At 57.7% G+C, this 54,700-nt stretch carries 60 protein-coding genes and 1 other RNA gene (2 of these 61 only partly in view); 25 read left to right on the top strand and 36 right to left on the bottom strand.

From position 1 onward, the window contains the following. The 4 genes in view from ACOQOY_RS20380 to ACOQOY_RS20395 are tightly spaced (at most 16 nt apart) and all read left to right on the top strand, a layout consistent with a single transcriptional unit that may run on beyond the window. On the top strand, positions 1 to 140 hold the end of the coding sequence (locus tag ACOQOY_RS20380) for an ABC transporter ATP-binding protein (RefSeq protein WP_420587140.1). Its footprint begins 625 nt before the window's first position; 140 of the gene's 765 nt are visible here — the last part of the coding sequence; its start codon lies off the left edge, out of view; it ends in the stop codon at positions 138 to 140. Further along, a complete protein-coding gene (locus ACOQOY_RS20385) occupies positions 137 to 910 on the top strand; it encodes an ABC transporter ATP-binding protein (protein WP_420587141.1) in 774 nt (257 codons plus the stop codon). The genes ACOQOY_RS20380 and ACOQOY_RS20385 overlap by 4 nt, the downstream gene beginning before the upstream one ends. A gap of 3 nt (positions 911 to 913) precedes the next feature. After that, on the top strand, positions 914 to 2,800 hold the full coding sequence (locus tag ACOQOY_RS20390) for an AMP-dependent synthetase/ligase (protein WP_420587142.1): 1,887 nt from the start codon (positions 914 to 916) through the stop codon (positions 2,798 to 2,800). Between the two features lie 16 nt (positions 2,801 to 2,816). Further along, positions 2,817 to 3,977 carry an ABC transporter substrate-binding protein gene (locus tag ACOQOY_RS20395; protein WP_420587143.1) on the top strand — a complete coding sequence of 387 codons (1,161 nt, stop codon included), beginning with the start codon at positions 2,817 to 2,819 and terminating at the stop codon, positions 3,975 to 3,977. Between the two features lie 54 nt (positions 3,978 to 4,031). On the opposite strand, the gene rpsI is transcribed toward ACOQOY_RS20395, so the two are convergent. After that, positions 4,032 to 4,517: a 30S ribosomal protein S9 gene (gene rpsI / locus ACOQOY_RS20400; protein ID WP_039535473.1), complete on the bottom strand. Its 486-nt coding sequence runs from the start codon at positions 4,515 to 4,517 to the stop codon at positions 4,032 to 4,034. Between the two features lie 6 nt (positions 4,518 to 4,523). Then, positions 4,524 to 4,982, bottom strand: coding sequence for a 50S ribosomal protein L13 (gene rplM, locus ACOQOY_RS20405; RefSeq protein ID WP_039536983.1), 459 nt, complete (start codon positions 4,980 to 4,982; stop codon positions 4,524 to 4,526). A 242-nt stretch (positions 4,983 to 5,224) separates the two neighbouring features. Between rplM and ACOQOY_RS20410 the strand changes: the two genes are divergently transcribed. Next, positions 5,225 to 5,590, top strand: coding sequence for a nuclear transport factor 2 family protein (locus ACOQOY_RS20410; RefSeq protein WP_420587144.1), 366 nt, complete (start codon positions 5,225 to 5,227; stop codon positions 5,588 to 5,590). 4 nt (positions 5,591 to 5,594) lie between these two features. Here the strand turns inward: ACOQOY_RS20410 and ACOQOY_RS20415 are convergent, their stop codons facing one another. Continuing rightward, a complete protein-coding gene (locus ACOQOY_RS20415; RefSeq protein WP_420587145.1) occupies positions 5,595 to 6,998 on the bottom strand; it encodes a PLP-dependent aminotransferase family protein in 1,404 nt (467 codons plus the stop codon). A gap of 99 nt (positions 6,999 to 7,097) precedes the next feature. Here ACOQOY_RS20415 and ACOQOY_RS20420 point away from each other — a divergent pair, with 99 nt between their 5' ends. Beyond that, the gene (locus ACOQOY_RS20420; RefSeq protein WP_420587146.1) at positions 7,098 to 7,325 is read left to right on the top strand and encodes a DUF1127 domain-containing protein; all 228 of its coding nucleotides are present in this window, start codon (positions 7,098 to 7,100) and stop codon (positions 7,323 to 7,325) included. A 56-nt stretch (positions 7,326 to 7,381) separates the two neighbouring features. Here ACOQOY_RS20420 and ACOQOY_RS20425 read toward each other — a convergent pair whose 3' ends face one another. Further along, entirely contained in the window at positions 7,382 to 7,825 is a 444-nt protein-coding gene (locus ACOQOY_RS20425) for a PaaI family thioesterase (RefSeq protein WP_420587147.1), read from the bottom strand. A gap of 58 nt (positions 7,826 to 7,883) precedes the next feature. On the opposite strand from ACOQOY_RS20425, the gene ACOQOY_RS20430 reads away from it, so the two are divergent. The 4 genes from ACOQOY_RS20430 (at position 7,884) to gluQRS (ending at position 11,795) form a co-directional block, all read left to right on the top strand. Beyond that, positions 7,884 to 8,669 (top strand): enoyl-CoA hydratase, encoded by a 786-nt coding sequence (locus ACOQOY_RS20430; RefSeq protein ID WP_420587148.1) that lies wholly within the window; start codon positions 7,884 to 7,886, stop codon positions 8,667 to 8,669. 252 nt (positions 8,670 to 8,921) lie between these two features. Beyond that, complete coding sequence (gene trmFO, locus ACOQOY_RS20435) at positions 8,922 to 10,262, top strand: methylenetetrahydrofolate--tRNA-(uracil(54)-C(5))-methyltransferase (FADH(2)-oxidizing) TrmFO (RefSeq protein WP_420587149.1); 1,341 nt, start codon at positions 8,922 to 8,924, stop codon at positions 10,260 to 10,262. 37 nt (positions 10,263 to 10,299) lie between these two features. Beyond that, positions 10,300 to 10,914 carry a class I SAM-dependent DNA methyltransferase gene (locus ACOQOY_RS20440; protein ID WP_420587150.1) on the top strand — a complete coding sequence of 205 codons (615 nt, stop codon included), beginning with the start codon at positions 10,300 to 10,302 and terminating at the stop codon, positions 10,912 to 10,914. Further along, complete coding sequence (gluQRS, locus tag ACOQOY_RS20445; RefSeq protein ID WP_420587151.1) at positions 10,911 to 11,795, top strand: tRNA glutamyl-Q(34) synthetase GluQRS; 885 nt, start codon at positions 10,911 to 10,913, stop codon at positions 11,793 to 11,795. Before ACOQOY_RS20440 ends, gluQRS begins: the two co-directional genes overlap by 4 nt. 5 nt (positions 11,796 to 11,800) lie before the next feature. On the opposite strand, the gene hisI is transcribed toward gluQRS, so the two are convergent. After that, the gene (gene hisI, locus ACOQOY_RS20450; RefSeq protein ID WP_420587152.1) at positions 11,801 to 12,190 is read right to left on the bottom strand and encodes a phosphoribosyl-AMP cyclohydrolase; all 390 of its coding nucleotides are present in this window, start codon (positions 12,188 to 12,190) and stop codon (positions 11,801 to 11,803) included. 48 nt (positions 12,191 to 12,238) lie between these two features. Between hisI and ACOQOY_RS20455 the strand changes: the two genes are divergently transcribed. Together ACOQOY_RS20455 and ACOQOY_RS20460 are read left to right on the top strand one after the other, a co-directional pair. Next, the gene (locus ACOQOY_RS20455; protein WP_420587153.1) at positions 12,239 to 12,691 is read left to right on the top strand and encodes an iron-sulfur cluster assembly scaffold protein; all 453 of its coding nucleotides are present in this window, start codon (positions 12,239 to 12,241) and stop codon (positions 12,689 to 12,691) included. Positions 12,692 to 12,749: 58 nt separating this feature from the next. Further along, a complete protein-coding gene (locus ACOQOY_RS20460) occupies positions 12,750 to 13,382 on the top strand; it encodes a MarC family protein (protein WP_420587154.1) in 633 nt (210 codons plus the stop codon). Between the two features lie 186 nt (positions 13,383 to 13,568). On the opposite strand, the gene ACOQOY_RS20465 is transcribed toward ACOQOY_RS20460, so the two are convergent. The 5 genes from ACOQOY_RS20465 to ACOQOY_RS20485 all read right to left on the bottom strand — a co-directional run bounded on the left by ACOQOY_RS20465 (position 13,569) and on the right by ACOQOY_RS20485 (position 19,229). Continuing rightward, positions 13,569 to 13,691, bottom strand: a complete 123-nt coding sequence (locus ACOQOY_RS20465; protein ID WP_420587155.1) for a hypothetical protein — start codon at positions 13,689 to 13,691, stop codon at positions 13,569 to 13,571. 111 nt (positions 13,692 to 13,802) lie between these two features. After that, positions 13,803 to 15,893, bottom strand: coding sequence for an ATP-dependent DNA helicase RecG (recG, locus tag ACOQOY_RS20470; protein WP_420587156.1), 2,091 nt, complete (start codon positions 15,891 to 15,893; stop codon positions 13,803 to 13,805). Then, complete coding sequence (ligA, locus tag ACOQOY_RS20475) at positions 15,890 to 18,016, bottom strand: NAD-dependent DNA ligase LigA (protein WP_420587157.1); 2,127 nt, start codon at positions 18,014 to 18,016, stop codon at positions 15,890 to 15,892. The genes recG and ligA overlap by 4 nt, the downstream gene beginning before the upstream one ends. A 119-nt stretch (positions 18,017 to 18,135) precedes the next feature. Next, positions 18,136 to 18,852, bottom strand: a complete 717-nt coding sequence (ctrA, locus tag ACOQOY_RS20480) for a response regulator transcription factor CtrA (protein WP_420587158.1) — start codon at positions 18,850 to 18,852, stop codon at positions 18,136 to 18,138. Positions 18,853 to 18,935: 83 nt separating this feature from the next. After that, positions 18,936 to 19,229 (bottom strand): DUF1153 domain-containing protein, encoded by a 294-nt coding sequence (locus ACOQOY_RS20485; protein ID WP_420587159.1) that lies wholly within the window; start codon positions 19,227 to 19,229, stop codon positions 18,936 to 18,938. Positions 19,230 to 19,358: 129 nt separating this feature from the next. On the opposite strand from ACOQOY_RS20485, the gene mnmA reads away from it, so the two are divergent. Further along, positions 19,359 to 20,504: a tRNA 2-thiouridine(34) synthase MnmA gene (gene mnmA, locus ACOQOY_RS20490; protein ID WP_420587160.1), complete on the top strand. Its 1,146-nt coding sequence runs from the start codon at positions 19,359 to 19,361 to the stop codon at positions 20,502 to 20,504. On the opposite strand, the gene ACOQOY_RS20495 is transcribed toward mnmA, so the two are convergent. From ACOQOY_RS20495 to ACOQOY_RS20585, 19 genes are all read right to left on the bottom strand, one after another. Beyond that, positions 20,501 to 21,046, bottom strand: coding sequence for a carboxymuconolactone decarboxylase family protein (locus ACOQOY_RS20495; protein WP_420587161.1), 546 nt, complete (start codon positions 21,044 to 21,046; stop codon positions 20,501 to 20,503). The two genes, mnmA and ACOQOY_RS20495, sit on opposite strands and share 4 nt — an antisense overlap. 50 nt (positions 21,047 to 21,096) lie before the next feature. Next, positions 21,097 to 21,633 (bottom strand): hypothetical protein, encoded by a 537-nt coding sequence (locus ACOQOY_RS20500; RefSeq protein WP_420587162.1) that lies wholly within the window; start codon positions 21,631 to 21,633, stop codon positions 21,097 to 21,099. A 43-nt stretch (positions 21,634 to 21,676) separates the two neighbouring features. After that, on the bottom strand, positions 21,677 to 22,834 hold the full coding sequence (lpxB, locus tag ACOQOY_RS20505) for a lipid-A-disaccharide synthase (protein WP_420587163.1): 1,158 nt from the start codon (positions 22,832 to 22,834) through the stop codon (positions 21,677 to 21,679). Continuing rightward, positions 22,834 to 23,628, bottom strand: a complete 795-nt coding sequence (locus tag ACOQOY_RS20510; protein WP_420587164.1) for an LpxI family protein — start codon at positions 23,626 to 23,628, stop codon at positions 22,834 to 22,836. Before ACOQOY_RS20510 ends, lpxB begins: the two co-directional genes overlap by 1 nt. 4 nt (positions 23,629 to 23,632) lie before the next feature. Then, positions 23,633 to 24,418 (bottom strand): acyl-ACP--UDP-N-acetylglucosamine O-acyltransferase, encoded by a 786-nt coding sequence (lpxA, locus tag ACOQOY_RS20515; protein WP_420587165.1) that lies wholly within the window; start codon positions 24,416 to 24,418, stop codon positions 23,633 to 23,635. After that, positions 24,415 to 24,888, bottom strand: a complete 474-nt coding sequence (gene fabZ / locus ACOQOY_RS20520) for a 3-hydroxyacyl-ACP dehydratase FabZ (RefSeq protein WP_170358383.1) — start codon at positions 24,886 to 24,888, stop codon at positions 24,415 to 24,417. The genes lpxA and fabZ overlap by 4 nt, the downstream gene beginning before the upstream one ends. A gap of 72 nt (positions 24,889 to 24,960) precedes the next feature. After that, positions 24,961 to 25,521 (bottom strand): OmpH family outer membrane protein, encoded by a 561-nt coding sequence (locus ACOQOY_RS20525; protein WP_420587166.1) that lies wholly within the window; start codon positions 25,519 to 25,521, stop codon positions 24,961 to 24,963. A 30-nt stretch (positions 25,522 to 25,551) separates the two neighbouring features. After that, complete coding sequence (gene bamA / locus ACOQOY_RS20530; RefSeq protein ID WP_420587167.1) at positions 25,552 to 27,912, bottom strand: outer membrane protein assembly factor BamA; 2,361 nt, start codon at positions 27,910 to 27,912, stop codon at positions 25,552 to 25,554. Between the two features lie 126 nt (positions 27,913 to 28,038). Next, complete coding sequence (locus ACOQOY_RS20535; RefSeq protein ID WP_420587168.1) at positions 28,039 to 28,167, bottom strand: hypothetical protein; 129 nt, start codon at positions 28,165 to 28,167, stop codon at positions 28,039 to 28,041. A 90-nt stretch (positions 28,168 to 28,257) separates the two neighbouring features. After that, positions 28,258 to 29,610: an RIP metalloprotease RseP gene (rseP, locus tag ACOQOY_RS20540; RefSeq protein ID WP_420587169.1), complete on the bottom strand. Its 1,353-nt coding sequence runs from the start codon at positions 29,608 to 29,610 to the stop codon at positions 28,258 to 28,260. Between the two features lie 4 nt (positions 29,611 to 29,614). Beyond that, positions 29,615 to 30,787: a 1-deoxy-D-xylulose-5-phosphate reductoisomerase gene (gene dxr / locus ACOQOY_RS20545; protein WP_420587170.1), complete on the bottom strand. Its 1,173-nt coding sequence runs from the start codon at positions 30,785 to 30,787 to the stop codon at positions 29,615 to 29,617. Beyond that, positions 30,787 to 31,569 (bottom strand): phosphatidate cytidylyltransferase, encoded by a 783-nt coding sequence (locus tag ACOQOY_RS20550; RefSeq protein ID WP_420587171.1) that lies wholly within the window; start codon positions 31,567 to 31,569, stop codon positions 30,787 to 30,789. The genes dxr and ACOQOY_RS20550 overlap by 1 nt, the downstream gene beginning before the upstream one ends. Continuing rightward, positions 31,566 to 32,297, bottom strand: coding sequence for an isoprenyl transferase (locus ACOQOY_RS20555; protein WP_420587172.1), 732 nt, complete (start codon positions 32,295 to 32,297; stop codon positions 31,566 to 31,568). Before ACOQOY_RS20555 ends, ACOQOY_RS20550 begins: the two co-directional genes overlap by 4 nt. 9 nt (positions 32,298 to 32,306) lie before the next feature. Beyond that, a complete protein-coding gene (gene frr / locus ACOQOY_RS20560; protein WP_420587173.1) occupies positions 32,307 to 32,870 on the bottom strand; it encodes a ribosome recycling factor in 564 nt (187 codons plus the stop codon). A 185-nt stretch (positions 32,871 to 33,055) separates the two neighbouring features. After that, the gene (gene acuI, locus ACOQOY_RS20565) at positions 33,056 to 34,051 is read right to left on the bottom strand and encodes an acryloyl-CoA reductase (RefSeq protein WP_420587174.1); all 996 of its coding nucleotides are present in this window, start codon (positions 34,049 to 34,051) and stop codon (positions 33,056 to 33,058) included. Between the two features lie 105 nt (positions 34,052 to 34,156). After that, positions 34,157 to 35,260 (bottom strand): dimethylsulfoniopropionate demethylase, encoded by a 1,104-nt coding sequence (locus ACOQOY_RS20570; RefSeq protein WP_420587175.1) that lies wholly within the window; start codon positions 35,258 to 35,260, stop codon positions 34,157 to 34,159. Further along, positions 35,261 to 35,797, bottom strand: coding sequence for a DinB family protein (locus tag ACOQOY_RS20575; protein WP_420587176.1), 537 nt, complete (start codon positions 35,795 to 35,797; stop codon positions 35,261 to 35,263). Continuing rightward, entirely contained in the window at positions 35,767 to 36,471 is a 705-nt protein-coding gene (locus ACOQOY_RS20580; RefSeq protein WP_420587177.1) for a DUF1326 domain-containing protein, read from the bottom strand. Before ACOQOY_RS20580 ends, ACOQOY_RS20575 begins: the two co-directional genes overlap by 31 nt. A gap of 4 nt (positions 36,472 to 36,475) precedes the next feature. After that, positions 36,476 to 37,267: a DUF2182 domain-containing protein gene (locus tag ACOQOY_RS20585; RefSeq protein ID WP_420587178.1), complete on the bottom strand. Its 792-nt coding sequence runs from the start codon at positions 37,265 to 37,267 to the stop codon at positions 36,476 to 36,478. Between the two features lie 85 nt (positions 37,268 to 37,352). On the opposite strand from ACOQOY_RS20585, the gene ACOQOY_RS20590 reads away from it, so the two are divergent. From ACOQOY_RS20590 to ACOQOY_RS20620, 7 genes are all read left to right on the top strand, one after another. Further along, positions 37,353 to 38,084 (top strand): FadR/GntR family transcriptional regulator, encoded by a 732-nt coding sequence (locus ACOQOY_RS20590; RefSeq protein WP_420587179.1) that lies wholly within the window; start codon positions 37,353 to 37,355, stop codon positions 38,082 to 38,084. Between the two features lie 10 nt (positions 38,085 to 38,094). Then, entirely contained in the window at positions 38,095 to 38,457 is a 363-nt protein-coding gene (locus tag ACOQOY_RS20595; protein WP_420587180.1) for a DUF4345 family protein, read from the top strand. A gap of 36 nt (positions 38,458 to 38,493) precedes the next feature. Next, positions 38,494 to 38,840, top strand: a transfer-messenger RNA (tmRNA) gene (gene ssrA, locus ACOQOY_RS20600). A 100-nt stretch (positions 38,841 to 38,940) separates the two neighbouring features. Beyond that, a complete protein-coding gene (locus tag ACOQOY_RS20605; RefSeq protein WP_420587181.1) occupies positions 38,941 to 39,372 on the top strand; it encodes an ester cyclase in 432 nt (143 codons plus the stop codon). 128 nt (positions 39,373 to 39,500) lie between these two features. Then, positions 39,501 to 40,316, top strand: a complete 816-nt coding sequence (locus ACOQOY_RS20610) for a chromate resistance protein ChrB domain-containing protein (protein WP_420587182.1) — start codon at positions 39,501 to 39,503, stop codon at positions 40,314 to 40,316. Then, positions 40,313 to 41,566, top strand: a complete 1,254-nt coding sequence (gene chrA, locus ACOQOY_RS20615) for a chromate efflux transporter (RefSeq protein WP_420587183.1) — start codon at positions 40,313 to 40,315, stop codon at positions 41,564 to 41,566. The genes ACOQOY_RS20610 and chrA overlap by 4 nt, the downstream gene beginning before the upstream one ends. A gap of 76 nt (positions 41,567 to 41,642) precedes the next feature. After that, complete coding sequence (locus ACOQOY_RS20620) at positions 41,643 to 42,101, top strand: SspB family protein (RefSeq protein WP_420587184.1); 459 nt, start codon at positions 41,643 to 41,645, stop codon at positions 42,099 to 42,101. An 8-nt stretch (positions 42,102 to 42,109) separates the two neighbouring features. On the opposite strand, the gene ACOQOY_RS20625 is transcribed toward ACOQOY_RS20620, so the two are convergent. Then, on the bottom strand, positions 42,110 to 42,625 hold the full coding sequence (locus ACOQOY_RS20625; RefSeq protein WP_420587282.1) for a hypothetical protein: 516 nt from the start codon (positions 42,623 to 42,625) through the stop codon (positions 42,110 to 42,112). A 243-nt stretch (positions 42,626 to 42,868) separates the two neighbouring features. On the opposite strand from ACOQOY_RS20625, the gene fumC reads away from it, so the two are divergent. The 4 genes from fumC to ACOQOY_RS20645 all read left to right on the top strand — a co-directional run bounded on the left by fumC (position 42,869) and on the right by ACOQOY_RS20645 (position 45,315). Further along, positions 42,869 to 44,263 carry a class II fumarate hydratase gene (gene fumC, locus ACOQOY_RS20630; protein ID WP_420587185.1) on the top strand — a complete coding sequence of 465 codons (1,395 nt, stop codon included), beginning with the start codon at positions 42,869 to 42,871 and terminating at the stop codon, positions 44,261 to 44,263. Next, positions 44,263 to 44,439, top strand: a complete 177-nt coding sequence (locus ACOQOY_RS20635; RefSeq protein WP_420587186.1) for a DUF4169 family protein — start codon at positions 44,263 to 44,265, stop codon at positions 44,437 to 44,439. The genes fumC and ACOQOY_RS20635 overlap by 1 nt, the downstream gene beginning before the upstream one ends. Beyond that, entirely contained in the window at positions 44,436 to 44,651 is a 216-nt protein-coding gene (locus tag ACOQOY_RS20640) for a ribbon-helix-helix domain-containing protein (RefSeq protein WP_420587187.1), read from the top strand. Before ACOQOY_RS20635 ends, ACOQOY_RS20640 begins: the two co-directional genes overlap by 4 nt. A 61-nt stretch (positions 44,652 to 44,712) precedes the next feature. Next, on the top strand, positions 44,713 to 45,315 hold the full coding sequence (locus ACOQOY_RS20645) for a DNA-3-methyladenine glycosylase I (RefSeq protein WP_420587188.1): 603 nt from the start codon (positions 44,713 to 44,715) through the stop codon (positions 45,313 to 45,315). A gap of 6 nt (positions 45,316 to 45,321) precedes the next feature. On the opposite strand, the gene ACOQOY_RS20650 is transcribed toward ACOQOY_RS20645, so the two are convergent. The 4 genes from ACOQOY_RS20650 to ACOQOY_RS20665 form a co-directional block, all read right to left on the bottom strand. Next, positions 45,322 to 46,203, bottom strand: coding sequence for a fructose bisphosphate aldolase (locus tag ACOQOY_RS20650; protein WP_420587189.1), 882 nt, complete (start codon positions 46,201 to 46,203; stop codon positions 45,322 to 45,324). A 73-nt stretch (positions 46,204 to 46,276) separates the two neighbouring features. Next, complete coding sequence (locus tag ACOQOY_RS20655) at positions 46,277 to 47,626, bottom strand: cytochrome P450 (protein WP_420587190.1); 1,350 nt, start codon at positions 47,624 to 47,626, stop codon at positions 46,277 to 46,279. Further along, positions 47,623 to 48,837, bottom strand: coding sequence for a hypothetical protein (locus ACOQOY_RS20660; RefSeq protein WP_420587191.1), 1,215 nt, complete (start codon positions 48,835 to 48,837; stop codon positions 47,623 to 47,625). Before ACOQOY_RS20660 ends, ACOQOY_RS20655 begins: the two co-directional genes overlap by 4 nt. Positions 48,838 to 48,900: 63 nt before the next feature. Further along, complete coding sequence (locus ACOQOY_RS20665) at positions 48,901 to 49,653, bottom strand: cytochrome c biogenesis CcdA family protein (RefSeq protein WP_420587192.1); 753 nt, start codon at positions 49,651 to 49,653, stop codon at positions 48,901 to 48,903. A gap of 105 nt (positions 49,654 to 49,758) precedes the next feature. On the opposite strand from ACOQOY_RS20665, the gene ACOQOY_RS20670 reads away from it, so the two are divergent. Next, positions 49,759 to 49,992, top strand: a complete 234-nt coding sequence (locus tag ACOQOY_RS20670) for a sulfurtransferase TusA family protein (RefSeq protein ID WP_420587193.1) — start codon at positions 49,759 to 49,761, stop codon at positions 49,990 to 49,992. Between the two features lie 52 nt (positions 49,993 to 50,044). Here ACOQOY_RS20670 and ACOQOY_RS20675 read toward each other — a convergent pair whose 3' ends face one another. Continuing rightward, entirely contained in the window at positions 50,045 to 52,867 is a 2,823-nt protein-coding gene (locus ACOQOY_RS20675) for an Rne/Rng family ribonuclease (RefSeq protein ID WP_420587194.1), read from the bottom strand. A 512-nt stretch (positions 52,868 to 53,379) separates the two neighbouring features. Next, a protein-coding gene (locus tag ACOQOY_RS20680) for a sigma-54-dependent transcriptional regulator (protein WP_420587283.1) crosses the window boundary here: on the bottom strand, positions 53,380 to 54,700 show its 3' portion. The gene runs 14 nt beyond the window's last position; the window shows 1,321 of its 1,335 coding nt (coding positions 15-1,335); the start codon falls outside the window, past its right edge; the stop codon is at positions 53,380 to 53,382.

Consider the following 54,700-nt stretch of genomic DNA (forward strand, 5'->3'; position numbering starts at 1 on the left):
AACATGATATGGGGCTGGTCTCAGGAGTCTCTGACCGGGTGCTGGCCATGGCTGACGGGGCCAAACTGGCCATGGGAACACCTGCAGAGGTTCAGTCCCACCCTGCGGTGATCGAGGCCTATCTGGGGAAAGCCTCATGAATGCTCCCATCCTCTCAGTTCGCAATGTCGAAAGCTTCTACGGCCCCATCATGGCGATCCGGGGTGTGTCACTGGATGTGCATCCGGGCCAGATTGTAACGATCCTTGGCGCGAACGGTGCGGGGAAGACGACGCTTTTGAAAACGGTCTCGGGAGTGATGGACCCCGAAAAGGGTAAAATCACCTTTGATGGCGTCGAAATTCAGGGATCCGAGCCGCACAAGGTCGTGCAAAAAGGCATCGTTCACATCCCCGAGGGGCGCGAGGTCTTTCCCCTTCTGACGGTTGATGAAAACCTCAACCTCGGGGCCTATACGTCTACGGAAAAAGGACAAATCGACCACGACCGCGAACTGGTATTTTCCTATTTCCCAATCCTGAAAGAGCGTCGCACACAAGAGGCCGGTACACTTTCGGGTGGTCAGCAGCAGATGCTGGCAATCGGGCGCGGGCTGATGGCGAATCCAAAAATCATGCTGCTTGACGAACCGTCTTTGGGTCTGTCGCCGCTGCTGGTCCAAGAGATTTTCGGCATCCTGAGGCGCCTGAACGACGAGCAGAACATGACCATGATGCTGGTCGAACAGAATGCCAACGCGGCGCTTGAACTGGCTCACCATGGCTATGTGATGGAGGTCGGACGCCTTGTCATGGACGGCGCAGCAGATGTTCTGATGCAATCCGAGGATATCCGGAACTTTTATCTGGGCGTGCAGGAAGAAGGCGCGCGGGAAGCCCGCCGCTGGAAACGCAAAAAGACGTGGAGGTAAGCCTTGAATATCAGCACCCTGCCCCCTCAGACCAAGATCAACGGCGTCCAGTACAACGCAACTGTTGGGCAGAGACCGGTCCATGTGGATGAGTGCACCACGGTCACCCAATTGTTCCAGAAACGTTGCGCTGCGCTTGGCGACCGCACGGCACATCGGGAAAAAGATCTTGGCATCTGGAAAGCCTATTCCTGGACCGATTACTGGCAACAGGCCAAATGGATCGGGCTGGCGCTGCGGAAACTCGGTCTGAAACGGGGTGAGGTCGTCTCGATCCTGTCCGAGGATCGCAAGGAATGGGCGTGGTTCGACATGGGCATTCAGGCCGTCGGAGGGATCGCGTCGGGCGTCTACACGACGGATTCCTCCAGCCAACTGAGTTACCTGATCAATGACAGCGACAGCCGGTTCCTGATTGTCGAGAATGAAGAGCAACTGGACAAGTTTTTTGAAGTCGAAGCCGACATGCCCGGTTTGCTGAAGGTTGTCATCCTGGAAGACGAAGGCCTGCATGATCTGGACCACCCTCGTTGTATGATGATCGACGCGCTTTACGCGCTGGGACAGCAGGCCGAAACTGAAGAACCGACGCGGTTCGAGGTCGAGATCGCCCTGGCCTCACCACAAGATACGGCATTGCTGATCTATACGTCCGGCACGACCGGACCGCCCAAGGGGGCCATGCTCAGCCATGAAAATATCCTTGCAGCCATCGAAAGCGGCGCGCGTGCCCTGCCCGCTTACGACAGCGATGAGCAGCTGTGTTTCCTGCCGCTCTGCCACATACTTGAGCGCGCAGTGTCGATCTATTTCCCTTTGGCCGCGAAATGCGTCGTGAACTTCGCGGAAAGCCCCGAGACGGTTTTCGCGAACCTGCAAGAGGTCTCTCCCACCACTTTCACCGCAGTACCGCGCGTGTGGGAGAAGATCTATTCCCAGGTCCAGATCATGGCGCAGGACGCTACGCCCGCAGGTCGCGCCGCCTTTGGAATGGCGCTGAAAGCCGGTCAAGCGCGGGCCGAATATCTGTGTGCAGGGCAGACCGTTCCGGCGGGCGTGGCCGCCCGGTTCTGGCTGTGGGATCGTCTGGTGCTGCGCAATCTTCGGCGGATGCTGGGCATGGACAAACTGCGCCGGGGCGGTTCAGGCGCGGCTCCGATCTCGGCTGATCTTCTGAAATGGTACTGGTCAATCGGGGTGCCGCTGGTCGAGGGGTTCGGCATGACGGAAACCTCTGGTCTTGCCACCATAAACACTATCGAAAACAACAAGATCGGGACCATAGGTCAGGCTATACCCAGCAATGATCTTCGGATCTCGGACGAAGGTGAAATTCAGTTGAAGGGCCTGAACATCTTTCAGGGGTATTGGCGCAACAACGCCAAGACTGCTGAGACCTTTACGGCTGACGGCTGGCTGCGGACCGGTGATCTGGGGCATGTGGACGAACAGGGATTTGTCACCATCACCGGGCGACTGAAAGACATCATCATCACAGCGGGCGGCAAGAATGTCTCACCAGCTGAAATCGAAAGCCGCCTGAAGTTCAGCCCTTTTATTTCAGACGCGGTTATTGTTGGCGACGAACGGAAATACCTGACCGCCCTTATTATGATCGACCATGAAAACGTTGAGAAGTTCGCACAGGATCGAAAAATACCCTTTTCGAATTTCGCATCGCTGTGTGCAGCACCCCAAGTGCGGGATCAGATTGCGACCGAGGTCAACGCGGTAAACAGGGACTTCGCCCGGGTCGAACAGATCAAGGATTTTCGCCTGATAGACGTCATGCTGACTGCGGATGACGATGAACTGACGGCTACGATGAAACTGAAACGCAGTTTTGTGGAACAGAAATACCAACATCTCATTGAAGACATGTACACATAGTTTGGGAGGAGACGTTATGAGGACTGTAATCAAAGGGCTGGCCACAGCCGCCGCCTTTACGGCATCCGCTACGCTTGCGGCGGCGGAAACGCAGGGTGTGACGGATGATGAGATCGTCATTGGCTCGGTCAGCGATCTGAGCGGCATTTTCGCCGCTGTCGGAGTTCCGGCGACAAAGGGCGCGAATGTGGTTTTTGACCGGGTCAATGCCGACGGTGGCGTGCATGGCCGTACCATCCGCTACGTGGTCGAGGACAACGGCTATCAGATGCCGCGTGCGATGCAGGGCTATAACAAGCTGCTGAACCGCGACAAGGTGTTTGCCATGCTGCAATCGTTGGGAACGCCCATGAACATGGCCGGTTTCAAGTTGCTCGATCCCAAGGGCATCCCGAATGTGGCCCCTCTGACCGCGGCACGGCAGATGCTGCAAGAGCCGATGGAGAACAAGTTCACCTCATTCTCAACCTATTTCGACCAGAGCCGTGTTGGCGTGAAATATCTGGCGGACACGTTTGGATCTCAGGCGGTGTGCACCATGTATCTGCCCACGGATTTCGGTAAGGAAATACTTGAGGGCAGCCAGGCCGGCGCAGAAGAGGCCGGAATCAGCTTTGTCGCCGAAACCACTCATAAACCTGACGAAACGGACTTCGTGGGCTCTTTGAGTAAGTTAAAAGAGGAAGGCTGCGACATCGTCACAATCGCACTGGGTGTGCGTCAGGCGATTACTGTTGTGGGGACCGCCAAGAAAATGGGGCTGGAGGACATGAAGTTCATGGGCACCTCAGCCAGCTTCCTGACCGTGGTTGCTCAGGTGCCGGGTGGTGTGACTGATGGGTTTTACGCTGCCGCCTCTTGGCAGGACCTGTGGGCCCGCGCCGATGAACCCGCACCTGCTGCGTTCATCGAGGAATACAAGGCAGCAACCGGAGAGGACCCGGTCGGCTTTGCAATGCTAGGCTATTCCGCAGCCGAGATGATGGTCAAAGCGTTGGAGGCCGCTGGTCCCGATCTGACCCATGACAGCTTCATCGCCGCAATGGAGTCTCTGGACTACACCGACGACCTGATCGGCAACCACTTGGACTACGGTCCTGACGACCATCAGGGAGCGGATGTAGTGTATGTGAGCGTGGTCGAAAACGGTGCCTGGAAAAAGGTCTACGAAGAATAAACGAAAAAGGGCTCGCAAACGCGAGCCCTTCTGCATTTCGATGTTCTGTAGCAATTAACGCTTCGAGAACTGGAACGAACGACGCGCTTTGCGTTTACCGTATTTCTTACGTTCCACAACGCGGCTGTCGCGGGTCAGGAAGCCAGCGGCTTTCAGGGCGCCACGCAGGCTGGGATCGTACAGTTGCAGCGCTTTCGAGATGCCGTGCTTGACCGCACCGGCCTGACCGGTCAGGCCACCGCCTTTGACGGTTGCAACAACGTCGAACTCACCTTCCACACCGGCAACCTGGAACGGCTGGCGCAGGATCAACTGCAGAACCGGGCGAGCGAAGTACTTGTCTTGGTCTTTGCCGTTCACGGTGACCTTGCCGGAACCCGGCTTGATCCAAACGCGGGCAACAGCGTCTTTACGCTTGCCGGTGGCGTACGAACGGCCCAGTTCGTCACGTACGGGTTCACGTACGATGACTTCTTCGGCCACGGTTTCAACGCCTGCGACGGCGCTCAGCTCTTCGAGAGTATTGATCTGATCAGCCATCGGTCATTAGCTCCGGGTGTTTTTCTTGTTCATGGACTTAACGTCCAGAACTTCGGGGGCCTGAGCTTCGTGCGGGTGCTCGGCACCGGCATAAACGCGCAGGTTGGTCATTTGCTGACGCGCCAGACGGTTGCCCGGCAGCATGCGCTTGACCGCCTGGGTCACGACGCGCTCGGGGTGTGCGCCCTCGAGGATCTGCTGCTTGGTGCGCGACTTGATGCCGCCCGGGTGACCCGTGTGCCAGTAGAAGTTCTCTTCGCGCTTCTTGCCGGTCATCTGGATTTTGTCAGCGTTGATCACGATGACATTGTCGCCCATGTCCATGTTCGGGGTGAACGACGCTTTGTGCTTGCCACGCAGGCGCATGGCGACGATCGAGGCAAGACGGCCCAGAACAACGCCCTCGGCGTCGATCAGGATCCATTTCTTGTCGATGTCTGCAGGTGTTGCAGAAAAGGTTTTCATGGCAGGATAGTCCTGTTTGATGTGAAAGATCGCCCCAAAACAGAGCGGCCCGAATTCGATGGAGCGTATTTAGAGGGGTGTGCGGCGCAGGTCAACTGCGTCAAACGCCTTTAAATATTGTGTTTTCAATAGCTTATAAAATAGGTATTATTTTACCCCACATCTGAGGCGAATTTTGCGCACCAATTTCCTGCCCTTGCTACACTCGCACCACCCGTTCTTTTGGCCAAGAGGGAAAAACCATGCCGGATTCGCACCAAACCATCGCCGATTACGGGGCCGCGTGGCAAGAAACCGACGCGCCAAAGCGGTTGGCTTTGTTGGAGCGCTGTTTTGCCGAAAATGGACGCTATACTGACCCCACTGCCGACGTCCACGGCCGCGCTCATCTGGCCACTCATATCGGAGAGGTTTTAAGCAGTGCCGGAGGTCGCGTGGAATTGACCAGTAAACCAACCCAACACCATGATGTCGCGCATTTCACATGGCATATGGTCGCGTCGGACGGGTCTATTGTGGTTTCAGGTCATGATTTCGCGCGTTTCGACACCGATGGCCGGATCGTACAACTGGCTGGGTTCTTTGGGCATCCGGCCCCTTTGAGTTAGTCGCTTAGACGCTGATCTGTTCCGGCGGGTTGTCCAGCAACCGCCGCAAACGCTGCATCGCATCCTCAAACCGTTCCAGCGACACATGCCCATTCATTGCAATACGCACCGCATTCGGCGCGCGCCCGTCTCGGAGTGCAAATTCATCGGCAGAACGGAGTTGTATTCCGTCGCGCTCAGCGGCTCGACTGAAGGCCGCGGCGCGCCACCCTGACGGCAGGTGCAGCCAGACAAAGGGAACATCCGGTGCCCAGTTGAGGTCGAACCCGCCCAAGGCGTTGACTGTGACGCGCACGTATTCACCCATCTTGGCCCGAACATCCTGCGCAATCTTGCGCGTTCTGGGATCTGACAGCATTAATCGGGTCAACTCGGCCAGTGGCTGGGCAAGACCGAAATACCCATATTCGGCCGAGCGCCTCAAATCGACGCTTCTTTCCCGTGGGGCGATGGCAAAGCCAACACGCAATGCAGGTGTCAGCGTCTTGGAGATCGAGGACACATGCCAACCCCGTTCGGGCGCAAGGGCGCGAAAGCTGGGTTCGCGCGCATCGCCCATGCGATAGCAATCATCCTCGACTATCTGCACATCAAACCGACGAGCCACCTCAACAATCTCTTTTCGGCGCTCCAAGGGTGTGTGCGCCCCGGTGGGGTTCTGAACTTCGGGCGAAACGCAAACAGCTTGCGCCGGGGTTTGACGCAGAACATGCTCCATCGCATGCGGGTCGATACCCCACTTGTCCATTTTGACGCCAATGACGTCAGCACGCATCAACTCTCCGGCCCGGCGGAACCCGGCATAGGACAGGTCTTCGACCAGAACGACGGGTTTGGCCCCGCGTAAAATCGTCTGAAACACAAGACACAGGCCATTCTGACCGCCATGCGTCAGTACAATATCGTCATGAGAAATCGCCCCCAGGGGCAGATCTGACAACCAATCGACCACGGCTTGTCGCATCGGTTGGTACGCATCCCGGGTCGGGTAATTCATGAACAGACCTGGATCGGCCTCGGACACTTTTTTCATACATTCGCGGATCAGGGCCACCTGCCCCACATCTGCAAGACGAGGGCTGAACAGGCTGACATTGGCGTTGTATTTGTCATCACGCAGATACAATTGCCGCGCCCACACATCATCCAGAATAGGCGATTTCGGAGGCGCCACGAATGTACCACGCCCGACCTCAGCTTGTAACAACCCCTCATCCGTCAGAATCGTATAAGCGCGTGCGACTGTGCCGGGTGTGATTTGTAACCGATACGCCAATTCCCGCACCGGAGGCAGTTTCGAGCCTACCGCCAGCATCTTGTTATCAATCGCTTTTCGGATCGTGTCCGCGACCAGAGTGTACTTGGGTCCCTTAGATTTCGGCAGCGCCTCCGGCCAAATTGTATCCATTACAATTCTTCCTTTGCTTTTGACACAATCCTGAATGTATCAAATACAAATACCGAACATATTACGTTTGTGTCAATACAATTTGAAAGGATACCCACTATGACACGCGCAATGCACAACCCCGCCCTCTTGCTGCTGAACGACAGTCCCCGGCTGCCGCTGATCGCCGCGCTGGCCGTGCGGTTTGCAGCGACTGTCACAAAGTGGGAACGCCAACGCCGCAGTCGTGTCAATTTGTCCAATCTGGATGACAGGCTGCTCAAGGATGTCGGCCTGACCAGGTATCAGGCCCGTCAGGAGAGCGCCCGCTACTTCTGGCAGAACTAGAATATCCCCAGTCCCTTAACGGGACCTCTTCCTGGCCGGGCTCTGCCCGGCCTTTTTTATCCGAAAGCAGCTGCCGCAGACCCTTCGGGTGGAATCGAATATGTCATAGTGGCGCGCGCGACAGGCTTATCGGACCCATCCGAGAACATCAGAACATCGCCCACAGCCAGATTTCGCCCCAGTTTCAACAGGCGGCAATGGGCTACCAGATCACGCCCACCCTCAGGCTTGCGCAGGAAATCAAGCGAGCTGTTGGTCGTCACGGCAAGCGATTGCCGGCCCTTGCGGGCCAGTATCATTGCATAAACGCAGATATCGGCCAGACCGAACATCGAAGGCCCGGACACCGTCCCCCCGGGCCGCAGATGGTGTTCTCTGACGACAAGCCGCATCACGATTGTCTCCTCGCTCAGGTCCTCAATGACAAAATCCTGTATCACCTGCGGAAAAATCTGCGCCATGTATTCAGTCAGCTCTTCGCGGCACATTGCCAATGACATGCTTCCCCTCCTCGATTTGCCGACCTAGAGTTGGCCCGACATCTAAACGGAGGGCAAGATGGCAATTTTGGAACGTAACGACACAGGCGCGATTGCCACTTTGACAATGAACGCGCCCGAGCGTCTGAATGCCCTGAGCGATGAGATGCTGGCAGCCCTTCAGGCCGAATTCGACGCCCTGCGCGATGACACGTCGATCCGGGCGGTGATCCTCAAGGGCGCGGGCAAGGCGTTCTGCGCGGGGCATGACTTGAAACAGATGACTGCGGGGCGGCAAGCCGAGGATGGTGGACAAGCTTATTTTCAGGATTTGTTCAGCAGATGTGCGCAGATGATGCTGTCGATCCGATCCCTGTCCCAACCCGTAATTGCTCAGGTCCACGGCATTGCTACGGCCGCAGGGTGCCAACTGGTGGCGACCTGTGATCTGGCAGTTGCCGCCGAGGGTACGCGATTTGGCGTAAACGGTGTGAATATCGGGTTGTTCTGCTCGACCCCCATGGTCGCCCTCAGCCGCAACATCCCGCGCAAACAGGCCTTTGAGATGCTGACGACCGGAGACTTTATAGCCGCGGAAAAGGCAGTAGAGTTGGGATTGATCAACCGTGTGGTGCCGGAAATGTTGCTGGAACACGAAGCCGCCACTCTGGCTGAGCAACTGGCTGCCAAGCTGGGTTCGGCCGTTAAGATCGGCAAGCAAGCCTTTTACCAGCAACTGGAAATGCCGATTGAGCAGGCCTACAAATACACCGGAGAGGTAATGGCACAGAATATGCTGCATCGGGATACCGAAGAAGGAATATCTGCATTTATCGAAAAAAGAGCGCCAAATTGGCACCAATAACGCGATTGTAATCAACATTTTTCGCCACTGTTCGCATTTTTGCACTTTTCAAAAGGGCGACACTGTGGCAATGCTGAGACAGAGCTTAGTCTCTGAAGACTCTTTTTGGGTCGCCGTGGGCGGAAGGTCCCTCCAGCTGGTTTCTCTCACCGGCATCGACATTCCCGCAGCGGCGACCCCAAAATCACCTAACAGCTGTGAACCGTTTAGCGCATGTTGCGTTGCGCTGTGCTCTGCCCTATTTGGCAGCGCATGACACAGAAATTGCATATCGTGGGCGGCGGCATGGCCGGGTCCGAGGCCGCCTGGCAGGCGGCGGAAATGGGCGTGGATGTGGTAATCCACGAAATGCGGCCCAAAGTGGGCACTTTTGCGCATCAGACCGGCAATCTGGCCGAGATGGTTTGCTCGAACTCATTTCGCTCCGATGATGACGAACAAAACGCCGTTGGCCTGCTGCATTGGGAGATGCGGGCTGCAAACGGGCTGATCATGACAACTGCCGACGCGCATCGCCTGCCCGCTGGTGGCGCGCTGGCCGTCGATCGCGATCCATTTGCGGAATCCGTGACCGCCAAACTGCGCGACCACCCCCGCGTCGAAGTCACTGGGGAAGAAGTCACCGCCCTGCCCGATGATGGCCACTGGATCATTGCAACCGGTCCTTTGACGTCCTCGGCGTTGGGCGAAGCCATCAGCACGGAAACCGGCGCGGAATCGCTGGCGTTTTTCGACGCCATTGCGCCCATCGTCTATGCCGACAGCATCGACATGAGAAAAGCGTGGATGCAGTCGCGCTATGACAAGGGTGAGACCGAAGAGGAACGGACCGCCTATCTGAACTGTCCGATGGATCGCGACCAGTACGAAGCCTTCATCGACGCCCTGCTGGCCGCCGACAAGACCGAGTTTCACGAGGGTGAAATGGCGGGCTATTTCGATGGTTGCCTGCCCATCGAGGTCATGTCGGAACGCGGGCGTGAAACTCTGCGTCATGGACCGATGAAACCGGTCGGGCTGACAAACCCGCACCAGCCCGACGTCAAACCGCATGCAGTGGTACAACTTCGCCGCGACAATGCTCTTGGCACTCTGTTCAACATTGTCGGTTTCCAGACCAAGATGAAATACGGCGCCCAGACCGAAGTTTTCCGCATGATCCCCGGGCTGGAAAATGCCAGCTTCGCGCGTCTCGGGGGGATTCACCGAAACACGTTCATCAACTCTCCGACGTTGCTGGACGCGCAGATGCGGCTGAAATCGCGCCCCAATATCCGCTTTGCCGGTCAGATCACCGGGGTTGAGGGTTACGTTGAAAGCGCAGCGATGGGTCTGCTGGCCGGTCGGTTGGCCGCTGCTGAGATACTGGGCCACACCCTACCTGAGGTGCCGCAAGACAGCGCCATGGGCGCTTTGATCCACCACATTACCGGTGGGGCCGAAGCCAAGACCTTTCAGCCCATGAACGTCAACTTTGGCCTGTTCCGCCCGGTGGACGGGCTAAAAGGCGGGCGCCGGGGCCGCAAAGATCGCTACAAAGCTTATACGGATCGGGCCAAAGCCGAATGGACCAGGTGGCTCGCGCAAAGCTGACTGGACGCATAGGGTCCGCGCGGCGTAACATCGGTGTATGAGCGATAAATTCCTCAAAGACACCTACGACCTGGAAACGCCTCAGGATACCCGCGCGCACTATCAGAAATGGGCTTCGTCTTACGATGCTGAGGTTGGCGCAAATGGCTATGCTACACCGGGGCGCGTGGCCGAGGCGTTGTGGTCGAAATTGCCGGAACCCCAGACGCCAATTCTGGACTATGGCTGCGGCACCGGCCTTTCCGGCGAGGCCCTGCACACGGTTGGGTTTCAGATCATCGACGGTGTCGATCCAACCCCACTGATGTTGGAAGGCGCCAAGGCCAAAGGTATTTACCGCACGCTCTCCACCTTTGAGATTACGGACCCAAACCCGTTGAAAAAAGGCGCATACAAGGCGATTACGGCCATTGGCGTCATCGGTACCGGGGCCGCTCCGCCTCAGGTTTTTGACATGCTGATGCACGCCTTGCCTAGGGGTGGGATGCTGGGCTTTTCCTTTAACGATCATACGCTTGACGACGTATCTTACACCTCACGCCTGAATGACTGGCTGGACATGGGGGCCGCCCGACTGCTATTTCGCGAACACGGCCCACACCTGCCGGGAATGGACCTGAAATCTGACGTGTATATTGTTGAAAAAGCGTGACTTTCAAAACCCGATTTGCGCCTTCACCGACCGGCCCTTTGCATCTTGGGCATGCCTATTCGGCAATTCTGGCGCATGATCTGGCTGCGTCCCGAAACGGGCAATTCCTATTGCGGATTGAAGATATCGACCGCTCTCGCTCACGCCCACATTGGGAAGAGCAGATCTATGATGATCTGAATTGGCTTGGCCTTTCATGGGCCGAACCTGTGATGCGTCAGTCAGAACGTCCACACATCTATAATCAGGCGTTGGATCAGCTGTGGTCGCAGGGCTTACTGTATCCCTGCACCTGCAACCGCCGAGACATCGCGGCTGCGGTCAGCGCCCCGCAGGAAGGCGCACCGTTGCTTGGTCCGGACGGTATCGTCTACCCTGGGACATGCCGCAAGCGTACGGACCGCACAGGGTCGCGCCCCCAGGACGTTCCCTTACGGATGGACATGGCCGCTGCGGGTCAAAAACTGCTGGGTGAGGCCAAGGCCACCAAAACGGTCGGCGCTTTTCACGAGTCTGGCGCAGGTCCAAATGGCGAGGCCGGGACGATAGAATTCACCCTGTCCGATTTGACGGACACAATCGGAGATGTCGTTCTGTCCCGCAGAGATATGGGTACTTCCTATCATTTATCGGTCGTTTTGGACGACGCCGCGCAAGGAATAACCCATGTTGTGCGCGGTCAGGATTTGTTCGAGGCCACCCGCATTCACGTCGTGTTGCAAGCCTTGCTGGGGCTGGCAACGCCACATTACATTCACCACGAGCTGATCCGTGACGAATCCGGCAAACGTTTGGCCAAGCGCGACGATGCGCGTGCCGTCGCTAAATACCGCAATGACGGCGCTTCACCTTCTGACATTCGCGCTATGGTCGGGCTGTAACCGGCTTATTCCATGGGCTTCATTAGTTCGATTTCAGCCCCATCGCGAACAGCTGTGTAAAAACAGGTTCTGCGGTTCGTGTGACAGGCCGCACCCGTCTGACGCACCATCACCAGAATGCAATCCCGGTCACAATCAAACCGAAAATCGACCAATTCCTGCACATGGCCCGAGGTCTCGCCCTTGATCCAGAAGGACTGCCGGGAGCGCGACCAATAAGTAACGCGCCCGGTTTCCAGTGTCTTCTCAATGGCTTGAACATTCATCCACGCCATCATCAATACCTCGCCCGTGCTTTCATCCTGCGCGATGGCAGGGATCAGACCAGCTTCGTTGAATTTCAGTTGCGACGGATCAAACGTGACAGTGGCGGACATGAGAAAAACCTTTTGCATCCCGGTGGATGCTCACTATGTATGGGGAACAGTCAACGAGGGAAACCCATGTCCGGCGAGAACGACCTGATAAAGCTCTATTCCGGCCGCATTCTTGCGCTTGCTGCGGATATTCCGCATCTCGACCGGCTTGAGAACCCTGATGCCACGGTGAAAAAACGCTCGCCCCTGTGTGGATCGACGGTGACCGTGGACGTTAAGATGCAGGACGGCAAAGTTGCCGAGTTTGGTCAGGACGTCAAAGCCTGTGCGCTGGGTCAGGCTTCGGCCTCGGTTGTGGGTAGCGCGATCATCGGTGCCACTCGGGCGCAGGTTGAGGCCGCGCGCGATCAACTTTCCGCCATGCTCAAAAAAGACGGACCTGCACCGGATGCGCCCTTTGATGGGCTTGAGGTTCTGATCCCCGCCCGGGATTACAAGAACCGCCATGCCTCAATCCTGTTGTCGCTTGAGGCCGCGGCTGACGCGATGGAGCAGGCAGAGCAAGCCAACTGCGCATAAAAATGGAATTTTCAGGCAATTCGGTTTAACCACTCTTAGGGATGTCGGGGGGATTGGATTGGAAAAATTGCTTGAACATTTTGTCACGCTTTGGGTCGTAATCGACCCGATTGGAACCATCCCCGTTTTCATCGCCGTTACTGCGGGGCTTTCGGTGTCCTCCCGCCGCAAGACTGCGCTGTTGGCTGCGTTGGTTAGCGCAGGCGTTTTGTTGTTCTTCCTGATTTTCGGTCAGTTGCTGATCGAGGCACTGGATATCGGGCTAAACTCGTTCCAGGTCGCTGGCGGCATCATCCTGTTTCTTTTTGCCCTGACGATGATTTTTGGCGAAAGCAAACAGGTCGTCGAACAGCATGAGGCCGAAGAAGAGATATCAGCCAACCGGCCCAACCCCGCAATTTTCCCGCTGGCGGTGCCGTCTTTGGCCTCACCAGGTGCGATGCTGGCGATCGTCATTCTGACCGACAATAACCGGTATAGTGTCGCAGATCAGGGGATTACGGCGCTTGTGATGCTGTCGGTCATTCTGATCTCATTCGTATTGATGCTGCTGGCTGACCCGATCATACGACTAATTCGGCATTCGGGTGCGGCGATCATCAGCCGCGTTATGGGCATGATCCTGGCCTCAGTCGCGGTGAATTCTGTTTTGTCCGCCCTTCTTGAGATCATGAAGACCGGACAACTCTAAGAAAAAAACCGCCGCACCTTCCGGGCGGAAAGGGCGGCGGCAGGTTGTGCGTTTCTCGTGTGGGATCCGGATAGCCACGCGGGGCCGAGGCAGGCCCCTCAAGGGAAATGGGACAGGCAGGTCACCCTTGACTGAAATGGGGATGACAGCGCGGTTTTGTCGGCACGAGATCGCAGGCAGAAAGGGTCAGAACGCGCCCGGCAGGTGTAGTGCAACCATCAGCATGACCACCAAAGACACGGCCCCGGCAGCGTCCTGCAAAATCGTCGATTGCGAACGGGTCAGGGCGGTCTTGATCTGGGTCAGCATGGTCTCACCTCCGGTCGAGTTTTAATCCTTTGTTGACCTTTTGTTCTCATATTTTACCGAGTCGGTAAAGAACTTTTTAAGAACATTTGTGAACTTACGGGAACAAAACCCCTAACCCACTGAAATCAAACGGATCGCCTGATCCTGTTTCATAAGCCACAGCAGAACGCGCGCGGCCTTGCCCCTTTCGGATTGCAACTGCGGGTCCACGGACAGCAACGCGCGCGCATCCGTCTGAGCTGTCGCCATCAATCCTGCCTGCCGCTCAAGATCGGCAATGCGGAATTTCGGCAAACCGGACTGGGCTGTTCCGATCAGGTCGCCCGCTCCACGCATTTGCAGATCGGTTTCCGAGATACGAAAACCATCCTCGGTCTCGCGAAGCACCTCCAACCGCCTGCGCCCTCCCTCGCTGAGCGGAGGCTGATACATCAGCAAACACGTCGAGTCCGCCTCGCCCCGCCCCACGCGGCCACGCAGCTGATGCAACTGAGCCAATCCAAAGATTTCGGCCCGTTCGATCACCATGATTGAGGCGTTCGGCACATTGACCCCCACCTCGATCACGGTGGTCGCAACCAAGACCTTGGTCTGCCCGTTCTGAAACGCTTTCATCGCGGCATCTTTGTCAGCGGGCGGCATCTGGCCATGCACCAAACCGACTGCATCATCCCCCAGAATGGCGCGCAGTCGTTTGAACCGTTCCTCAGCCGCGGTCAGATCCGACACTTCAGATTCATCGACCAGAGGACACACCCAGTAACATTGCCGCCCTTCATCAATCGCATGACGCAGATGCGAAACGACCTCGTCAATGCGTTCGGTACTGACAATCGCCGTCTTGATTGGCTTACGACCCGGAGGTTTCTCGTCCAGCACAGACACATCCATATCGCCATATTGTGCCAGCGCCAGACTGCGCGGAATCGGCGTGGCGGTCATAACCAGAACATCCGCGCCCTTGCCCTTTTCCGACAACTCCATCCGCTGTCGCACGCCAAATCTGTGCTGCTCATCCACGATCGCAAGACGAAGCGCATCGAACTCAACATCGCTCTGGAACACGGCATGAGTGCCTACAAGAATCTGAATGTCGCCATTTTTCAACGCGGCCAACTTGGCGCGCCGCTCGGCCCCTTTGTCGCGCCCGGTCAGGATTTCCAGAACCACGCCGGCCTCTTCTGCCAGCGGACGCAACCCTTCCAGATGTTGACGGGCCAAAATCTCAGTCGGAGCCATCATGACGCCCTGCCCTCCGGCCTCAACCGCGATCAGCAACGCCATGAGCGCAACCAGAGTTTTTCCGGCCCCCACATCCCCTTGCAACAACCTATTCATGCGCGCATCCGAGGCCATATCGCCTGCGATCTCATCAATAGCCCGTATCTGTGCGCCGGTCGGTTTATACGGCAGGCTGGAAAGGACCTTGGCCTGCAAAGCACCGGTACCGATGCTGGTGATACCCTTGGCCTTTCTTTCTCGCAGTCGCGCCAATGCCAAGGTTAGCTGATGCGCAAACAACTCATCATAGGCCAGACGTTCCCGCGCGGGTGCATGGGTTGAAACATCATCCGCACCCAACGGATTATGGGCCGCTGAAATGGCGTCATGCCAACTTACCCAGCCCTGTTTCGCGACCAGTTCACCATCAACCCACTCAGTTAGCTCGGGGGCACGCGCCAGCGCACTTCGGGCCGCTTTGAAGGCGGTCTTTTGCGTAATCCCCTGCGTCAGATGATAAACAGGTTCAAACTCCGGGATGTCCTGCGCGTCTTCTACCGACAGCATGTGATCGGGATGGACCATCTGCGCCATTCCATCGAACAATTCCAGCTTGCCCGAGATCACCCTGCGCGAGCCTTCCGGTATCACCCGTTTCAAATAGTCCCCGCGCGCATGGAAAAAGACCAGTTGGAAATCCGACTGGCTGTCCTCTACGTGAACGCGGTAAGCCCCACCCTTGTTGCGCGGCGGTCTATGCGCGCCGACCGTCACCTCGACGGTCAGGGTGGCGGGCAGATCAACGCCCTTGATCGTATCGCGACGGCGGCGGTCAATCACCGCATAAGGCAGGCTGAACAGGACATCCCGAGGCGACTCGGTTCCCGCCTGCATCAAAACCTGCGCCGTTTTCGGCCCCACCCCTTCGAGTGTCTCCAGGCCCGCAAACAGCGGAAACAAAAGCTCGGGGCGGCCGCTCATAGGCTTCCGATCAGTTGGAGCCAGCCATCTTCGTCCAGCGTTTCGATGCCAAGTTCTGCGGCCTTCTTGGCCTTGGATCCAGCGCCCGGACCCGCGACGAGCAAATCGGTTTTCTTACTGACCGAACCCGAGACCTTTGCCCCCAACGCCTCAGCGCGCGCTTTGGCCTCGGCACGGGTCATCTTTTCCAGCGTGCCGGTGAAAACAACCGTCTTTCCGGCAACCGGGCTGCCTGAAGTATCGGGGCGTTTGGCCTCCTGCACATTCAGTTGTGCCACAAGCGCGTCGATACTGGCCCGCTCAGCGTCCTGCGCAAAGGCAGAGACCAGCGCACGTGCCATGACCTCTCCTACCCCATCGACGCCCAGAAGGTCGTCCCATTCGGGGCCTTCAAACCCGGCAGCAGCAGTAACCGAACGTTCAAATTCCGCCCAAGTTCCATAGTGATTTGCTATCAGGTTCGAGGCAGCCTCCCCCATGTGCCGAATGCCCAGTGCAAACAGAAGCCGTCCAAACGGAATGTCCCGTTTTTCGTCGATGGCAGCCCAAAGGTTGCCCGAACTCTGCGCACCCCACCCCTTGCGGTTTGCCAATTTGTTGAGATTGCTGGCATCGCGTTGATGCAGCGTGAATATGTCGACTGGCGTTTTGATGGGCAAATCAGGATCGTCGTAAAACATCTCAATTTGTTTTGCGCCAAGCCCTTCGATGTCAAACGCCTTGCGCGAGACGAAATGCTTTAACTTCTCAACGGCTTGTGCGGGACAAATCACGCCTCCGGTACAGCGTCTGACAGCGTCTCCCTCTTCGCGGATCGCATCGCTGCCACATTTGGGGCAGGTCGTGGGAAACTCGAACGGAGTCGCCGATGCAGGGCGTTTTGAAACATCCACGTCCGCGATTTTCGGGATGACGTCACCTGCGCGGTAGACCTGCACCCAATCGCCTTCGCGAATGTCTTTGCCATCGCGAATATCGCCACCCTTGGCGTCCCGCCCGGCGATGTAATCCTCGTTGTGCAATGTGGCATTTGATACAACGACGCCCCCCACCGTGACCGGATGAAGGCGTGCAACAGGGCTGAGCGCTCCGGTCCGTCCAACCTGAATGTCAATCTCTTCGAGCCGGGTCCAGGCCAGTTCAGCGGGGAATTTATGAGCGATCGCCCAGCGAGGCGTTGTGGATCGGAACCCCAAACGCGCCTGCAACGCCAGATCGTTTACTTTGTAGACGACGCCGTCGATGTCATAGCCAAGCGTCGCGCGTTGCGCCTCGATCTGCCGGTAGTGGTCTAGGATTTGACCGGTATTCTCGCACAGTCGGGTCAGAGGATTCGTCGCGAATCCAAGGGAAGCCAAACGCTCAATTGCCCCAATCTGGGTCGTTGATAGGGGCTCTGACACTTCCCCCCACGCATAGGCGAAGAACTTGAGAGGGCGAGACCGCGTGATGCTGGAATCCAATTGCCGCAACGACCCCGCAGCCGCGTTTCTGGGGTTGGCGAAGGGTTTCTCGCCGGCTTCCTCCTGCCGCGCGTTCAGATCTTCGAAATCTTTGTGCGACATGTAGACTTCGCCGCGCACCTCCAGAATATCAGGCGCATTCTCCAAAACCTGCGGGATGTTGGCAATTGTCCGGGCATTCGCTGTGACGTTTTCCCCAACTTCACCGTCCCCACGGGTCGCCGCCTGAATCAGCTTGCCGTGTTCATAGCGCAGCGACAGCGACAAGCCGTCAATCTTGGGTTCGGCCGTAAAGGACAGAGGGTCATCCCTCTCCTTCCCAAGGTATTTCCGAATTGAGCGATCAAAGTCCTGTACGTCATCATCATCAAAGGCGTTGCCCAGAGACAGCATCCGCACCGAATGCGTGACCTTGGAAAACCCCTCAGCCGGGCGCGTACCTACCTGCTCCGAGGGGCTATCCGTGCGTTTCAGATGCGGAAACCGTTCCTCGATCTCTGCATTTCTGCGTTTGAGAGCGTCAAAGTCGGCGTCGGAAATTTCTGGCGCATCCTCGCCATGATACAAGTCATTTGCCCGCGCCAACTGCTGCGCCAATTGCGCAAGTTCTGCGCGCGCGGCGTCCTCTGTCAGGTCAGATACCGGAATCAATTTGCTCATGGCCTCGCCCTGTCACGTATTCTTGGATCTCAGTGATAGGGCGAGGCCATGGTCAGGTCCAGACGTGCTGTTCAGTGAGTGAGAGTGATCGCCCCGGACCGCAGGCGACCGTGTTTCGTTCAGGCGCCGATCGCCATCCGTGTTTCATCAAGCGTATTGCTTTGCGGATCACGAAGGACATAGCCCCTGCCCCAGACGGTCTCGATGTAATTTTCGCCGCCTGTTGCGTTGCTGAGTTTTTTGCGAAGCTTGCAGATGAACACGTCGATAATCTTCAATTCGGGTTCATCCATGCCACCATAGAGATGGTTCAGGAACATTTCCTTGGTCAGCGTCGTCCCCTTCCGCAGGCTCAGCAGCTCCAGCATCTGGTATTCCTTACCGGTCAAATGAACCGCCTTACCCTCAACCTCGACCGTTTTGGCGTCCAGATTTACGGCGACGCGGCCGGTGTGGATGATGGACTGAGAATGCCCCTTGGACCGGCGAATGATGGCGTGGATGCGGGCCACAAGCTCTTCGCGATGGAACGGTTTGGTCATGTAGTCATCGGCACCGAACCCAAAGCCTTTGATCTTGCTTTCGGTATCGTCGGCCCCCGACAGGATCAGGATCGGCGTTTCAACCCGCGCGATGCGCAGCTGGCGCAAAACCTCATGCCCGTTCATATCCGGCAGGTTTAGGTCAAGAAGGATCAGGTCGTAATCGTAAAGCTTCGCCAGGTCGATGCCTTCCTCGCCAAGGTCCGTCGCATAGACGTTAAGGTTGGCGTGCGTCAGCATAAGTTCAATGCTTTTGGACGTGGTTGGATCATCCTCGACAAGTAGTATACGCATTTACTGCTCCAATTCGGGTCAATTTACCAATTTCAAATTGAGCCTGATCAAAAATGGTTAATCTGACGTTACCGTTGAATCATTTATTCACTTTCATCTTTAGGTTGTCGATATTTTTTTAATGCGGTCACTTTCAACGCGTCGGTCCCATGCTCGGCAACTGCTGAAACCCATGAATTGAATTCCTCATCGCTCAACCCATATCGCTTCTTGGCATCGGATAGGGAAATTAGCCCGTACAGCACCCCCCGCACCACGATAATTTTTCGGGATGCAACCCATCTGGTCGTGTCCTCGGGCGGCAGGTCGGCGCGCGATAAAACCGTGCCATCCGGTAAGGTTACGGACCTTGGCCCCTCGACTTTGTGCAAAAACATCTCTTAACCCTCTTCGTGCTGCGACAAAGCTGACCCCAGCCTACTTAATGTCGCGTGAAACCGCCCCTTGAGAGTGTGTAGAATTTTCCTATATTCTGCCGGTCTTTCTTAACCCGGACTGGAATCGCCATGGCCCTCGCCGCCGAGACCCAAATCAATTCGCTTGGCTTTGCCAAACCGCCCTCGGAAACGCGGGTGGTTGTTGCCATGTCCGGTGGCGTGGACAGCTCTGTTGTGGCCGCCCATCTGGCCGATCAGGGATATGATGTGGTGGGCGTGACCCTCCAGCTGTATGACCACGGCGCGGCGCTTGCCAAAAAGGGGGCGTGCTGCGCCGGGATCGACATTCATGATGCGCGGCGCGTGGCCGAAGAACGTGGGTTTCCGCACTACGTTCTGGACTATGAGAACATCTTTAAGGATGCCGTGATTGACGAGTTCGCCGACAGCTATCTGGCGGGTGCGACTCCGGTTCCGTGTATCCGTTGCAATGAGCGGGTGAAGTTCAAAGACCTGCTGGAAACGGCCAAGGACCTTGAGGCTGACTGTATGGCAACCGGCCATTACATCCAGCGCAAGATGGGTCCGAACGGGCCAGAACTGCATAGCGCCGAGGATGCCAACCGCGATCAGTCTTACTTCCTGTTCTCGACCACGCCCGAGCAGCTGGATTACCTGCGCTTTCCGCTGGGCCACCTGCCCTCAAAGGACGCAACGCGCGAGATGGCGGCACAGTACGGGCTGGCGGTCGCAGACAAACCCGACAGTCAGGATATCTGTTTCGTGCCCAACGGCAACTATGCCAGCGTGATTGAGAAACTACGCCCCGGCGCTGCGGAACTAGGTGAGATCGTTCATGCCGACGGTCGCGTTCTGGCGCAGCATAACGGCGTAATCCACTACACCATCGGTCAGCGCCGTGGACTGGGCATCGGCGGCCTCAACGACCCGCTTTACGTGGTTAAGCTGGACGTGGACAAAAAGCAGGTCGTGGTCGGCCCCAAGGAAATGCTGGCCACCCGCGTCGTTCCTGTGCGCGAGATCAACTGGCTGGGTGATGAACCCTTCACCTCACGCAGTGAATGGCACCTGTCGGTCAAGGTCCGATCGACCCGCCCGCCGCGTGAGGCGATCATCAGGCCGCAGTCCGATACGACCGCTGAGGTTGAATTGCTGACCCCCGAAGAAGGCATCTCACCGGGTCAGGCCTGTGTGTTCTATGCCAGCGAAGGCAGCCGCATTTTCGGTGGCGGCTGGATCTGGCGCGGATACTAAGCTGAGACCGGGTCGACCTCAGGCTCAATCTGGATCTGCAATGCGTCGTTGAACCGATTGAACGCGCCGCACAGGGCGATGCGCCATGTCAGCTCAACGATCTGAGCATCGCTGAACCACTCTCGCAGGTCCGAGACCTCGGCATCTCGCATCCGGCCCGATCGGATCGTCACCGCCTCTGCGTACCGTACAACCGCCTTATCACAGCCATCCAGTTCGGGGTGATCGTCGACATCTGGCAAACGGGCAGCGCCTTCGGCGCTCAGCCCTGCCACGGTTAACAACGGGGTATGATGAGACACGCAGTAGTCGCAGGCATTCAGCTTGGACACCGTGACCATCGCCAGTTCCAGCGCGCGGCGCGGCAAGGTGGCTTGCGCCCGCAGGTTGGTCAACATGCCGCTCACATGCTCCAGTACCGGTGGGCAATGGGCGGCCACCCGGGCCCAGTTGTCGAAGGGTCCGTATGCCCCCAGCTCAGTATGTGCGGCACGAGCAGAAGGCGTCATCTGTTCATCGGTCAGCGGAGGGATACGGGACATCAAAGCTCTCCTTTTCCATATCTGGTTTCAGCGAAACCGATAACTGTGTTTCATAACAGCCCGTCGGTTGGCGAGTTAAGCAAAATGTAAAGACCAGCGCAGACCATGACATAAGGCGCAATCCGGTCCAGTCGCGCAACGCGCGGGCCGAGGATTTTCGCACGAGGCGCACCCCACGTCGCAATCAGAGCCAGACTGACAGAGGCGCAGGCTGCCCCAACCAATGCGGTCAGCCGGAACGCGGGCGCAGAGTCGGCCAGCAGCGGCGTCATCAGGGCAAAACTGTCGACCGATAGGCTGAGAAACAACGCAACGACTGAGGTTACATCACCTTTGATCTCTCCCTCAGCTTGATCGGCCGTGGTGAATTGCCGCCAGATGCCACGCAGCCCCAACACCAAAGGGATCAGTCCCAGGTACCCAATCCATGCCGGCAATCCGGTTTGGCTCAGCCCTGTTGCCACTCCTAGCGCCAAAGCCAGTACAATCGCCTGAGCCACCGCAAATCCGGCAACCGCGCGCCGATTATCCATGACCAGCATCAGGCCCAGCAGCACCGCCAGATTATCCAGATTGGTCGATACCATGGCGACCCCAGCGGATATGGCGAAAAGCAGATGCTCAACCATCTCAGGCAGACATTCGTTGTAGCACAGCGTTGGCCGCGCGCAGACCCGGAGCTTCGCCGCCGCGACCAAGGCGGTCCATCGTGAGCTCCATCGCACGTTGCTGCGAGTCCGGTGCAGCCGCGACCTGCGTCAGAGCGGCGGCAATCTTGCCGGGCTCGCACTCATCCAACAGGCATTCCGGCACCGCCCGCGTCTCGGACACAAGATTGACCAGAGTGACGGTATCCAGCTTGACCATCCGTTCGGCCATCTTTTGCGTCAGCCAGCTGAGCCGATATGCAATCACCATCGGTGTCGCCTGTGCGGCCAGCTCCAACGACACCGTTCCGGATGCCGCCAGAGCGAGGTCCGCGGCAGCGAATGCGGCGCGTTTCTGCTGAGCCGCCTGATCCGCAGACAGTGCGCGCGGATCAACGACAACCGGGTTTCCGGGCCACGACTTCACGTGGCCAAGCACGGTGTCCACCATATGCGCAACCGCAGGCACCACCACTCGGGCCTCGGGCTTGTCCTTGAGGTACAGATGCAGAGCATCACCGAACACTGGGGCCAGACGCTCGATCTCTCCGCCACGAGATCCCGGCAGGGCAAGAACGATCGGCGCATCCCCAAGGCTATGTGCTGTACGGAACGCGTGAATATCGCTTTCGGTGGCCGCGGGTTCACTGGCAACAGGATGGCCGACGAAATCGCATTCCATCCCGGCGCGTTCCATATAGGGCGGCTCAAAGGGCAATAGGGCCAGAACGTGATCAATCACTTTGGCCATTTTGTCCGCCCGCCCCGGTCGCCAGGCCCACACACTAGGGGCCACGTAATGTACCGTGCGAATATTGCTAGAGGCTTTCACCAGCTTCGCAACCCGCAACGAAAAATCAGGGCTGTCGATGGTGATCAGCACATCGGGCTGTGTGTCCAGAACCGCCTGTGCCGTCTCGGTGATCCGGCGTTTGAGGTGAAAGAACTTAGGAAGAACCTCTACCAGACCCATCACCGACAGTTCGGACATCGGGAACCGGCTGTCCAGACCCTGCGCCTGCATCAGCGGCCCACCGACTCCGTCGAACCGAATGTCCGGTACAAGGCTGCGTAGCCCCTCCATCAACGCGCCGCCCAGACGGTCGCCCGAAGGTTCACCGGCGACCAAAAAGACCCGCATTAGCTGAGCCGCTCGCGCACATGCAGGAACAGTCCCAGACGGTTGCATTCGTCGACCACCCGGTCCTGCTGCAACACGATCACGCCACCCTTTTCGATGACGATTCCAGCCAGACCAGCGGCCACCGCGGCGGACACGGTATCCGGCCCAATCGTTGGCAAATCGGCGCGGCGATCCTGATCGGGTTTGGGGGCCTTGAACAGAACCCCTCCGCCCGCATCCGGGCGCTGGGTCAGCGACTGAAGCATCCAGTCGGTACCAAAGATGCTTTCGACCGCCAGTGCCTGCCCTTTCGAAACAGCGCAGGCTTGCCCGATATCCGCCGCACCCATCGCCCGCAATATCCCAGCTGCGCGCTCGGCATCGGCGAGGTCAGACCCGGACGGTTGCGCCTCGGTCAGGCACCCAAGCTGAGGCAGTAGCGCAGGCGCGATCTCATGCGCGGCGCGAACGGTCAGGCCGGCATCCTCAAAAATACCGATCACCGCGCGCAAAGCTCCGTCATCACCGGACATCATCGCCTGTTGCAACACCGGAACCAGAGGCATCGTCGCCGCGTCAATCCGCGCGGGATCAATGGCCGGACGGCGCACGGCACCGGCCATGCAAACCTCGGTCACGCCGCGCGTCTTTAGGTCTGCTATGAAGCTGCCCAATTGTTCCAGCGGGAAAGTTACATCGGCGGTCAGCGTGTCGGGTACGAACCCTTCCATCGCGCAAACTAACGGACGGTCGGCAAGGCGGTCGACCACCTCACCCGGTAATGCGCCAGTTCCGGCAATCAACGCCAGCATCGGCTTACTTCCCGGGTGTGAGGAATGAGCGGTCAGAGTGACCGGTGACGAAATCGACGATCCGCTGGACGTATTCACTCTGGTTGTCTGCGCCGACCCGATGGGCGCGTTCCATGAACGTACCATCGCCCGTCGACAGCTCGCGGAATGCGGCTCGCAGCGCCGAGATATCCTCACGCGAGACGCCCTTGCGCTTTAGCCCGACAAGATTCAACCCGTCCAATTCCCCACGGGGTGCCTGAACCAGACCGTAAGGGATGACATCATTCGGAACCATGGTCAGAGCGCCAATAATAGCACCGCGGCCAACGCGCACCCATTGATGCAGGCCCGAGATACCGCCCACGATTACGTCGTCTTCGATCACGCAATGCCCGGCCGCCCCGGCATGGTTGACCATGATCACCCGGTTGCCGATCTGCACGTCATGCGCCACGTGAACGCCCGCCATCAGCAGGCAATCATCGCCGATCCGAGTCACACCACCGCCGCCTTCTGTTCCGGTATTCACCGTCACATGCTCGCGGATGCGGTTGCGCTTGCCGATCTCCAGCCGCGTATCCTCGCCGCCGAATTTCAGGTCCTGTGGGATTTCCCCGATGACTGAGAAGTTGAAAATGACCGTCTCGTCACCAACCGAAGTATCACCGGTCACAACCACATGCGATTTCAGCTCGACCCGATCGCCCAACTTGACCTGAGCGCCGACATAGCAAAACGGCCCGATGATGCAGCCCTCACCGATCTGCGCACCTTCTTCGATGATTGCGCTTGGGTGAATGCCGCTCATGTCGTTTTTTCCATATCCCAGTCGACATAGGCCGAGAATTCAGCCTCGGCCGCGACCTCACCATCAACGGTGGCACGACCGCTGAATTTGAAGATCTTGCCGCCTTTTTTGCCGCGCACGGTTTCAACGTGCATTTCAAGCACATCACCCGGGATCACCTTGCGGCGGAACTTACATTTGTCGATGTTCATGAAATAGATCAGCAGCTCGCTGTCGATCACGTCCATGCCAACGCCCAGCATCACGCCCGCCGTCTGCGCCATCGCCTCAACAATGGTGACGCCCGGCATGATCGGAGTGCCGGGGAAATGGCCCTGGAAATGCGGCTCGTTCATGGTGACATTCTTGATGCCGACCGCCGACTGATAGCCCGAGATGTCGACAACCTTGTCGACCAACAGAAACGGATAGCGATGCGGCAATATCCGCTGGATCAGCTGAATGTCGGCGCTCTTGGTTTCCGTGCTCATAATGTCGTCGTCCCGTTCTGGATTTCTGTTTGCGGCGTGGTTAGCAATACCGCGCGCCAAGGGCAAGCAAACCTATTGGTCAGGTGCGTTTTCAAGGTCGCTGCCATCACCAATCTCCGCATCGATGCGGGCAATAGCTGCGTCAGTAATGTCAGTCCTGTCCGAGCTGAGAAGTACGCTGGATCGCTCGATGATGATCGACGCGCCTGTCTCTCGCAGCAGGTCAATCAAAACCGGCTGTACTAATTCGACAAACCGCTGCCGTGCCTCTTCGCTGCGGCGCGCCAACGCGTCCAGCTTGGCCCGCTGACCTTCGCGATGCGATTGAACTTTGCTGTCAAAGGCTTCGGCCAATGGGCGAAACTCATCTGCTGTCATGGTCGAGCGTTTTTCGGTCAGTTCCTTTTCTTCACGACTCAGCTCTTCGACGATCCGTTCGTTTTCGTCGCCCAGAAGTATTCCCTCGGCCTCGATCTCGCGCAGGATTCTTTGGCCAAACTCCGAATTGGTAAACAGACGTTCACTGGAGACCGTCAGAACACTGCTTTGCGGTTCGCCCAGTTGCTGAGAATGCAGTGTTCCGCCCGTTAGCAGCAGGATCAAAACACACAGGGCCCGCAACGGGCCCTGCATTTTCGTGATCGCAAACATCGGCATTGAAGATCAGAACCTTGCCTGAATGGTAAAGTCAAAGTTCTGCTCTTTGTCGAAGCTTTCCTTTTTCAGCGGCTGCGAGAAGTTAAAGCGCAGCGGGCCAAACGGGGTATCCCATAGCACCGCAACCCCGATCACATGCCGGATAGAGCCGTCGGCGCCGACAATGTTGGCGCCGGTCGTGTCTACATCATCAATGTTGTAGAGGTTGCCAACGTCATAGAAAACGCCGCCACGCAGTCCCAATTCCTCGGGCAGGCCCAGTGGGAAATCGGATTCGAACCGCGCGACCCAGTAATAGTTTCCGCCGATCGCGTCGTCCTGACCATTCGAAAGGTCGCGCGGGCCAATACCGGCTGGTTCAAATCCACGAAACACGCTGGGTCCAAGAACAAAGCGGTCAAGGGTCCGGCTGAAGTCATCGCCCTGCCAGCTGAGTGCGCCAAGTTCCAGAGTTGCGCGCAGGACGACTTCTTCGTTCCAGACGCGGGTTTGCGCGATACCACGTGCGGTGGTCTGGAAGTATTCGTTGTCACCGCCAAGCCCGGCAGCATCTACGCCAACTTCAAACAGGACACCGGCGTTCGGGTTCAGCCCCCCAAGACGGCTATCATAGACATAGGATACTCCGATTGCGCTGGTTGACCGTTCCCCCTGTGCGATTTCCGAAGCAATCACGGCACCGTTGACCAGGTTATCCTGCTGGGTCATCTCGCTGTTTTCCCAGCTATACCGCAGGCGCAGCGAGGACAATTCGCCAATCGCATAGCTCAACTGCGGCCGGAAGAACAAAGTTTCGGTGTCAAAGCTTGCAAAGCTAGAGTTTGTGGACGACAGCCCCAGCCCCACGTCAAAGCGCAGCCTGCGGCCAAGCAGATAGGGTTCGGAGAAGCTCAACGTGTATTGCTCAGAGTCTTGCGCCGTCGACAGGTTCAAAGCGACCGTCTGACCCCGCCCCAGAAAGTTGGATTCGCTCAAACCAACGGCAAGGCCAAAACCATCCGAGACCGAGAAGCTACCACCCAGGCTCAGCGAGCCGGTCGGCTGTTCCTCGACATCAACATCCACGATTACCTGGCTGGGCGTCGACCCTTCACGCGGCTCGACATCAGCCACAGCGAAGAAACCCAGCGCACGGATGCGCTCGGCCGCCTGACGGATTTCGCGCGGGTTGAACGGGTCGCCTTCGACGGTGTCGAATTGACGGCGGATCACGCGGTCCAGTGTCGTTGTGTTGCCTTCAATGTCGATGCGCTCAACAAAAATACGCGGACCGCGGGTCAACACGAATTCAACGTCCAGCGTCAGATCCCGTGCATTGCGGGTGACACGCGGTTCTACCCGCAGAAAGTCTACACCTTGCCGAATACCCAAACGCTCCATCCGGGCAATCGAGTTTTCAACCAGAGATGGTGTATAGGTTACGCCAGGCTTGATTTTGAGCGCATCCTGATAGGCCGCAGGATCAACGCTCGGAATTTCACTGACGGTCGTGATCTTGCCGAATGAGAACTTTTGCCCCTCGGTGATGTTCATAACCAGGAAAAAGGCGTCTCGTTCGCGGGTAAACTCGACGTTGGCGCTGTTGACGCGGAAATCGACATATCCGCGGGACAGATAGAAATCGCGGATCACCTGCTTGTCGAACTCAATCCTGTCGGCGATGAACGTGTCGCCCCGCAGGAACGTCCGCAGGAAGTTCGCCTGCTTGGTCTCAAGAACACGGCGCAGGCGACGGTCGGAATAAGCGCGGTTGCCCACAAAGCTGACACGCTCAACCTCAATGGTGGTGCCTTCTGCCACTTCGAACACCAAGTCTACGCGATTGTCGCTCCGGCGAATGATGCGCGGAATAACTGTCGCCGATACACGGCCCTGCGACGAGTAGATCTCGGCGATAAGATCGGCATCCGCTTCGGCCACCTCAGCGGTAAAGACGCGACGTGGTTCGGATGAGATTGCGTCCAGCAGAACGTCGTCCTTGACGCGGCGATTTCCTTCGATGCTGATCTGGTTGATCGTCGGGTATTCCTCAACCTCGATCACAAGCGTACTGCCGCGTGGGGTCAGCTCAACTGTTTCAAAAACACCACTGTCAAGCAAACGCTGGAACGCATCATTCAACTCACCTGCGGTCACAGTTTGCCCCGGTTCAATGCCTGTCCGGGCAATGATCGTCGAGGTTTCGATGCGCCGGTTCCCTTCAACTTCGAACGAGTTGATCACGAACGGCTGCGCCACCGCGGCTTGTGGAACGGCCACTAAGCTTACGGCGGCAAAAAGGAAAATAAACGTTAGTGACTGCCACAAAATGTTGGTCTTCGACTGCTGACCTCCGCAGGATGTACCCGCGCCTCGCCTGTAAATCATTTTTCACTACCCGGCATTTTTTTGGACTTTAATGCTGAGTACCGGGATTATTTATTCTTGTCAAAAGACGAAAACACAAAGCGGCCACAAGGGCCGCTGAAAGTCATTTTCACATTTGGGGCAGAATCACATGGTGATCAGGTAAGCCCATCCGGCCATGGCACAGGCCGTCGCACCAAAGAACAAGAGCGCGTCCCAGTTCAGCACGAACAAGAAGCCAAAGCTTTTGACCGATTTTTTAAGTGCCTTTGTCATCGCACCCTCTGACGCAACGTAAAATTCACTCCCAAAGATATCGGTAAATTGGGGCGGAATTGGGGCATTGCTGTGAATGCCCCGCCACAATCAGCAGAACAGGTCGTTGGACACCGAGAAAATCATCAACCCGAGGATCAACGAGACCCCCACCCCCATCAGTACCCGCAAAACCCCGTCGCTGGGCGGTTTTCCGGCAACGGCCTCATAGGCGTAAAACACCAGATGCCCACCATCCAGCGCGGGGATTGGGAACAGGTTCAGCAAGCCCACAGCCGTGGACAGAACGGCGATGAAGAAGATGAAATTCTGCGCTCCCTGGCTCGCCATCGCACCCGAGGTCTCGGCGATTCCGATAGGCCCTGACATGTTGCAGGTGCTGATCGCCCCCGTCACCATGTGCCAAATACCGGAAAGCGAGCCGTCGATTATCCGCATTGTCTGCCGAACGCCGCCGGTCAAAGATTCCATGACGCCCGCCGGTTCGGTTGCTGGTTCCAAAACCATCCCGCCGACAATACCGATGCGCCAATGGGTCACAAACCCGCCATCTGGCTGTGGTTCATCCGTGCGGCGCGGCGCCAGAGCAAATTCCAGCTCGGCCCCGTCACGCCAGACATCCAGCAGAAGTACTTTTCCATCCGAGCTTTCAACGTGCTCTTTGAGCTGTTCGAACGCAAAGATCGGGTCGCCGTTGACTGCAGTGATGACATCACCCTGTTTCAGGTCGATATCCATAGCGGCACTGCGCGGCGCGACCTGCTGGATCAGCGGCGGATACAGCCAGGGACCGCTGACATCCAGCGTCTGACCATCTCTGATCACAGTATAGTCCAGCGTGGATTCTACCGGCAAAGCGTCCGAAAAATCGGCCCACGCGCCCTGCTGATCAAAATCAGGTACCTGTACGCCCCCTATGGCAACGATCTCATCCCCGTCCTGAAGCTCTTGCACTGTTCCGGGCAAAGGGAAAAGCTTTCCAACGGTCAGGGGCTCTTTTGTGACACCCTGAGACAGGAAGATCAGGCCAAATACCAGTATAGACATGACAAAGTTGAACGCAGGCCCGGCGGCCACCGTGGCTGCCCGCGCCCAAAGCGGCGCGCCGTGCATCGTGCGGCGCAATTCTTCGGGGCTTTGCTCGATAATTTCCTGCATTGCCTCTTCGTCTTTGCCCGACGCGGCGTTGGCATCGCCCAAAAACTTGACATATCCCCCAAACGGCAGGGCCGCGATCTGCCAGCGGGTGCCGCGCTTGTCGGTGCGGCTCCACAGCACCGGGCCAAACCCGATCGAGAACACCTCGGCATGGATACCGGACCAGCGACCGACGATGTAATGGCCGTATTCATGCACCGCGACGATCACGGACAGGGCGATCACAAAGGCAACGATGGTGTAGATCAAATTGCCGAATTGCGGGATCAGAGAGAGTACGTCCAAGTTTTTATCCTGTTTTCTGCATGACGGAGTCGTCGGCCCACTTACGTGCCAGATGGTCCGTTTGCAGCACGTTATCAAGGTTTAGCGGGGCATCAAGAAGGCCATTCTGCGCCTCGAATTTCTCAAGCACAGCTTCAACGACCCCTGCCATTTCAAGAAATCGAATCCGGCGCGCGATGAAATGATCCAGCGCACGCTCTTTTGCAGCGTTGAATACAGCACCCGACAGACCGCCCCGTTCCATCACGTTGCGTGCCAGACGCAAGGCCGGATAGCGTGCCTCATCTGGTTCGTGAAAATTAAGCTGCCTCAGTTTTGCAAGGTTCAGACGCTCAACTGGCAATGTTTGCCGATCGGGCCAGTGCAGCGCATACCCGATAGCATGGCGCATATCCGGAGCGCCGAGATGCGCCATGACAGCTCCATCCTTGAATCCGACCAGCGAATGCACGATGGATTCCGGGTGAACGATGACCTCGATCTGATCTGGCGCGACGCCAAAGAATTCTTTGGTTTCTATCACTTCCAGCGCCTTATTGAACATTGAGGCGCTGTCGATGGTAATCCGCTGACCCATGTTCCAGTTCGGATGGCTCGAGGCTTGTTCGACCGTGGCATTAGCCAGATCACTCAGTGGCCAGTCCCGGAACGCGCCACCGCTGGCAGTAATGATGATCCGCTCGACCGCGTCAATATCCTCACCCACCAGCGCCTGAAAAATCGCCGAATGTTCGCTGTCGACGGGCAAAAGACGCGCACTGTGCGCGCGCGCTGTTTCAAGCACCAGCGGCCCGGCACAAACCAGCGTTTCCTTGTTCGCCAAAGCCAATGTTGCGCCCTGTTTCAGGGCCTCAAGCCCGGGCGGCAACCCTGCGGCACCGACGATAGCGGACATGACCCAGTCTGCGGGCCGCGCCGCCGCCTCGGTCAAAGCTGTCTGACCCGCCGCGACCTCAACCTGAGTACCTGCAAGCGCGTCACGCAGGTCATCCAGCCGATCCTCATGCGCGGTCACGGCGATGTCCGCGTTCAGACGCCGCGCATCCTTAGCCAGTTGTTCGATATTGGCACCGCCGGTCAGCGCCACCACATCATAGGCCGATGGGTCGCGGTCAATCAGGTCAATGGTGTTTTGCCCGATTGACCCGGTCGCACCAAACACTGAAACTTTGCGCATTACATGCCTCCGGGTGCGTAGATCAGCCCCGCGATCAGGACGAACAACGCTGCCCCCATCATTCCGTCAAACCGGTCCAGAAACCCGCCATGGCCTGGTATCAGGTTTGAGCTGTCCTTGACCCCGAATTTCCGCTTGGTTGCGCTCTCCACAATATCCCCAGCCTGACTGGCCATGGACGCAAAGACCGAGATCAGGACGAACAGTAGCCCAAAACCCGCGTGAACGGCGAAACCTGCGCCAATCACAGCAGCGGCAGCCCAGCCCCCGGCCGTACCCGACCAGGTTTTCTTGGGGCTAACTTTAGGCCAGAATTTCGGTCCGCCAATGGCCTTGCCAACGAAATATCCCGCCACATCCGTCGCCACCACGACCGAGATCAGCCACACCATCCAGCCGAACCCCATATTCTCGCGGATCGAGATAAAGCCCAACCCAGCTGCGGCGATCCAGATGGCGAACAGGGCGTAGATCCCCTTGGACCGGCTCACCTGCCCTGCCCCAACCAGCGATGGCGCCAGCAGAATGGGCAGTTTGAACAAAGGCGGCACATGATAACTGAGGATGACCGCCCCGCCCGTCAGAATGGCAAGCTGAACGGCCACTCCCGGCTTGTCCGGGTCGATCATCCGCACCAGTTCCCAAGTCATCAGGCCACAGGCGATGGCGATGAACGCCTCAAACCACAGCCCGCCCAGCCAGACCTCGACCGAACCGACGGCAATAAGCACAACAGCCGACACTACCCGGGCTGTCAGGTCAGACCATCGGCCATCGCTCATACTGGAACGGCCCCAAAGCGGCGGTCACGCGCGCCATAGCTGCGGCACAGACGCTCAAGCTCGGCCGCAGTGAAATCCGGCCAAAGCGTGTCGATGAATTCGTATTCCGAATAAGCGGACTGCCATAGCAAGAAGTTCGAAATACGCGCCTCGCCACTGGTGCGGATGACCAGATCCGGATCGGGAAGAACACGCGTATCCAAATACTTTGGCAGCGTTTCTTCATTCACGTCTTCCGGGCGCAGCTTTCCCTTGGCCACATCGCAGGCCAGACGTTTGGTGGCACGCGCAACCTCGTCCCTTCCGCCATAGTTCAGGGCAACTGTCAGATGAACCAGATCATTGTTCTTGGTTTCTTCTTCCAGCGTATCCATCAGCGCCGTCAACTTGGAATCCAGCCGCACCCGGTCGCCGATAAAGCGCACCCGGATACCGTTTTCCTTCAACGTCCGGGTTTCCTTGATGATATAGCGGCGAAACAGGCTCATCAGACCGGCAACTTCGGCCTGGGTGCGTTTCCAATTCTCGGTCGAAAACGCAAACACCGTCAGATATTTAATCCCCAATCCCGGGCAGGCCTCAACGACCTCGCGCACTCGACGCGCGCCTGCATGATGACCAAACAGCCGCGGCCGACCGCGTGCCTGCGCCCAGCGACCGTTACCGTCCATGATGATGGCGACATGACGCGGCCCAAGCGCGGGATCGGTATGCGGGGTGTTGAGCATAATCTGGTCTCAGACCTGCATGATCTCGGCCTGCTTGGTCTCAAGCGCGGCGTCTACGGCTTTAATCATCGCGTCGGTCAGGTCCTGAACTTCGCTTTCCCAGAACTTCTGGTCATCCTCGGACATACCATCCGATTTGGCCTTTTTGATCTGATCCATCCCGTCCCGACGTACATTCCGAATCGAGACCCGCGCGCTTTCGGCATATTGGCCTGCAACCTTGCCCAACTCGCGGCGACGTTCTTCGTTCAGTTCCGGGATCGGCAACATAATAATCGTGCCGTTCAGCTGAGGGTTAATGCCCAGACCACTTTCCCGAATGGCCTTTTCGACCTTGCCGACCAGACCTTTGTCCCAGACATTGACCGTCACCATGCGCGGTTCGGGGACGTTGACCGTGCCCACCTGATTGATCGGCGTCATCGAGCCATAGGCATCCACCATCACCGGCTCCAGCATCGAGGCCGAGGCCCGCCCGGTTCGCAAAGAGGCAAATTCGGTTCTGAGATTGCCCATGGCGCCTTCCATGCGCCGTTTCAGATCATCGGTGTCCAGTTCAAAATCATCAGACATTCTGCTCACTCCCCGTCTTCAGGTGCTGTTGCATTGGCTCATAAGCCATCACAATCGGGATGTATAGCAATCATGATGTGGAATTGCGCCAATGACCAGAGGTGTTTCCGGCATTTTCTGGACGTTTTCAGGAAACACAGACCAGTCAGCCCAAACGCCAACCGGTCTGTCCAATGCTTGTCAGATCAAGCGTTTACGTCAACGACCACGCGCCCTTTGACCTGACCTTTCAGGATATCAGCGCCCAATTGTGGCAAGTCGCTGAGCGTCGCGGGCTGAACCATCGCCTCAAGCTTGTCCATCGGTAAATCCGTGGCGATGCGCTGCCACGCGCGAACGCGATTGTCATAGGGCTGCATCACGCTGTCGATGCCCAGCAGATTGACCCCGCGCAGCAAGAACGGAATGACTGTGGCAGGCAGGGCCGCGCCGCCCGCCAATCCTACAGCAGCGACCGAGGCGCCGTATTTCATCTGCCCCAAAACCCGCGCCAGCATCTCGCCACCGACCGCATCAACACAACCGGACCAGGTCTCGCTCTCCAGCGGGCGTTTGGTGGTTTCGTTTAATTCCTCGCGAGGAACGATTGTGGTGGCACCCAGCGATTTCAGATAGTCCCCGGTTTCAGGACGCCCCGTGACCGCTGCGACCTCGTATCCCAGCTTGCCCAAAATAGCCGTCGCAACCGAGCCAACGCCGCCCGCCGCACCTGTCACCAGAACCGGTCCCTGCCCCGGTTTCAGCCCGTGATCCTCCAGCGCCATAACCGCCAGCATCGCGGTAAACCCGGCCGTCCCAACAGCCATCGCCTGCCGGGCATCCAGCCCGTCCGGCAACGGCACCAGCCAGTCTGCCAAAGCGTTTGCCTTCTGCGAATAGCCACCCCAATGGGCCTCACCCACGCGCCAGCCTGTCAGAACCACCTTATCACCCGGCTTGTAGCGATCATCCGAAGACGCCTCGACCGTGCCGGCGTAATCGATGCCCGGAATATGCGGATAGTTACGCACCAAACCGCCGCCCTTGGCCGACAGGCACAAACCATCCTTGTAGTTCACTGTCGAGAATTCAACCGCCACTGTGACCTCACCGTGCGGCAGGTCATCCACTGACATTTGCTGCACTGAGGGACTGGCTAACCCGCTCTCGTCATCCCGGTTCATAACCAACGCATTAAACATCTGATTTCCTTTCGTTTCTCAAATGCCAGGCCCTGTACTTCACCCGGCTAAAAATACCTTGGGGGAGTCGCAAAGCGACAGGGGCAGAGCCCCCAGCCCCGCCCTTCAAATCCAGAACCGCTCCTGCACCGTAGCGCGGCGCATGCCGTCTGACGTTTCAACTTCAACCTCGGTCCCAGCATCCCAATGGCTGAGGCGCAGCATTCCCACCGCCACGTTGGTCGAGAAATCCGGGGACCATGCGGCAGATGTTACCTGCCCCACGCGCTTACCATCGGCAAAGACAGACCAGGGCCGATCACAGGGCGGAACTGCGTCCCCGTCAATTGCGACCGGGCGAATCTGCTGCACCGGCCCTTCTTTGGCCACGCGCAGCAAGGCGTCCCGTCCGATACAGCCGATGGCCGTATGCGTGTTGCAAAACTTGCCCAACCCACATTCATGGGGCGTGTTGTCGTCGGTCATATCGTTGCCATAAGACAACAACCCGCCCTCGATACGCTCGATCAAATTCGGACATCCCGCCCGAACTTTCAGGTCTTCGCCCGCTGCAAACAAGGCATTCCACAGAGGCATCCCGATCTCGGATCCTTCGACATAGATTTCAAATCCACCTTGCTTGGAATATCCTGACCGGGCCACCGCCAAATCCCGGCCCTCAAACTCGAACATATCGAATTTGAAGAACCGGATGTCCCGCACGCGGTCGCCGAAGACCCGCGCCATCAGCTCATCCGCCTTGGGTCCTTGAACGGCCAAGGGCGACACGTCCGGCTCATCCACCAGCACATCCAACCGATATCCGCTGGCAATCCCTTTAACCCACAGCAACAAATCGCTGTCGGCTATTGAAATCCACCAGCGATCATCCGAGAGCTTCACCGCAACCGGATCATTCAGCATACCGCCGGTTTCATCGACAATTGGCACGTAATAGCACTGCCCCGGCAGCATCCCCCGCAGATCACGCGGCGTCAGCATCTGCATCAGCTTCGCGGCATCCGGTCCACGCAGTTCCACCTGACGCTCACAGGACACGTCCCAGACCTGAACGTGGGTCTTCAAGTGCCTGTAATCGGCCTCAACACTTTCAAATACTGTGGGCAATAACATACGGTTATAGACCGTATATCCCTTGACCCCTGCGGCCTCGACCCCATCTGAAAACGGCGTGCGCCGCAACCGGCGAGACAAAGAAATCTGCGGCATTCAGAACTCCTTGGGCATAAACACCAAATCGCTGACGGGTGCGGCAGAGCCGGTTTCAGTCAGCATCTGATGCAATTGCCCGCGATGATGGGTTTGGTGGTTGAACATGTGGATTACGCATTGCGCGTAAGGCAATGTAACATCAGCCTCTTTTGCCGCTGAGAACCACGTAAAATTGCCAGTCAAAGGCGTATCCCCCAGCGTTTCGGCCCATACCGAGATACGGCTGTCAATTTCACGACAGAGCGGGACCCACTCGTCCAGACCGGCGCACAGAGACACGCTTTCGGGGATCCCACCACCCGGTCCCTGACCTTTGTCAAAGCGCGAGATCCAGATCCAGTTGCCCCACAGAAGATGGTTCGCCGTCCCCATGATCGAGCCAAAAAACGCACCCCGTTCCTTGGTCAGGTCCGCCGGTGAAAGAGCTTGCAGAAACCCAGACAACTGACTGTTCTGCCAGTGATTATACCGCGCCATCTCTCGCGCGTAGGCGCCGGTGATCATCACTTTGGCCCGTGCCAGTCGATCGGACAAATCTCAGCCGACTTGCCTCCGAAATCCCAGATACGGCCATAATCCCGCACCTTGGATTTTGTTCCGCGCGCGACAATGATGTCCGGCCCCATCCAGTATTTCGAGTTCGTGACCATCACCGGATGATCGGCATCCTTGCCGCCCAGCATCTCGATTTCGCCCTGAATCTTGCGCCCAATAACGATGCGACGCTTGGTGCCGTCACGCTCAATGACGACCGGAGCCCGTTCCGCCCCGATGATCTCACTCACCAGCATTGTGAACAGACCCGTGGTCCCACCCGCCTGGCCGCTGAAGATTTGGAGCAAGCCATTATACGCCTTGCCGCTGGCACGCTCGTCTACATAGGCGGCGACCTTCCATTGCCCTTCGCCCATGCGACCGGGAATATCGACCAGCAAGCCAACGTTCAGGCCCGACAGGTCTTCGCCTTCGTAGTGACCTTCGTCGATGATCACGCCCATCCATGCGTGGCAATGCCCCTCGGTCGGAGGATGCGCGCCCAGCGATACAACGCAGGGACAGAACACATCGCACGAGCAGTTGAGGATCAACTCGCCTTTTATGGCCCATTCCGTCGGGCTCATCTCTCGCCGTTTGGGATTAGGCATACGGCTGTCGATGCGCTGGCTAATCGGCAGCTTATCCGCCTCAGGTTTTCTGTTTTTTGCCATATACTTATCCTCCGAAAATAAAGGGATAGATCAGCAGGGTCAGTCCACCTGCAATCAGTACGAACCCCATCGGCCGCGTCACTGCGTGACCGATCTGAGGTAGTTTCTCGAGAACCATGAACAGCGTCGCCAGACCCATCCACAACAGGCTCATGACTCCGCCTACAAAGCCTAGCGCCATGAAGCCCCAACAACAGCCGACGCAGAACGCGCCCAGCCCCAACCCCATGCGCAAGCCACCCGTAAAGCCGGTTTTCCAGTGGCCAAGAAAATAGGTCATCGGTGCGTGACAAACGCCGTGGCAGACTTCTTTCGCGCGGGTGAACTGAAAGGCACCAACTGCGATCAGCAGGCCCCCGGCGAACCAGCCGGACTTGGAGATACCCAGCATGTCGATGACACCGCCGAACAATAACCCCAACTGGATCGCGGTGATCAGCGTCGCGAACCCGACCCAGACGATGAAATACCCACACAGAACGCCCAACCAGCCTGCGCGCGTCCCATTGGCGCTTCGGATCAGGTCGTCATAGCTGCGCAGGGTCGGCACCAGAGTCGGCAGCATCATCGCCGCCATCATAATCGCCCACATCCAGAACAGAGGGCCAAACTCGGCCATGGGCATATACATGTCCATGCGCGGGTCCATCGCCGCCATTGCCTGCCCCATTGGGCCGGGCCGACCGATCCAATCCAAATCCATGTCGCGGCTCATGGTGAACATCATCCACCACGCCCACAGGATCAGGATGTAAAATCCCAGCCACAATCCGCTGCGTAGAACTGCGCGACTCATGCGCCCCTCCCGACTCAGTCCTTGCTTTTCAAATGTCAGACTTTTAAATGTCAGACAAATAAAAATTGTCAGGTGACCCTGAATTATGAAAATCGACCCCCAAAAACCGGCTGATTTGTCCGCTCAGATCGCTCAGGCCATTCGTGACGCCATTATTTCGGGTCAGCTGATCGTAGATGAACGCCTGCCCTCTGAGGCTGAGCTGTCCGACCAGTTTCAGGTGTCGCGCCCCACGGTGCGCGAGGCGTTGAAACGGCTTGCCGCACAATCGCTGATCCGGACACAGCGCGGGGCCAGCGGCGGAGCTTTTGTAAATCGGATCAGCTTTCAGGACGCCTATGCGCAACAAGTCACCACCTCGACCCTGTTGCTGTCGATGAACGCGGTCAGTTTCGACACCGCGTGCGAGGCCCGCTTTGCGCTGGAACGCGCCTGTGCGCCCTTGTCAGCGCAGCGCCGGACTGCGGATCAACTGGCGACAATGCGCGCCGAGATTTTTCGGCAAGCGCAGCCGGGCCTGACGGATGAAGCCTTTTGTGCCTCGGACGTAGCGTTTCACCGTGCATTGGTCGATGGCGCTGGCAATCCGGTTCTGTCCTATCAGCTGGCCGGAGCGGTCGAGGCCATGCAGCCCCTGATGAACATGATCACCTTCACCGCCCGGTCGCGCGAAGAAATCATCGCACTGCACAACCAGATCGCCGACGCGCTTGAGGCGCGGGATGCTGAAAAAGTAGATAAAACACTGGTTGAGCTGGAAAACTATACGCGTAAGCTGGCCCGGGATGTGGCCCAGCGACGTCGCAAACCTGCATGATGAGGCAAATATGGTTCCGGCACTGAATGTAATAGCTGCGTTGTTGACCATCGGCTTTGGCCTGTTCGGTTTTCTAGCGCCGTCCTACACCGCAAACGCACTGGATCTGGCACCAACCAACAGCAATATGGGCCTAAGCGAACTGCGCGCGTCGGTTGGCGGTTTGTTCGTTGTGACCGGGCTTGCTTGCCTGGTGATGAATTCTCCAACGGCTTATTTCATGCTGGGCATCGTTTACGCAGGCACGGCGCTTGGTCGGTTCGTTTCGGTTGTTCTCGACAACCCACCACTGGTCAAAGCGGTGACGTTCGGAGGAATCGAACTGGTCCTTGCCTTATGGTTGATCATAGTGAACTTCAACAGACCCGCGTAAGCGTCTGATTCTATTCTGAACATGGAAGAAAATTCCCGGTTTGCATCCGCGCGCGCGCTCACCTATATAAGGTATGTCCTTCGGGACTATGGACATAAACGCGCTCGTAATAAGCGGATCGGACCCGGGGGCGGTACCCGGCGGCTCCACCAAAATCCTTCGTTTGGGGATCATGGGGCCGAAACAGGATCGACGAACGTCTAAAGGGGTTAGCTTTGTCTCGGCTGTCTGCCACCGTTACCGGCGAAAATAGTACAATTGCAAACGACAATCGTGCTCCGGTTGCAGTTGCTGCGTAAGCAGTAGCAAGACCGAAACTTAAGCCCTTGCGCCTAGCCGCGTAAGGCGGGGTTCGCAGGTACCTGGCAACAGAAACCTGCATTTTCCCTTACATGTCTGCGTTTAAGCTCTGTTCTTGTTCACGTTCAGATTTTTTTCACGCTTTTGTCTCAAGCTGACCCCGACAGGAAAAGGAGAGCTGGGATGTCACACGCAGATATCGTCAGAGGATGGTATTCCGAGGTTTGGGAAAACGGGAACCTGGACGCGATCGACCAATATTTCGCGGCCGACACGATGGCTGAGGGGCTTATCCCCGAAATGCAGGTCGGGGCCGATGATTTTCGTGATCTGGTCATGGCATTTCGCCATGTCCTAGGTGACATCAAGGTCGAATTGCCCAAGATTATTGAAGAAGACGATTGGGTCTCCGCAATTCTGCATGTCAGCACAACCCGCGCTGACAATGGGGCCCCGCTCAAAGCCACTGGCAGCGTCATTGCGCGCGTCAAGGATGGACGCATGGTCGAGGCGTACAACCAATTCGACTTCGTTTCCCTATTCGAACAACTCGGGCAATTCCCGCAGGACACCCTGCCCGTCTGCATGACCGGCCAGCGGCTGGATTGGGCCTGAGAAGGATCTCGCAATCTTGACCCTCTGCGCGCTTAGCCGTAAGCAAAGCGCATGGGGTAAGATTGCGAACGCCCCGTGAGGCGCCAGCCCAAGTTTCGCATGTATCCGCTTGAAACAGGAGACATGCTATGCCTGCGCCCAATTCAATCACGCCGAAACAGTTGATGCGTCTAGTCGGAACGCCTGAGGCCCCGGTTTTGATCGACATTTGTATCGACGCAGATTTTGAGGCTGACCCGTATCTGATCCCCGGCTCGGTCCGTCATCCCGCCACGGATATTGACGGCATAGCCGACAGGATTGGCGGCCACTCTGCTGTCATGATCTGCCAGAAGGGAAAGAAGCTGAGTCAGGGGGTTGTGTCCTGGCTGCGCAGTAAAGGCCTGAGCGCTGAATATCTGGATGGTGGCATGCATGGTTGGAGGGATATGCCCGGCGCGCCGCGGATTCCGGCCTCGGCAGTGCCGCGACGCCCCGATGGCTATTCCCTCTGGGTCACGCGTCACCGCCCCAAGATCGACCGGATTGCCTGTCCGTGGCTGATCCGGCGCTTCGTGGATCCGAAGGCTCAGTTCCTGTTCGTGGCCCCATCTGAAGTCGAAGCGACGGCTGCCGCCTTTTGCGCAAATGCGTTCGATATCGAGGGGGTCTTCTGGTCGCACCGTCAGGATCGCTGCACGTTTGACACCATGCTGGACGAGTTCCAGCTGCACATACCTGCGCTGGACCGCCTTGCAACCGTCATTCGGGCCGCCGACACCAATCGTCACGATCTGGCGCCAGAATCCGCCGGGCTGCTGGCGGTCTCGGTTGGCTTGTCGCGGCAGTACCGTGACGACCACCAAAACCTCGAAGCCGGCTTGCACCTGTATGACGCGCTCTACCGTTGGGCGCGCGATGGGTTTGATGAAGGGCATGACTGGCCCACGGGTCGAACATCATGACGCCCAGCCTACAAGAAATGATGCGCGTTTTCGGCCGCATCGGTCTGTTGTCGTTCGGAGGACCAGCGGCACAGATTTCGCTTATGCATCAGGAACTGGTCGAGAAACGCCCGTGGCTGGACGAACAGACCTATCTCAGGGCCTTGTCGCTGTGCATGTTGTTACCCGGTCCCGAAGCGATGCAGTTGGCAACTTATGCTGGCTGGCGCTTGCGCGGCGTAACTGGCGGATTGATCGCCGGCGGCCTCTTCGTCCTGCCCGGCGCCTTCGTCATTGCTGCGCTTGTTGGACTTTATGCCACATTCGGTAACCTGCCCGTGGTGCAGGCTGGGTTTTTGGGGGTCAAGGCAACTGTGATCGTTATCGTGCTTCAGGCCCTCAGAAACCTGTCGCGCAAGGCTTTGACCGATAAGCAGCATCGTGCGATCGCTGCGCTGGCGTTTGTAGCCATTTTCGCCTTGAACCTGCCGTTCCCCCTGATCATCCTGATCGCCGCCATATGGGGTTTCATGGTCTTTGACGGTGCGCCCGCGGCGACCGAGACGCCCGCACCGCCGAACCCCATGGGCCTGCTCAAAACCACGGCAATCTGGGGGGTGTTGTGGCTGGGGCCGCTTTTGGCTTTGACCCTATCCGGGCAAAAACTGCTTAGCGATCTTGGCTGGTTTTTTGCCCGTCTCGCCGTTGTCACCTTTGGCGGTGCCTATGCAGTTCTGGCCTACATGACCCAAACGGTTGTGACCAAATACCAATGGGTCACGACGGACCAGATGATTGACGCGCTGGGCCTGGCCGAGACGACTCCGGGTCCGTTGATACTGGTGACCCAGTTTGTCGCCATGCTAACGGGGCAGCTCGAAGGTGGCGCATCTTTGGCCGTCGCCGCCGGAGCGGTCGCGTTGTGGGCCACGTTTGTGCCATGCTTCCTTTGGATATTCCTCGCTGCCCCCTATCTGGACCAGTTGGCAGCCCGCCCGAGATTGTCCGCAGCCCTGCACGGGATCACCGCCTCGGTTGTGGGCGTGATTCTCAACCTTTCGGTGTGGTTCAGCTTGAATGTTCTGTTTCACAACGCGCCAGTGAATTCCTGGGGCCCGGTTTCCATCCCAGTCCCTGATCTGGGCAGTCTAAACCTGACGGCATTTATGCTTACAGGCCTCGCGGGGCTATTGATTTTCAAGTTTAAATTTGGGATGGCAGCCACGTTGGGCATCATGGCCGGACTAGGAACCGCACTACATTTCCTTTGAACAATCCTCGTATACCCGGTCTTTCGTTTCCGTCGAAATCCCTTATGCTGAGGATAGCCACTTTTGAGGATGAAACATGTCGCAAGACATCGACTATGGAAACCTGATGCACACCGCCATGCGCGGGCTCATCAAGACCGTTCTGACCAGCGTTTCCGAAAACGGCCTACCCGGGGCGCATCATTTCTTTATCACTTTCGACACGCGTCAGGATGGCGTCGAATTGGCCAATTGGCTGCGGGATCGCTACCCCGAAGAAATGACGATCGTCATGCAGCACTGGTTTGAAAACCTTGAGGTCGGCGACGACGGGTTCGCCATCACGCTGAATTTCGGAGACGCGCCCGAGCCGCTGTACATCCCCTATGGGGCGATCAAAACCTTCGTCGATCCGTCGGTCGAGTTTGGCTTGCGTTTTGAAAGCCCCGATGATGAGGACGAAATCGAACCCATCGTCGAAGAGGCGATTGAAATCGAAGAAGAACCCGATCAACACGACGCCGAGGTCGTGTCTCTGGACAGCTTCCGCAAATAGGCTCCGCCCTACTGCTTTTGCAGGAACGTCTCGACCGAGCGCGACTTCACCCCGTTGCGGAACCGCGAGAATGACAGGTCGAGGCCGCCCTCTGCCAGAGTGCGGTCGTATTGTTGCAATTCGTAATCTCCGGTTTCCCCGATAAAAAGGGAAAACACGGTCATCGTGTCACCTTCGATCCGGCCCCAGACAAACGGTTCACCCTGCATCGGGTCCAGCGGCACTTCATGTCCGAAAACATTGCGTTTCATCGCTGCCGAAAACACATCGCTGCGCTCAGATGGCAAAAAATCAACCGAAAACTTTTGTTCTTTGACCCGGCCATCGCCTCTGTAAGTGGTCGTGGTCCAGCTTACGTTGAAACCGTTTTTCAACTCTTTGATCGAAACGCTCATGTCCCGAGGCGTTTCGGTGCCGTCCTTTTCGACCAGGTTCGCGGATCCGATATAGTCACCGACAAAAGGCGCAATATCCGCGGCCCGGACCTGAAGCGTAGCGAATGCTGTCCAAAGCAGGAGTGCCATTGAAAACAGGACAAAATTCAGGGATCGGGTACGAACCAGTGTGCTCACCTTGGCCTCCAACATGGATATCCTTCTATTTTAGCTCAGGCGTGGACGCGCACAATGCGATTCATAAGAAATTTCATACGCCTTAGCGCCTATACCTCAGTCGCCCATAAGTTTAAGGTGCGCGCAACTGGCCGATTGCACCCCGGCACCGCTGCGGGTAAACGGCATGCAACAGTATACACGACGGAGTGACAGATGTCTCAGACCCGCACCGAATCCGACAGCTTTGGCCCGTTGGAAGTACCTTCCAACAAGTATTGGGGTGCGCAGACGCAGCGCTCGATCATGAACTTTCCCATCGGCTGGGAAAAGCAGCCTGTCGCCATCGTGCGCGCGCTGGGCGTGATCAAAAAAGCCTGCGCCATGGAGAATAAGTCCATTGGCAAACTGGATGCAAAAATTGCGGATGCCGTTATTCAGGCTGCTGGTGAGGTGATCGAGGGCAAGTTCGACGACAACTTCCCTCTGGTCGTGTGGCAAACCGGTTCGGGCACCCAGTCGAACATGAACTCGAACGAGGTGATCGCCAACCGTGCGATTGAGATTCTGGGCGGTGTGATCGGTTCGAAAGACCCGGTTCACCCGAATGATCACTGCAATATGGGCCAATCTTCGAACGACACGTTCCCAACCGCCATGCACATCGCCACCGCGATGAGCGTGCGCGATGTCCTGATGCCGGGCCTTGAGAAATTCGCATCTGCGTTGGAAGCCAAGGCAAAGGAGTTCGCAGGCATCATCAAGATCGGCCGTACGCATACGCAGGACGCCACTCCGCTAACGCTAGAACAGGAATTCGGCGGTTACGCGCATCAAATCCGTCAGGGTATCGCCCGGGTCGAAGCCGCAATGCCCGGCATCTATGAGCTGGCACAAGGTGGCACCGCTGTTGGTACCGGCCTGAACACACATAACGGCTGGGACGAGGCCGTGGCCAAGAACATGGCAGAGATCACCGACCTGCCCTTCGTCACCGCACCCAACAAATTCGAGGCGCTAGCCGCCCATGACGCAATGGTGTTCCTGTCGGGCGCTTTGGCGACCATTGCCGGTTCCTGCTACAAAATCGCCAACGATATCCGCCTGCTGGGTTCGGGCCCACGCTCGGGTCTGGGTGAACTGATCCTGCCGGAAAATGAGCCCGGATCGTCGATCATGCCCGGCAAAGTCAACCCGACACAGGCCGAGGCGCTGACGCAGGTTGCCGCGCATGTGATGGGCAATGACGCCGCGATGAAGTTCGCTGGCTCGCAAGGCCACTTCCAGCTGAATGTCTACAACCCGATGATGTCGTACAACCTGCTGCAGTCGATCCAACTGCTGGGCGACGCCACCGACAGCTTTACCGAGCGTATGCTGCTGGGTATCAAGGCAAATGAGCCGCGCATTGAAAAGCTGATGAAGGAATCGCTGATGCTGGTGACCGCTCTGGCGCCGACCATCGGTTATGACAACGCCACGACCGTGGCCAAGACGGCGCATAAGAACGGCACCACCCTCAAGGAAGAGGCCATCGCGCTAGGCTTTGTGGATGAAGAGACCTTTGATGCAGTAGTTCGGCCTGAGCATATGATTGGCCCCAAGGGCTGATGGGCAAGCCGGTCAACCTGAACCGGTACCGAAAAGAAAAAGCGCGGGCTGAGAAAAAGGCCCGCGCTGACCAAAACGCTGTGAAATTCGGCCGCAGTAAGGTTGAAAAGCTCGAAACCAAGTTCGAGCAGGACAAGCAGAAACGCGATCTCGACAATCACGAGTTGGATGAATGAGCGGCCGCCCGGTCAAACGCTCTCTGACCCTCAAGGGGCATCGCACTTCGGTTTCCCTTGAGGATGAGTTTTGGCAGGCCTTTCGCGAGATTGCCAAGACCAAAGGCATTGCAATCAATGCCTTGGCGGCCGAAATTGATGTCCAGCGAGACCCTGAGATCGGGCTGGCCTCAGCCATTCGGGTTTTCATTCTGGACTGGTACAGAAACTGACAAACGCTTGCGCTTTGTGTTTTAGTGCGTTTACCCTGGCGGGAACAAAAGGGGTACATCCATGAACAAAACCGTTTCCGGACCTGACGGCCAACCGCGATGTGCATGGTGCCAATCCGCACCCGAATTCTTTGATTACCATGATCAGGAATGGGGATACCCGGTTGCCGACGACCAACGACTGTTCGAGAAGCTTTGCCTTGAAAGCTTTCAATCCGGTCTGAGCTGGCGCACCATTCTGGCCAAGCGCGATAACTTTAGAAAGGCGTTTAAGCACTTTGATTTCAATGCTGTAGCCGCGTTCACTGAAGCGGATGTTGAACGTTTATTACAGGATGCGGGCATCATTCGCCATCGCGGGAAAATCGAAGCGGTGATCAACAACGCCCGTCGCGCGCAAGAGCTTGTGGTCGCTGAGGGGTCATTGGCGGCTTACGTCTGGCGATATGAGGCGGACAACCCGCCGGTGCCGCAGACTGCGTCGACGTCGCCAGAATCCATTGCCATGTCCAAGGATTTAAAGAAACGCGGCTGGAAATTTGTCGGACCTACCACGGTATTTGCCTTCATGCAGGCGATGGGGTTGGTCAATGATCACGCTGAGGGGTGCGCAATGCGGGAAAAAGCGACGCGATTGCGCCGCGATTTCCAAAAGCCGGAATAACGCCCCTTAGACAGAGGCGCGGAAGATCTTGTCGATATTGCCACCCAGCGCGACGTTGAATTCAGCATCCGATTGCTGTTTCGACAGCCCCTCGGTCAATGCTCGCGAGAAAGATGCAATCATTTTGCCGTTCTGATTCAGCAAATCGCAGGCTTCTTCGGTCGAATAGCCACCCGACAAAGCGACCACGCGCAGAACACGCGGATGATCGGCGACCGCATCATACAGGTTCGCCTGTGACGGAATGGTCAGCTTCAGCATGATGTCCTGACCTTCGTCCAACTGATCGAGATTTTTCAGGATTTCGGCGTTCAGAATATCTTCGGCCTCCGCTTTGGTGGACGAATTGATGTTCACCTCAGGCTCGACAATCGGCACCATCCCGGCCGCAACAACCTCACGCGCGACGTCGAACTGCTGTGCGACAACAGCGGCGATGCCTTCTGCATTGGCCTCATGGATGACCGAGCGTTCCTTGGTGCCAAACACGCCTTGCGCCTTGGCCAGAGTGTCCGCCAGCCCAGGGATCGGTTTCATCATCTGAACGCCGTTGGCCTGCTCTTCCAGACCTTTGTCGATCTTAAGGAAAGGCACGATGCCTTTGACATTCCACAGAAAGCTGGCGACCTTCTGGCCGTCAATTTCTTCGTTCAGAGTGCGCTCAAACAGGATCGCACCGATCACTTTTTCCTTTGTGAAATCGTCGGCCAGAATGATGCGCGCCCGCATTTTCTGAATCTCGCCGAACATCTCTTCATCGGAACTGTAATCCGAGGCCTCAACCCCATACAGTGCCAGCGCCTTGGGTGTGGACCCACCGCTTTGATCCAGGGCCGCAATGAAACCCGCGCCGTTGGACATCTGATCGCGCTGTTCTGATTTGGACATAAGACTTTCCCGTTCAGTAATGATTCCGCTTTTTTCAACCGCATACAGCAAGGTGCGTGACGATGGTAGTTTGTTAGCGCTCAACCACGCGCAACCAAATGCCATCTTTGGATCGAACAGTCAGATGCGCCACTGGAACCGGCGTGCGGCCTTCGACCAGCTCAAACCGGAAATGGCGCAACAAGGTCGACAACACCAACGGCCCTTCGACCATGGCAAACCCCGCCCCGGTACACACGCGCGGACCGGCAGAGAATGGGATATAGGCGTTACGTTGACAGGCCTTTCCGTTTTCAGTGCCCCAGCGGGTCGGGTCGAAATCGTCAGGATTGTCCCATAGCCGCTCTTGCCGGTGCAGGTGCCACGGACTGATGACAATCTGCGACCCTTTGGCGATGCCGCGGTCCCGGAACGTCTCGGGACACGCCGCCTCGCGCACCATCATCGGCACCGGAGGATACAGGCGCAGCGCCTCGCGAAACACATCGCGGCTAAGGCGTAATTTGGACATTGATCCAAAGCTCGGTTCGCCCACTGCCTGAGCCTCAGCGCAGAGTTTTTCCTGCCAATCGGGATAGAGCGCCATCAGGTACAGGGTCCAGGCCAGCGCCGAAGCGCTGGTCTCATGCCCGGCCAAAAAGAATATGGCTACCTGATCCACCATTTCCTGCGTGTTGAAACGGCTGCCAGTTTCGGGATCACGTGTTGTCATGATCTTGGTGGCAAGATCGTCTGGGGCCTGCCCATTGGCGATCAGCTCGGCGCGCTCGGCTGTCAGACGCGTGATCAACGCCCTGATATCCTTGGCGTTCCGACGCGTCTTGCGCGCATGCAAACGCGGCACCCAGCGTGGCACCGGCACAAACGCGGCCAGGTTCAACAGCGGTTGCTGCCGCTGATACGCCCGAAACTTGTCAAAGACCTGCGCGGCCACATCATGCTCGATCGGAACCGAGAACAGGGTTCGAAAAATCACATCAGCCGCCACGTGGCTGGTAAGTTCTTCACATTCGACTACGGTTCCCGCCTGCCCTCGTAGTCTGTCAACACTGGCCTGCACGGCCTCTGACATGGCGGGGAACGTATCTTTCAGTCGCCCGCCTTCGAAGGCCGGGTCAATGATGCGACGTTGCCGTTTCCATGTCTCGGCGTTGGTCAGAAAGACCGAATCCCCCAGTAACGGGCGCAACCCTTCGCTTATCCGATCCGATTTGGGAAAATCCTCGGGCCGCTGTTTCAGGACGGTATCTACAAGCTCGGGTTGGTTGATCATGAAAGATCGGAAAAACGGCGTGCGAAACTCGGCCATCCACGCGCGATAGAGCCGCTGCGGCTGCGCAGACAACAAATCCTTGCGGAACAGCTTGAGGTAGCGCCAAAGCGAGACCTTATCCGGACGCGGTATCGGCTTGGGCGGTTTCATAAGCGGACAGACCTGTTTTTAGCCACCGGTTGATCCAGCCGGGATTTCGACGGAGCGCGTCCGTAAAACCTCTGGCCCAATGTCAGCGGGCCGGCGGTGATGCGGAAGTAATCATAGTCACCGGGTCGGTCAAAGGCGCAGAGATACTGGAAATGCAGCCGGAAAAAACGCCAGCGCAACTCTTGCCAGCGTTCTGGCGACAGGGTCTGCGTAAAGGCCGCAGACAGGACCAGCGGCCAGCGTTTCTGATCCGTGGCCACTCCGGTCACCCCGACAGGGTCGCACAGCGCAAACGCGCAGCCGTCTCCTGGGGCGGATACGTCGATCCAGGTGACATCGGGGTGTTCGGATAGGAATTGCAGATCGGTACGCAACTCCTCCGCGTCTGGCAGGAAGGAGACCATCGGCATCACCTGTCCCAATGTCAGAAACGAAAAGGTCGGACCAGCCTCGGTTAGACCACCCGAGCGGATCAGATCCGCCAATACCGACACACCCAGATGCGCGCCCGAGGAGTGGCCCACGACCAGCACCTCATCCACGTCGGACATCAGCGCCTGCCGGATTTGCGCGGTGAACCCCGCCAGACGCGCCTTTAACTCGGCAGGCAAGGCACCGTTCAACCTCGCCGAATAGGCGTAGTCATGCATCAGGTAATAGGCAAACAGACGATTGTCGATTTTGCGGAACCAGCGCAGCAAAGCATATGCGAGCAAAAACGCCGGCCCCCAGGAAACCCAACCTAGAAAAGGCCAGATCAGCGCTTTGGCCACCATAGCCGTGCCAAGGGCGACAGCCAGTTGCACCATCAGCATCCCAACCGGGTAAAGGGCCGCAATCACTGGGCCTTTGCGCAGGCGCATCAACTGCCACAGCACTCCTGAGCCAATGTAAATCCATGCGGTGCGCAACAGTTGCAGATAGGTTCCCGGGATCGAGTTGGACATGCTTTCGCGCACGATATCCGACCAGACCAGAACCTCGATATCGGTGTCGACATCCGCCCCATCCTGATTGGAGCGGACATGCCACCCGTAAGGCCCCTCACCCGACTTTGGCGAAATCGCAATCTCATACCCGGAAACATCCGCCTGCGCGCGGCTTTCTGTCCGGTACAGCTCGCGATAGCGGCGCGGGTGAATCGGGTCATAGCCGGGGATGTAGAACACCCGACGCCTGCGCACCTGCGGCTGATTTGTGTTACTGCTCATGCTCTTACCTTCTGCTGCGCAGGTTAGCGCAGCGTTACTGCGAAGGTAAGTCAGATCAACAGATCAACCGAAATTGGCGAGGACAGGGAAAGCCTCAAGCAGCCACCAGCTGAATTCGGTGAACAAGCCCGTGATCAGCATGATTCCAACGAACAGCAGCAGACCGCCCATGACCTTTTCAATCGTGGCCATATGGGGCTTGATCCGGTTCATGACCGACATCGACCGGTTCAGGAACATGGCCGCCAGAAGGAACGGAATGCCCAGACCTGCCGCGTAAATCCCCAACAGCAGCGTGCCACGCGCCACCGAAGCCTCGGATGCCGCCAGAGACAGAATCGCACCCAACTGCGGGCCGATGCACGGGGTCCAGCCAAAGGCGAATGCCAGCCCCAGAATATAAGCTCCGAAAACCGAACCGCCTGAGTCCCCGGCCTCAATCCGGGCCTCGCGGTCAAGAAAAGGAATGCGGAAAACGTTCAGGAAATGCAGACCAAAGACGATGACCACCGCGCCCGACAGTTTCGCGAACAGAACCTGATTCTGAAGAACAAACGCACCGAAAGCAGACGCGGTGAACCCCAGCAGCAGAAACACCGTTGACAGGCCCAGAACAAAAAACAGCGCCGACAGGGTCGCCTTGCGCCGCGCCCTCGCCTCGTCCTGCATCTCATTGATCGTGACGCCGCTCATGTAGGCCAGATAAGGTGGCACGATAGGCAGAACGCAGGGTGACAGAAAGCTGATCAACCCGCCAAGCATGGCGATGAACATGGCAGGTAGCAGGCCCGCGTCTATGATATCAATTCCGAACATGTTTCAGCACATATGGTATCAAATCCGCCGCGTCACGGGGCCATTCAGTCACATCCTCGTGCTTGTGTGCTGGACAGCACAGCGCGTTGGAAATATCTGAACCTCATGACAAACGCCACAGAAACGCTCGACGCGCTTGGGTTATTGTGTCCTCTGCCCGTCCTAAAAGCCCGCAAACGCCTTAAATCCATGCCTAGTGGAGCCGTTCTGCGTGTTCTGGCTGACGACCCGGCCGCCATCATCGACGTTCCGCATTTCTGCGCCGAAAGCGGACATCACCTGATCGCACAAGAGGACGCGGATGGGCATCAGGTCTACCTCATTCAAAAAGCGGGCTGACGCAAAGGCTTAGAAAACGAAAAAGGCGGGTACTGAGACCCGCCTTTTCTATTTACTGACCCAAGGACCACCAACCGCGCCGCTTTGGCTTGGCGGGCTGTTCGGGTTCTTCGGCCACAACCTCCAGAACCGGCTCAGGCGTTTCCTCGACCGGTTCTTCGGCAACCGGCGGATCAACGTCTTCAGTCACCGGCTCGGCCGCTTCGACTGGCTCAGGAGCCTCTTCCACCTCGGACGCAATGGGTTCCTCGCTGGCAGTCTCTTCAGCGGGTTCGGCAACAGCCTCTTCTGGCGCTGCCTCCTGCGGCTCAGCCTCGGCCTCAGGGTCCTGCGCGGCAGGTTCCTCAACCGGCTTAGCGGGCGCTGCCTCTGCACTCTCAGCCTCCGCCACTTCTGCTGGCTCAGCAGCTTCGACATCCTTCTTCTTGCGGCGAGGCGCGCGGCGACGCTTGGGCTTTTCAGCCTTTTCTTCCTGCGCCACTTCTTCACCCTCAGCGTTAGCAGCGGTATCTTCGCTTGCCTCTGCCTCGGTGGCCTCAGTGCTGTCGCCTTCACCCTCAGGCGTTTCAGACCCACCGTTGCCCTTCTTCCGACGCCGGCGACGACGCTTGCGCTTGGGCTTACTCTCTTCTTCGGCCTGAACCGCTTCTTCGGTGACGGCCTCCTCTTCGTCAGCGTCCACCATATCCATCAACGAGGCGTCCACGGACACGACCGGAGCACTTGCCTCGGGCACGATACGGCTCGCAGTTTTAAACTTCTCGATTGAGAAGTCGGGGCTGACAAGATGCACGTCGCCTTCGACGCGAACTGACAGACCATAGCGTGCTTCGATCTGGGCGATATGTTCCCGCTTCTGGTTCATCAGGAAGTTGGCGATGCTGACCGGGCAACGCACCAGAACCTCGCGCGAGCGGCGGCGGGTGCCTTCCTCTTCAATCTGACGCAGAATGGTCAGCGCCATGTTGTCGTCCGAGCGGATCAGACCAGTTCCATGGCAGGACGGGCATGGCTGCGTGGTCGCCTCCAACATACCGGGACGCAAACGCTGGCGGCTCATCTCCATCAGGCCAAAACCGGAAATCCGGCCGACCTGAATGCGTGCGCGATCTGTCTTTAACTTGTCTTTCAGACGCTTTTCGACGGCCGAGTTATTCTTGCGCTCGTCCATGTCGATAAAGTCGATGACGATCAGGCCCGCAAGGTCGCGCAGTCGCAACTGACGCGCCACCTCTTCAGCTGCCTCAAGGTTGGTCTTGAGCGCGGTCTCCTCGATCGAGCCTTCCTTGGTCGCCCGACCCGAGTTCACGTCGATCGCCACCAGCGCTTCGGTCACACCGATCACGATATAGCCGCCGGATTTCAGCTGCACTGTCGGGTTGAACATGCCCGTCAGATAGCTTTCCACCTGATAGCGCGCGAACAGAGGCAACGCGTCCTCATACCGTTTCACGTTCTTCGCGTGGGACGGCATGATCATCTTCATGAAGTCTTTGGCGATGCGATAGCCGCCCTCGCCCTCAACCAGAACCTCGTCGATATCGCGATTATACAGGTCGCGGATCGAGCGTTTGATCAGGTCGCCTTCTTCATAGATCTTCGCGGGCGCAATGGATTTTAGTGTCAGTTCGCGGATCTGCTCCCACATACGCTGAAGATATTCATAGTCGCGCTTGATCTCGGATTTCGTGCGTTTGGCGCCAGCGGTCCGAATGATCAGCCCGGCACCGGTTGGGACATCAATATCCGCGGCAATCTCTTTCAGCTTCTTTCGGTCCGGCGCGTTGGTGATCTTGCGGCTGATCCCGCCGCCACGTGCGGTGTTGGGCATCAGGACGCAATAGCGACCCGCCAGCGACAAATAGGTGGTCAGGGCGGCGCCCTTGTTGCCGCGCTCTTCCTTCACGACCTGCACCAGCAGAACCTGACGGACCTTGATCACTTCCTGGATTTTATAGCGGCGCGGGCGAGGCTTACGCGGCGGACGAATGTCCTCGCTGTCATCCTCATCCGCTACCGATTCAATGCTGTCGTCCTTGGCGGAAGCATCGGCACGGGCCTCGGCCTCATCACCATCGGCGTCGTCCTTGGATTCTTCTTCCGACGGCGCGTCAGCTTCATCGACCGCCACTTCCTCGGTCGATTCCTCAGAAACTGTATCGTCCGTGGACTCTGTCCCATCGGCTTCGACCACTTCAGGCGCATCGCCTTCTTCGGTCGCGGCATCATCTTCAACCGAGGCCTCAGCTTCGGTTACATCATCCGCTTCCGCAACAGCTTGCTCTTCTACTTCCTCGGCTGCCTCAGCAGCAGGCGCTTCGGCCTGTTCTTCTGCCTCATCCACGGGTTCCTCAACGGGCGTTTCCGCAACCAAATCAACCGGAGAAGTGCCTTCAGGAACCGCAACATCGGCCCCTTCTTCGCCTTCATCCAAATCAATCGTTTCCATACCGGTGGGTTCCGAGGACACCTCGATTGATTCAACAGCATCGTCAGACTTCACATCCGCAGCCTTGGTCCGCGACCGCGAGCGGCGCTTTTTCGGCTTGGATTCTTCCGCCTCGTCGCGCGCTTTCATCGCCTCGGCATAAGCACGCTCTTCTTCCATCAGCGCTTCGCGGTCGGCGACGGGGATCTGATAGTAGTCGGGGTGAATCTCGGAAAACGCCAGGAATCCATGCCGGTTCCCACCGTAATCAACAAAGGCCGCCTGAAGAGACGGCTCAACCCGAGTGACTTTTGCTAGATAGATATTGCCAGCAAGCTGACGTTTGTTTTCGGACTCAAAATCGAACTCTTCGACCTTGTTTCCGTCAACCACCACGACGCGGGTTTCCTCCGCGTGGGTGGCATCGATAAGCATTTTCTTAGCCATGTGTCCTTGGTGCACCGCGCCAAACGCGTTGTCCTTACCCGTCCGGGGGGACAGGCGCTTTTGGGGTGGTGTCTTGTACGGGCGATTTCGTACGGCGCGCGGCAGGGTCCGGCGCTATGGCCCCCTGCCCGTATACTCAGTCGTTGCGCGCGCGTCATCGCGGTTCTTCTCCGACAGGCGCAGAGTGCCGCACCTGCCCATTTATTCCTTTCGCCCGCTCTTGCGGGCTCAGGCGTTCAACTGCCCCAAGCCGGGGCACAATCGGTCTGCGTCGCCATGTGGGAGTGTTCACCACCTGCGGCATCGCAGCGAAACTCAAAGATTCGGGGCTTAAGTGCGCGAAAAACGGCCCTGCCCGTTCGGACACAATAAAAGCAGTCCTGTGGAAAAGACAATGGGCAAACTGCACAACCATGCGTTCTGGCGTGCGGCCACCCCTTCTTCTGTTCAAAAACACTTCGGCGGCGAATTGAGCCAAAGGCTCAAGAGGGGGCGGACCCCCTCTCTGTTAGTCACAAATAATCCGACCGCTGCAGGCCGTATTTGGCCATTTTCTCATTCAGAGTCCGGCGCGGCAGACACAGCTCATCCATCACCGACGCGATCGAGCCCTTGTGACGGCGCATCGTGTTGTCGATCAGCATCCGCTCGAACGCTTCAACGTATTCCTTGAGCGGCTTGCCCTCGGTCGTCATGACCGGCTGCATTTCCTCATGATCGGACATCAGCAGCGAGGCAATCGTTCCAGACCCTCGACGAGACTGCAAAACGGCACGCTCGGCGATATTGATCAACTGACGCACATTGCCCGGCCACGGCGCCTGCAACAGCTGCGCGGCTTCCTGCGCACTGACCTGCGGCGCTTCGCACCCATATTCCTCGGCGAACTGCTCGCTGAGGCGGGTAAACAGCGTCAGAATATCCTCTCCACGCTGGCGCAGCGGCGGCATGGTGATCCGCAAGGCGGCCAAACGATAGAACAGGTCCGGGCGCAGAACATCTTCGCTGGTCTTGCCAGCTTCTTGCAGGTTGGAGATCGCAACGATGCGGGTTTCAGCCGGTGTCCCCTGATCGTTCATAACGCTCAGCAACCGCGCCTGAAGTGTGTCACTCAGCGCTTCGACATCTTCCAAGACCAGAGTCCCGCCCCTTGCCTCTTCAATAGCAGGCAACTGCGTGTCTTCCGGCAACATCGGCCCGAACAGACGCTTCGAAAGCGCCTCTTCCTCAAGCGCCGCGCACGAGATCAAAACGAATTTCTTACCTGCCCGACTGCCCACGGCGTGCAGCGCATGCGCAACCAGTGTCTTACCGGTGCCGGTCTCGCCGTCGATTAACACGTGACCATCCGCCTGACCCAAATCCAGAATGTCTTCGCGCAGACGCTCCATCACCGGGCTCGCGCCGATCAGCTTGTTCATGATCTGAGTACCGCCGGACAGCTCACGCCGCAGCGCGCGGTTGTCCAGCGTCAGACGCCGCGCATTGCTGGCGCGTTTGGCCAGTTCAGACATACGGTCTGGGTTAAACGGCTTCTCAAGGAAATCGAACGCACCCACACGCATCGCCTCAACCGCCATTGGCACGTCGCCGTGGCCAGTGATCATGATAACCGGCAGAGTGCTGTCGGCCCCCATCAGCTTTTTCAGTAGCTGAATGCCGTCCATCCCCGGCATCTTGATGTCCGAGATCACAATGCCTGGATAGTCTGGCCCCAACACTTTCAACGCGTCCTCAGCGCTCGAGAACGTTTCGGTGTCGTATCCCGACAGTGCAAGCCATTGGCTGATCGACTGGCGCATGTCCTGTTCGTCATCCACAATGGCGATCTTC

Source organism: Ruegeria sp. (genome assembly GCF_965221235.1).
Taxonomy (GTDB): Bacteria; Pseudomonadota; Alphaproteobacteria; order Rhodobacterales; family Rhodobacteraceae; genus Ruegeria.

Excerpts from the sequence above, each read along its gene's own strand:
- ACOQOY_RS20385 (WP_420587141.1), top strand. The coding sequence starts at position 137 with ATGAATGCTCCCATCCTCTCAGTTCGCAATGTCGAAAGCTTCTACGGC.
- ACOQOY_RS20395 (WP_420587143.1), top strand. The coding sequence starts at position 2,817 with ATGAGGACTGTAATCAAAGGGCTGGCCACAGCCGCCGCCTTTACGGCA.
- rpsI (WP_039535473.1), bottom strand. The coding sequence starts at position 4,517 with ATGGCTGATCAGATCAATACTCTCGAAGAGCTGAGCGCCGTCGCAGGC.
- rplM (WP_039536983.1), bottom strand. The coding sequence starts at position 4,982 with ATGAAAACCTTTTCTGCAACACCTGCAGACATCGACAAGAAATGGATC.
- ACOQOY_RS20410 (WP_420587144.1), top strand. The coding sequence starts at position 5,225 with ATGCCGGATTCGCACCAAACCATCGCCGATTACGGGGCCGCGTGGCAA.
- ACOQOY_RS20415 (WP_420587145.1), bottom strand. The coding sequence starts at position 6,998 with ATGGATACAATTTGGCCGGAGGCGCTGCCGAAATCTAAGGGACCCAAG.
- ACOQOY_RS20420 (WP_420587146.1), top strand. The coding sequence starts at position 7,098 with ATGACACGCGCAATGCACAACCCCGCCCTCTTGCTGCTGAACGACAGT.
- ACOQOY_RS20425 (WP_420587147.1), bottom strand. The coding sequence starts at position 7,825 with ATGTCATTGGCAATGTGCCGCGAAGAGCTGACTGAATACATGGCGCAG.
- ACOQOY_RS20430 (WP_420587148.1), top strand. The coding sequence starts at position 7,884 with ATGGCAATTTTGGAACGTAACGACACAGGCGCGATTGCCACTTTGACA.
- trmFO (WP_420587149.1), top strand. The coding sequence starts at position 8,922 with ATGACACAGAAATTGCATATCGTGGGCGGCGGCATGGCCGGGTCCGAG.
- ACOQOY_RS20440 (WP_420587150.1), top strand. The coding sequence starts at position 10,300 with ATGAGCGATAAATTCCTCAAAGACACCTACGACCTGGAAACGCCTCAG.
- hisI (WP_420587152.1), bottom strand. The coding sequence starts at position 12,190 with ATGCAAAAGGTTTTTCTCATGTCCGCCACTGTCACGTTTGATCCGTCG.
- ACOQOY_RS20455 (WP_420587153.1), top strand. The coding sequence starts at position 12,239 with ATGTCCGGCGAGAACGACCTGATAAAGCTCTATTCCGGCCGCATTCTT.
- ACOQOY_RS20465 (WP_420587155.1), bottom strand. The coding sequence starts at position 13,691 with ATGCTGACCCAGATCAAGACCGCCCTGACCCGTTCGCAATCGACGATT.
- recG (WP_420587156.1), bottom strand. The coding sequence starts at position 15,893 with ATGAGCGGCCGCCCCGAGCTTTTGTTTCCGCTGTTTGCGGGCCTGGAG.
- ligA (WP_420587157.1), bottom strand. The coding sequence starts at position 18,016 with ATGAGCAAATTGATTCCGGTATCTGACCTGACAGAGGACGCCGCGCGC.
- ctrA (WP_420587158.1), bottom strand. The coding sequence starts at position 18,852 with ATGCGTATACTACTTGTCGAGGATGATCCAACCACGTCCAAAAGCATT.
- ACOQOY_RS20485 (WP_420587159.1), bottom strand. The coding sequence starts at position 19,229 with ATGTTTTTGCACAAAGTCGAGGGGCCAAGGTCCGTAACCTTACCGGAT.
- mnmA (WP_420587160.1), top strand. The coding sequence starts at position 19,359 with ATGGCCCTCGCCGCCGAGACCCAAATCAATTCGCTTGGCTTTGCCAAA.
- ACOQOY_RS20495 (WP_420587161.1), bottom strand. The coding sequence starts at position 21,046 with ATGTCCCGTATCCCTCCGCTGACCGATGAACAGATGACGCCTTCTGCT.
- ACOQOY_RS20500 (WP_420587162.1), bottom strand. The coding sequence starts at position 21,633 with ATGGTATCGACCAATCTGGATAATCTGGCGGTGCTGCTGGGCCTGATG.
- lpxB (WP_420587163.1), bottom strand. The coding sequence starts at position 22,834 with ATGCGGGTCTTTTTGGTCGCCGGTGAACCTTCGGGCGACCGTCTGGGC.
- ACOQOY_RS20510 (WP_420587164.1), bottom strand. The coding sequence starts at position 23,628 with ATGCTGGCGTTGATTGCCGGAACTGGCGCATTACCGGGTGAGGTGGTC.
- lpxA (WP_420587165.1), bottom strand. The coding sequence starts at position 24,418 with ATGAGCGGCATTCACCCAAGCGCAATCATCGAAGAAGGTGCGCAGATC.
- fabZ (WP_170358383.1), bottom strand. The coding sequence starts at position 24,888 with ATGAGCACGGAAACCAAGAGCGCCGACATTCAGCTGATCCAGCGGATA.
- ACOQOY_RS20525 (WP_420587166.1), bottom strand. The coding sequence starts at position 25,521 with ATGCAGGGCCCGTTGCGGGCCCTGTGTGTTTTGATCCTGCTGCTAACG.
- bamA (WP_420587167.1), bottom strand. The coding sequence starts at position 27,912 with ATGATTTACAGGCGAGGCGCGGGTACATCCTGCGGAGGTCAGCAGTCG.
- ACOQOY_RS20535 (WP_420587168.1), bottom strand. The coding sequence starts at position 28,167 with ATGACAAAGGCACTTAAAAAATCGGTCAAAAGCTTTGGCTTCTTGTTC.
- dxr (WP_420587170.1), bottom strand. The coding sequence starts at position 30,787 with ATGCGCAAAGTTTCAGTGTTTGGTGCGACCGGGTCAATCGGGCAAAAC.
- ACOQOY_RS20550 (WP_420587171.1), bottom strand. The coding sequence starts at position 31,569 with ATGAGCGATGGCCGATGGTCTGACCTGACAGCCCGGGTAGTGTCGGCT.
- ACOQOY_RS20555 (WP_420587172.1), bottom strand. The coding sequence starts at position 32,297 with ATGCTCAACACCCCGCATACCGATCCCGCGCTTGGGCCGCGTCATGTC.
- frr (WP_420587173.1), bottom strand. The coding sequence starts at position 32,870 with ATGTCTGATGATTTTGAACTGGACACCGATGATCTGAAACGGCGCATG.
- acuI (WP_420587174.1), bottom strand. The coding sequence starts at position 34,051 with ATGTTTAATGCGTTGGTTATGAACCGGGATGACGAGAGCGGGTTAGCC.
- ACOQOY_RS20570 (WP_420587175.1), bottom strand. The coding sequence starts at position 35,260 with ATGCCGCAGATTTCTTTGTCTCGCCGGTTGCGGCGCACGCCGTTTTCA.
- ACOQOY_RS20580 (WP_420587177.1), bottom strand. The coding sequence starts at position 36,471 with ATGGCAAAAAACAGAAAACCTGAGGCGGATAAGCTGCCGATTAGCCAG.
- ACOQOY_RS20585 (WP_420587178.1), bottom strand. The coding sequence starts at position 37,267 with ATGAGTCGCGCAGTTCTACGCAGCGGATTGTGGCTGGGATTTTACATC.
- ACOQOY_RS20590 (WP_420587179.1), top strand. The coding sequence starts at position 37,353 with ATGAAAATCGACCCCCAAAAACCGGCTGATTTGTCCGCTCAGATCGCT.
- ACOQOY_RS20595 (WP_420587180.1), top strand. The coding sequence starts at position 38,095 with ATGGTTCCGGCACTGAATGTAATAGCTGCGTTGTTGACCATCGGCTTT.
- ACOQOY_RS20605 (WP_420587181.1), top strand. The coding sequence starts at position 38,941 with ATGTCACACGCAGATATCGTCAGAGGATGGTATTCCGAGGTTTGGGAA.
- ACOQOY_RS20610 (WP_420587182.1), top strand. The coding sequence starts at position 39,501 with ATGCCTGCGCCCAATTCAATCACGCCGAAACAGTTGATGCGTCTAGTC.
- chrA (WP_420587183.1), top strand. The coding sequence starts at position 40,313 with ATGACGCCCAGCCTACAAGAAATGATGCGCGTTTTCGGCCGCATCGGT.
- ACOQOY_RS20620 (WP_420587184.1), top strand. The coding sequence starts at position 41,643 with ATGTCGCAAGACATCGACTATGGAAACCTGATGCACACCGCCATGCGC.
- ACOQOY_RS20625 (WP_420587282.1), bottom strand. The coding sequence starts at position 42,625 with ATGGCACTCCTGCTTTGGACAGCATTCGCTACGCTTCAGGTCCGGGCC.
- fumC (WP_420587185.1), top strand. The coding sequence starts at position 42,869 with ATGTCTCAGACCCGCACCGAATCCGACAGCTTTGGCCCGTTGGAAGTA.
- ACOQOY_RS20635 (WP_420587186.1), top strand. The coding sequence starts at position 44,263 with ATGGGCAAGCCGGTCAACCTGAACCGGTACCGAAAAGAAAAAGCGCGG.
- ACOQOY_RS20640 (WP_420587187.1), top strand. The coding sequence starts at position 44,436 with ATGAGCGGCCGCCCGGTCAAACGCTCTCTGACCCTCAAGGGGCATCGC.
- ACOQOY_RS20645 (WP_420587188.1), top strand. The coding sequence starts at position 44,713 with ATGAACAAAACCGTTTCCGGACCTGACGGCCAACCGCGATGTGCATGG.
- ACOQOY_RS20650 (WP_420587189.1), bottom strand. The coding sequence starts at position 46,203 with ATGTCCAAATCAGAACAGCGCGATCAGATGTCCAACGGCGCGGGTTTC.
- ACOQOY_RS20655 (WP_420587190.1), bottom strand. The coding sequence starts at position 47,626 with ATGAAACCGCCCAAGCCGATACCGCGTCCGGATAAGGTCTCGCTTTGG.
- ACOQOY_RS20660 (WP_420587191.1), bottom strand. The coding sequence starts at position 48,837 with ATGAGCAGTAACACAAATCAGCCGCAGGTGCGCAGGCGTCGGGTGTTC.
- ACOQOY_RS20665 (WP_420587192.1), bottom strand. The coding sequence starts at position 49,653 with ATGTTCGGAATTGATATCATAGACGCGGGCCTGCTACCTGCCATGTTC.
- ACOQOY_RS20670 (WP_420587193.1), top strand. The coding sequence starts at position 49,759 with ATGACAAACGCCACAGAAACGCTCGACGCGCTTGGGTTATTGTGTCCT.
- ACOQOY_RS20675 (WP_420587194.1), bottom strand. The coding sequence starts at position 52,867 with ATGGCTAAGAAAATGCTTATCGATGCCACCCACGCGGAGGAAACCCGC.